The organism is Paracoccus panacisoli, assembly GCF_042435015.1.
In the GTDB taxonomy this organism is placed as follows: domain Bacteria; phylum Pseudomonadota; class Alphaproteobacteria; order Rhodobacterales; family Rhodobacteraceae; genus Paracoccus; species Paracoccus panacisoli.
This window is the reverse complement of record NZ_JBHMQU010000040.1, coordinates 1-49,311: the sequence shown is the minus strand read 5'-3', so window position 1 is coordinate 49,311 and position 49,311 is coordinate 1. Positions and strand designations below refer to the sequence as shown.

The window sequence follows — 49,311 nt, the reverse complement described above, 5'->3', positions numbered from 1 at the left end:
CCCGCCACGCCGCGCTGCTGCCGCAGCTGCCCGCGCGCCCCGCGGCCGAGCGCCTGCCGGCCATCGCCGCCGCCGCCAAGATCGACGCCGCCGCCAGCCAGTCCGAGGCGCTGTCGTTCCTCGACCGCGCCGAGCGCGCGGCGCTGCTGTCGGACCCCGCCCTGCTCGAACGCTGGGCCGCGCTGCCGCGATGAGACGCAACGCGACGCTCGACGCCCTGCGCGGTTACGCGCTGGTGTGCATCATGCTGAACCACATCCCCGCCGGATGGGCGCGGCAGTTCACGCTGACCAACTTCGCCATCTACGACGCGGCCGAGCTGTTCGTGCTGCTCTCGGGGTTCCTCGTCGGGCTGGTGTGGATCAAGGTCGAGGCGCAGTCGGGCCGCCGCGCCGCGCAGTGGCGGTTCCTGCGCCGCGCCGGGCAGGTGTGGCTCGCGCTGGTTGCGGGGGGCGTGGCGCTGGCGCTCACCTCGCGCGGGCTCTTTGCGCTGGACCTCGGGCACACGGCGATCTGGTCCGAGTATGCCCGCTGGATCGTCGAGCTGCCGCTCGCCTATGTCACCGCGCTGGCGGTGATGTGGATGCAGCCCAACCTGCTCGACGTGCTGGCGCTGTATGTGGTGCTGCTGGCCGCCGCGCCGGCGGTCGTGCCGCTGCTCTTGCGCTGGCCGCTGGCCTTTGCGGCGGGGTCGGTGGCGCTGTGGATGGTGGCCGGGCCGCTCAACGCCCTGCTGCCGAACCAGCGCGAGGGGAACGGCCTGCTCTTCAACCCCTTCGCCTGGCAGATGCTGTTCTTCAGCGGCGTGGCGATGGGGGCGTTCCGCCACCGCTTGATGCCGATCCTGCGCCGCCACGCGGGGGTGCTGACAGCGCTGGCCGCGGCGGTCACCCTCTACAGCCTCGGCATGGCGGTGCTGTGGCGCTTCGGCCCCGAGGGCAAGCGGCTGGCCGACGCGATGTGGCACGCGGTGGGGGTGGTGGACAAATGGTCGCTCGACCTCGTGCGCTACACCGCGATCATGGCGGCGAGCTGGCTGGTCGCCGTGCCGCTCGCGCCGCTGATGGCGTGGATCGCGGCGAGCGCCCCGGGACGGGCGCTGGCAACGATCGGGCGCGGCGGGCTCGTGTCCTTCATCGCCTGCGTGCTGCTGTCGGTCGTGGGCGATGCGCTCGGCAGCAACCTGAGCGGGGCGGGCACCGCCCACCGCGCGGCCGTCGACCTGTGGGTGATCGCGGCGCTGTGGCTGGTGGCCGAGGTGTGGCTGAACCACCCGCAGCGGGCGCCGATCAAGGCGGCAACCGGGAGCCGGCTGGACCTTGGGCAACTGCGGTCGCCACCCCGATGCTGACGCGGCTCGATATAAAAGATCGGCCCGCCACTCACCGCGGCGGGCCGTCCGGTTCGATCCGGGTCAAGCGCCGTTACTCCGCGGCGGCGCGGACCATGTCGATGGTGTCCTTGCCGATCCGGCTTTCCATCTGCTGATAGACCGGCTGCAGCGCCTCGACCCAGGCGGCGCGCTCTTCCTCGGTCTGCTCGTGGATCTCGGTCGTCCCGGCATCGCGGATCGCCTGAAGGGCGGCGGCGTTGTCGGCCTCGGACACGCCGTTGGCGTAGGTCGTGGCCTCATCCATCGCCTTGTCCAGCTCGGCCCGGATATCCTCGGGCAGCCCGTCCCAGAACGCCTTGTTCACGATCACCGCGTAGCCGATGTAGCCGTGGTTCGAGTGCGTGGCGTGCTTCTGCACCTCGTGCATCTTCTGCGTATAGACGTTCGAGGGCGTGTTCTCGGACCCGTCCACGACGCCCGTCTGCATGGCCTGATAGACCTCCGAGAACGCCATCACCTGCGGCACCGCGCCCAGCGCCGCGAACTGCGCCTCGAGCACCTTGGACGACTGGATGCGCATCTTCAGCCCCAGGAAGTCGTCGGGCATGATCATCGGCCGGTTCGCGGTCATGATCTTGAAGCCGTTGTCCCAGTAGGCGAGGCCCTTGATCCCTTTGGGCTCAAGCAGCGCCAGCATCTTCTCGCCCACCTCGCCCTCGGTCACCTTCCGCAGCGCGGCGGTGTCCTTGAAGATGTAGGGCAGGTCGAAGACCTCGAAGGCACTCACCCCCAGCGGCCCGAACTTGGCCAGCGACGGCGCAAGCATCTGGACCGAGCCGAGCTGCAGCGCCTCGAGCTCTTCCTTGTCCTTGTAGAGCTGGCTGTTGGGGTAGATTTCAACCTTCACCCGCCCGTTGGTGTATTGCTCGGCCAGCTCCTTGAACTTCTCGGCGCCCTTGCCCTTGGGGGTGTTCGGGGCGACGACATGGCTGAACTTGATGACGATCGGCTCTTGCGCGAGCGCCGGCAGGCCGGTCAGCGCCAGCGCGGCGGCGCCGGCGGCGATCAGCGCGCGGCGGGTCAGTGTGGTCAGTGTCATCCGTTTATCCTCCCTGATTTTTCGGATGTTTGAGGCAGTCCGGGGACCGGGCCATACCGGCGGTCCGCGCCGGCGAAGCGGGCGGCGGGGGCCGGATAGCGGACCGGGCCCACGGGTGTTTCCACGGTGATGCGGCGCAGTTGCGGGTGGGCCGCAAGCCCCGCCATGTCGTTCACCGCGGCAAAGGCCACGTCGGCGGCGGTGAGCGCCGCGACCGCCTCGGCCCCCGTGCGGCGGGCGAAGGCGGCGGCGACGGCGGCGTCGGTCTCGGCGCGGTGGCGGACGCGGGCGACGTTGGTGGCAAAGCGCGGGTCGGCGGCCATGGCGGGGTCGTCCAGAAAGCCGCGGGCGAGGCTCGCGAACTCGCGGTCGGACTGGATCGACATGAGGATCGCCACCCCGTCGGCGGTGGTGAACACCCCGTAGGGCGCGATGGAGGGGTGGGCGAGGCCCAGCCGCTGCGGGCTGCGCCCGGCCTCGTGGTTCATCAGCGGCACGGTCAGCCAGTCCGCCATCACGTCGAACATCGAGACCGAGATCGCCGTCCCGCGCCCGGTGATCCCGCGCCCGATCAGCGCCTCGAGGATCGCCGCGTGGGCCGTGGCCCCCGTGGCGATGTCCACGATCGAGACGCCCACCCGCGCCGGGCCGTCCGGCCCGCCGGTGATCGAGGACAGCCCCGATTCCGCCTGGATGAGCAGGTCATAGGCCTTGCGCGCGGCCATCGGCCCGTCCTCGCCGTAGCCCGAGATCGAGCAGGTGATGAGCCGCGGCCAGTCCCGCGCCAGCCGCTCGGGCGAAAACCCCAGCCGCGCCAGCGCGCCGGGCTTGAGGTTCTGCACCAGCACATCCGCCCCGTCGATGAGCTGCGTCAGCGCCGCCTTGCCCGCGTCCGAGGTCAGGTCCAGCGCCACCGATTCCTTGCCGCGGTTGAGCCAGACGAAATAGCTCGACAGGCCATTCGCCGCGTCGTCGTAACCGCGGGCAAAGTCGCCCTCGGGGCGCTCGATCTTGATCACCCGCGCGCCCGCGTCGGCGAGCCGCGCGGTGGCGAAGGGCGCGGCCACCGCCTGCTCGACCGCCACCACGGTCAGCCCCTCGAGCACCCGCATCAGAAGCCCCCCATCAGAAAGACCGGGGCAGGCCGAGCACGTGCTCGGCGATGTGGCTGAGGATCAGGTTGGTCGAGATCGGCGCCACCTGATAAAGCCGCGTCTCGCGGAACTTGCGCTCGACGTCGTATTCGTCGGCGAAGCCGAAGCCGCCGTGGAACTGGATGCAGGCGTTCGCAGCCTCCCAGCTCGCCTTGGCGGCGAGGTACTTGGCCATGTTCGCCTGCGCCCCGCAGGGCTGGCCCGCGTCGTAGAGCCGGCAGGCCTCCCAACGCATGAGGTTGGCGGCCTCGATCTCGATATAGGCTTCGGCGATGGGGAACTGGACGCCCTGGTTCTGGCCGATGGGGCGGCCGAAGACCGTCCGCTCCTTGGCGTAGGCCACCACCTTGTCGGTGAACCAGTAGCCGTCGCCGATGCATTCGGCGGCGATCAGCGTGCGCTCGGCGTTCAGCCCGGTGAGGATGTACTTGAAGCCCTTGCCCTCCTCGCCGATCAGGTTCTCGACCGGGATCTCGAGGTTGTCGAAGAACAGCTCGTTGGTCTCGTGGTTGACCATGTTGGCGATCGGCTTGACCTCCATCCCGCCCGCCATCGCCTCGGCGATGTCGACGAGGAAGATCGACATCCCCTCGGATTTCTTCGTCACCTCGGCCAGCGGAGTCGTCCGCGCCAGCAGGATCATCAGGTCCGAGTGCTGGACCCGGCTGATCCAGACCTTCTGGCCGTTGATCACGTAGCGGTCGCCCCGGCGGACGGCGGTGGTGCGGATCTTGGTCGTGTCCGTGCCGGTGGTGGGTTCGGTCACCCCCATCGACTGCAACCGCAGCTCGCCCGACGCGATGCGCGGCAGATAGCGCTGGCGCTGGTCCTCGGAGCCATGCCGGACCAGCGTGGTCATGTTGTACATCTGCCCGTGGCAGGCGCCCGAGTTGCCGCCGGCGCGGTTGATCTCCTCCATGATGACGCTGGCCTCGGCGAGGCCCAGCCCGGCGCCGCCGTAGGCCTCGGGGATCAGCGCCGCCATCCAACCGGCGCGGGTGAGGGCGTCGACGAACGCCTCGGGGTAGCCGCGTTCGGCGTCGATGCGGCGGTGGTAGTCGGCCGGGAACTCGGCGCAGAGCGCGCGGACGCCGTCGCGGATGTCCTGATAGGGGTCGTGCGGCGAGGGGGCGGTCATGGGCTCTCCAGCGTGGCGGTGGCGTCCATGGCCAGCGCCCCGTCGGCCCGGCGCGCCCACAGGCGCACCGATCCGTCCGGCTGGCGCGCGCCGTGGACCGCGAAATCGGCGGTGTCGGTGATGGTGGCGAGCGCCCGGAAGGCGAAGCCCGTGACCCGGCCCATGTCCTGACGCCGCAGCAGGTCCATCAGCAGCGTCGCCAGCAGCGGGCCGTGGACGACGAGGCCGGGGTAGCCCTCGACGCCGGTGGCGTAGGGCTGGTCATAGTGGATGCGGTGGCCGTTGAAGGTCAGCGCCGAATAGCGGAACAGCAGCACCGGGTCGGGGGAGATGACGCGGTGGAACGCGGACCCCTCGGGCGCGGGCTGCGGCGCGGGCGCGGGGGCGCCGGGGGCGGGATCCTCACGGTAGACGATGTCGTGTTCCTCGGCGATGCACAGCGTGTCGCCGTCGATCAGCTCATGCCCCACGGTCACGAAGCACAGCGGCCCGCTGCGCCCCTGCTTTTCCTCGACCTTGAGGATGGTGGAGCGTTTCGTCGCCTGCGCCCCCACGCGCAGCGGCGCGTGAAAGCGGAAGCGCGAGCCCGCCCACATCCGCCGCGGCAAAGGCACCGGGGGCAGGAACCCGCCCCGCGCGGCGTGGCCGTCGCGGCCGCTCTCGGACAGCCGGTGCAGCGGCAGGAAATAGAGCCAGTGCCACAGATCGGGCAGCGCCGCGCCCTCGGGGTAACTCTCGTCGCGGTCGAGCGTCGCGGCCAGCGCGTCGGCGGGGAACGGGCGCAGGGTCTCGGTCGCCGTCTCGGTGCGGCCGATCCAGTCGGTCAGTCGGGTCATCAGGTGCCTCCGCCCCCGGTTATGGCAGGGGTTGCGCGTTCGGCCAATTCGCATTTAACTAAGCTCGCGTTCGGCTTGGTGGAATACGGGATGCGCGTCGATCTGGACGACCTGCGGCTGTTCGTGGCGGTGGCCGAGGCCGGCAACCTCACCCAAGGTGCGCGCGCCGCGTTCCTGTCGCCGCCCGCCGCCTCGGCCCGCATCCGGGCGCTCGAGGCGGGGCTGCCGCAGCCGCTGCTGGTGCGCGGCAACCGCGGCGTCACCCTGACCGAGGCGGGGACGGTGATGCTGCGCCACGCCCGCATCGTGCTGCGCCAGGTCGAGGCGATGCGCGACGAGCTCGCCGGCGAGGGCGCAGCCGAGGCGGGGCACCTGCGGGTGCTGGCCAACACCACCGCGGTGACCGAGTTCATGCCCGAGGTGCTGGCGCGCTTCCTCGTCACCCGCCCGCGGGTCACGGTGGACCTGCAGGAGCGGCTGACCGACGACATCCTGGGCGGGGTGCGCGACGGCGCCGCGGACCTTGGGATCGTCTCGGGCGACCTCGACTGGTCGGGGCTGGAACGGGCGGTGTTCTCGACCGACCGGCTGGTGCTGGCGGCGCCGCTGGGCCACCCGCTCGCCGCCGCCGGGCCGGTCGGCTTTGCCGAGACGCTGGGCTTTGCCCATATCGGCCTGCACGAGGGCTCGACCCTGCTCGCGTTCCTGCGCGGGCTGATGGCGCGGCACGGCTATGACCGGGCGCTCAGGGTCAAGGTCCGCAGCTTCGAGGCGATGTGCCGGATGGTCGAGGGCGGGGTCGGGATCGGCGTCGTCCCCGAGTCGGCCGGGCGCCGGCACGCGCAGACGATGCGGATCGCGCTCGTGGGGCTGACCGAGGACTGGGCGCTGCGCGACCGCTGCGTGGTCTGGCGCGCGGGCAGCCCCCTGCCCCGCCCGGCCCGCGCACTGGTCGAGGCGCTGATGGCGATGCGCGCGGGCGGCGTCGAACGCGCCGACGGCGGCTGACCGGACCCGCGCTTTACTCTGCCCCGCATCGGCATATTCTGCACCCGCAGCATCAGGGAGCGCGGGTCATGGTCGAGAAGAGTCTGGCGGGCAAGGTCGCCGTCGTCACCGGGTCGAACAGCGGCATCGGTCTGGGCGTGGCCGAGGCGCTGGCCGCGGCGGGCGCGAAGCTCGCCATCAACAGCTTCACCGACCGGGACGAGGATCACACGATGGCCCGCGATCTCGCCCGGAAGCACGGGGTCGAGGTGATCTATCTGGCCGCCGACATGAGCAAGCCCGACGACTGCCGGGCGCTGGTGACGCAGGCGGCCCAGAAGCTCGGCGGCTGCGACATCCTGGTGAACAACGCGGGCATCCAGCACGTCGCCCCGATCCCCGAGTTTCCGACCGAGAAATGGGACGCGATCCTCGCGATCAACCTGTCGTCGGCGTTCCACACCACCGCCGCGGCGCTGCCGCTGATGCGGGACAAGGGCTGGGGGCGGGTCGTCAACATCGCCTCGGCGCACGGGCTGACCGCCTCGCCCTACAAATCCGCCTATGTGGCGGCCAAGCACGGGATCGTCGGACTGACCAAGGTCACCGCGCTCGAGACCGCGGGCGAGGGCATCACCTGCAACGCCATCTGCCCGGGCTACGTGCTGACCCCGATCGTCGAGGCGCAGATTCCCGACCAGATGAAGACCCACAAGATGAGCCGCGAAGACGTGATCGCCAAGGTCATGCTGTCGCGCCAGCCCTCGGGCGAGTTCGCCACCGTCGAGCAGATGGGCGGCACGGCGGTGTTCCTGTGTTCGGACGCGGCGGCGCAGATCACCGGGACCACGATCTCGGTCGATGGCGGCTGGACGGCGATGTAGGCCGCCCCGCCGCGGGCGTCCGCGGCGCGGGCGTCAGGCGTCCGCGGCGACCTCGGCCATCAGGAACCGGCGCAGGGCGCGGATCGCCGGGCGGTTGCGCCGCGCCGGGGGATAGACGAGAAAATACGCCCGGCCGTTGGTGCCCAGCGTCTCGAACGGCTGGACCAGCGCCCCGGTCGCCAGCTCGAAGCGGAAGAAACGCGGGGTGAGCAGCGCCACCCCCTCGCCCGCCATCGCCGCGCGGGCCTCGTGCAGCTGCACGTTCAGCTCGAGCGCGGTACGCGCGGCGCAGGGTTCGCAGTTCCGCTCGATCCCCGCGGCGGCGAGCCACAGGTCCCAGGTCGGGTCGCGCGGGCTGACCCAGGGCAGCGGCATGATCTGGGCGGGATCGGTGAAGGGCCCGTGCGCCGCAGCCATCGCCGGCGACAGCATGGGGGCGAAATCCACCTCGAACAGGCGGTGCGCGATCAGGCCGGGCCAGTCGCCCGCCCCGCAGCGGATCGCCACGTCCATGTCCTCGCGCGCGAAATCGACTAGGTGGGCCGAGCTGTCGAGCCGGACGGCCAGCCCCGGGTTCTCGATCTGGAACCGCCCCAGCCGCTGCGAGAGCCAGTTCCCCGCCATCGTCGGCAGGGCCGAGATCGACAGCGTCTCGGTCTCGCTCTGCGGGCCGAAGGCGCCGCGCAGGGTATCGAACGCCTCGTGCGTGGGCCGCGCCAGCCGCGCGCCCAGCGCGGTGAGCTCGATCCCGCGCGGCTTGCGCAGGAAGAGCGCCGCCCCCAGCCGATCCTCGAGCAGGCGGATCTGGTAGCTGACGCCGGCCTGGGTCATCCCCAGATCGCCCGCGGCGGCGGTGAACGACATCCGCCGCGCGACCGCGTCAAAGACCCGGATGGCGGCCAGAGGCGGCAACTCGTCCATCAGCCCGGCTTATGCCCCCATCCCGGCGTTTCGTTGGTATTGCGCGGCGAAAGCTAGCATCTTCGGGACAGGCATCAAGCCTTGCTTGAAGGAACAAAACCATGAGCACGATCGATTGCGGCGCGGCCCCGGCCGTGCGCGGATGGCGGCTGTCCGACTGGGCGGCACGCGTGAGCCACTGGCGGGCCCGGACCGCCTGCCGCGAGACTCTGGCCGAACTTCCCGCCGACCTGCGCGCGGATGTGGGCTTCGACGGCGGGCTGCCGCTCGCCCGGCACGAGAACGGCGGGCGGGTGTTCGTCAGCTACGGGCGCCCCGACAGCACCCTCAGCGGCTGGCACTGGTGACGGGCGCCGCGGCCAGCGTCGCAGGCGCGCCCGAGAGGGTCAGCGCCCGCGCGCCCAGCCGCGCGGCATGGGCGGGATCGTGGGTGACCAGCATCAGCCCCGGCCCGCTGTCGCCCAGCAGCCGGTCGGTCAGGTCGAGCATCCGCCCCGCGGTCTCGGCATCGAGCGAGGCGAAGGGCTCGTCCATCAGCAGAATGTCCGGCCGCGCGGCAAAGGCCCGCGCCAAGGCGAGCCGCCGCTGCTGGCCGAGCGAGAGCTGCCGCGGATAGGCCGCCTCGCGCCCGGCGAGCCCCACCGCGGCCATGAGGCGCGCGGCCTCGGCCGCACTCGCCCCCGTCGGCAGGGTCAGGTTCGCGGCGGCGCTGCGCCAGGGCAGCAGGGTCGGTTCCTGAAACACCATCGCCAGCCGCTCGGGCACCTCGCGGCGGCCCTGAAAGCCCCGGTCCAGCCCGGCGACGATCCGCATCAGCGTGGTCTTGCCGATCCCCGACGGGCCGAGCAGCGCCACCCGCTCGCCCCGCCCGAGGCTGAGCGAGACCCGCCCCAGCACCTGCCGTTCGCCGAAGGCGCGGCCGTCGATCTCAAGCCGCATCGTCCCTCCACCGGTTGGCGCGGGCCTGCCACGGGCGCAGCACCATGAGGTCGAGCGCCAGCATCACCGCGACGAAGGCGAGCGACCAGGCCAGCAGCCGCGGCACGTCGAAGTTGGAAAAGGCGAGGTGGATCTTGAAGCCGACGCCGTTCGAGCGGCCGAGGAACTCGACCACCAGCACGATCTTCCAGATCAGCGCGACGCCCGAGCGGGCGGCGGCGGCGATGGCGGGGGCGAGCTGCGGCAGGACGATGTGGCGCAGCCGGGCCACCGGCCCCATGCCGAACACCCGCCCCATGTCGTCGAGGTCCGGGCGCAGCGCCCGCGCCTGCTCGCGCAGCAGCACCGCGACGACCGGGATCTTGTTCAGGGCGACGGCGAGGACCGCGGCGGTCTCGTTCAGGCCGATCCAGATGTAGCAGAGGACGATCACCACCAGCGCCGGGATGTTGAGCAGCACGAGCAGCGAGGGGTTGAGCCAGCGGTCCGCCGCCGGCACCCGCCCCATCCACAGCCCGAGCGCCCCGCCGATCAGCATCGCCGCGGCGAAGGCGGCGCCGACGCGGCCCAGCGTCATGCCGAGATGCAGCCACAGCTCGCCCGAGGCGGCCAGCTCGACCAGCCGGGTCAGCACCAGCGCCGGGGACGGCAGCCGTTGCGGATCGTCGCCCAGCGCCGCGGCGATGCCCCAGACGGCGAGCAGCAAGGCGAGCGAGACGAGGCCGGGGACGAAGCCGGGCCAGCGTCGCGTGCGGGGGGTGGCGGATCGCCCGCCCCCATGCGGAGCGGTGGTTGGAACAACCGCTGCAACGGCCGGACCGGTCGCATCAACCGCGACAGCCCCGCCGGGGGGCGGGGCATCCTGAGGCACAGGGCCCCCGCCGGGCGGGGGCGTCAGGGCGGCGGCGGGTTTACTCACCCGACCAGAACAGACCCGCCGGCAGCTCCTTGAGGCCGCCGGTCAGCTCGTCGCCGCCCAGCTCGGCCATGACGCCGAACATCTTCTGCGCGGCCGCCGCATCCACCTTCTGCGACTTGGGGATCCCCGCCCGCCAGCCGTCGCGCAGCGCCGCGAACTGGGCGTCGTCCTTGGCGTTCATGATCGGGCGCAGCGCCTCCCACGCCGCATCGTCGGTGGTGAGGATGCGTTTGGCCTCGGCCGACGCCTTGGCCAGCCCCTTCGCCGCGTCGGGGTGGTCCTTGATCCAGCTTTCGCGCAGCACGTAGCCGAGCAGCGGGGTCGCCGGGTCGAGCCCGAGATCCTTCGCCGCGTCGTTCACGTCGAGGATCTGGCGCGCCCCGCCCGCCATCATCTTGGCCTGAAAATGCCAGAAGTTCAGCGCCGCCGCGACCTCTCCGGTCTCGAGCGCGTTCATGATCATCGGCGGGGCGCCGAACACCTGGGTGGTCGCCTTGCCGATGTCCTCGCCGCCCGTCGGGCTGCCGGGCCGCATCGACCACGCGCGCAGGATCAGCCAGCTCTTGTCCACCGGCCCGCCGGCGATCCCGACCTGCTTGCCCTTGAGATCGGCGAGCGTCTGGACTGGGCTGTCCTTGGCGACCATCAGCCCGCCGACCGAGGTCGAGTAGGGCAGGAACACGAAATCCGACCCCGCTCCGCGCTGCTGGGCGACCCACAGCAGGTCCGAGACGATGCTGTCCACCTCGCCCCCCTGCATTGCCACCTGCGTCGCGGGGTTGCCGGCCAGCGGCAGGGTTTCCAGCTTGAAGCCGTTGGCGGTGTCGAGCCCGCGCGCCTTGATCGTCTCGAGCTCCCAGCTGACGGTCCCGTTCTCGAGCGTCCCGACCTTCAGCACCGGCTGCTCGGCGGCAGGGACAGCGGTGGGGGCCGCAGCCGGGGCGGCCGTCTGGGCCGCGGCGGGCAGGGCCAGCGCCAGCGTGGCCAGCGCCGCCCGGGCGAGGTGGCGGATGGGGTGGCGGATCGGGATCATGGGCGAAACCTCGCGCGGGTGGGTGCAGATGTCGGCGGAAGGCTGGCACGCGCGACGGGGACAGGCAATCCGACCAAAGCCGCCGCGCGCCGGCGAAAGCACCCGGCCGGGCCGGGAAGGTTCGGCAGTCGGGGGCGCGGCAAAGCCTTGCGCTGCGGCCCGCGGGTTCTAGACTGAGGGCAGCCGGCACGGACCGGCGCGGCGTCGGAGGATCGCTGCGCCCCACGAGAATCCGTCCGGTGCAGGGAGAACAGACACCATGCCCATGTCCACCACGCCCGGTCCGCTGGCTGACGGCCGACCGGCCACCGACCCCGACTCGCCCGCGGCCCCCGCGCCCGCCGGCCGGCGCTCGGCCGACCGGGTGAACGACATCCTGATCGTCGACGACCACCCGCTGATGTGCGACGCGCTCGCCCTGACGCTCAAGATCAGCTTCGGGCGCAAGACCGTCCGCACCGCCCGCAGCCTCGCCGCCGCGGTGGAACAGATCCGCAGCCACGGGGCGCCCGACGCGGTGATCCTGGACCTCAACCTGCCCGACGCGCGCGGGGCCGAGGGGATCGTGACCCTGCGCCGGCAGCTGCCGGACGTGCCGATCACGATGATCTCGGCCGACCTCGAGAACGCGATGATCTCGGCGGCGATGGCCGCGGGGGCGCAGGGCTACATCTCGAAATCCCTCGGCCGCGAGGCGCTGGTCGACAGCCTGCGCCGGATGTGGGAGGGCGAGCGCGTCACCCCTGACGGCTACGAGCCCGAGGCGGCGGGGACCGAGGACGAGGCGCGTGCCGAGCTGGCGCGGCGCTTTGCGACCCTGACCCCGCAGCAGATGAAGATCCTGCGGCTGATCTGCCTCGGCAAGGCCAACAAGGAGATCAGCTACGAGCTGTCGATCGCCGAGGCGACGGTCAAGACCCACATCACCGCGATCATGTCCAAGATCAACGCCCGCCGCCGCACCCAGGCGGTGCTGCTCGCCAACAGCGCGCGGCTGTTCGAGCCGGGCTGAGCGCGGGACCGGCACGGGCGGACGGCGGGCGATGACCAGCGCGGAAGCGGCCCTGGACAGCGGCGCAGGCGCCCCACCGGGCGCGCCGGTCAGCCTCAGCGTCGCGGCCGACGCGGCGGATGCCGCGGCGCGGCTGGCGGCGGGGCTCGAGCCTGCCGACCCGGCGCTGGTGCTGCTCTTCGGCTCGCCGCGCGAGACGCTGGCGCCGGTGGCCGAGGCGCTGGCCGCGGCGCTGCCCGGGGCCGAGATCGCCGGCTGCTCGTCGGCGGGCGAGATCGGCGCGGCGGGCTATCAGCGCGGCACCATCGTGGCGATCGGCTTTCCGCGCGCCGCCTTCCGTGCCGAGGTCGTGGCGCTCGAGGATCAGGCGTCGATCCCGGTCTCGGCGTGGCTCGCCCGGCTGCGGCGGCTCAGGGCCGGGTTCCCTGACCGGGCCGGGGCGCAGCTCTTCGGGATCCTGCTGGCCGACGGCATGGCCCAACACGAGGATGTGCTGGTCGCCGCGCTCGACGCCGCCCTGCCGGGTGTGCCGGTCGTCGGCGGCTCGGCGGGCGACGGGCTCGACTTCGGCGCCAGCGTGCAGATCGCGGGCGGGCGGCCGGTGCCCGGCGCGGCGGTGTTCGTGCTGGTCGAGACGACCCTCGCCGTGTCCGAGGTGAGCTTTGCCCATTTCACCCCCACCGCCCAGCGCGCCGTGGTCACCCGCGCCGACCCCGCGGCGCGCGAGATCTTCGAGCTGAATGCCGAGCCGGCGGCGCAGGAATACGCCCGCCTCGCTGGGCTCCATGCGGCGCGGATGGACCGCACCGACTTCGCCCGCCATCCGCTGCTCTGGCGCACCGGGAGGCGCCACCATGTCCGCGCCATCTCGGGCGTGGGCGAGGGCGGCGCGCTGCGGCTCATGTCGGCGATCGAGCCGGGCACGGTGCTGACGCTCGGCCAGGCGGGCGACGTGACGCAAGGGTTCGCCGAGGCGCTCGAGGCGCTGCCGCGGCAGCCGCTGATGGTGCTGGGCTTCGACTGCATCCTGCGCCGCCTTGCCGTCGAGCGGGCGGGGATGACCGGGCAGATGGCGGCGCTGTTTGCGCGCTACCGCGTCGCCGGGTTCAACACCTACGGCGAACAGCACGGCGGGATGCACGTCAACCAAACCTTCGTCGGGCTGGCGCTGATGCCCCCCGCCGAGGTGCCGTGATGCTGCCCGACGACCCCGACCCCGCGCGCCGCGCCGAGAAGCTCGCCCGCATCGTCGAGGCGCTGATCCACCGCGTGGACCGGCTGGAGGAGACGCGCGGCTCGGCCTGGTCCACCTTTCAGGCCGCCGTCGCGCTGGAGCAGGAGGCGCTGGCCCGCACCCGCGACCTCGAGGCGGCGCTTGCGGACCTGTCGCAGCGCAACCGCGACCTCGCCGTGGCCCGCGCGGCGGCCGATGAGGCCAATCGGTCCAAGACCCGGTTCCTGCGCGCGGCGAGCCATGACCTGCTGCAACCGCTGGCCGCCGCGCGGCTGTATCTGTCGGCGCTGGCCGACAGCGACCTCGACCCCGTGCAGCGCGAGCTGACGACGCGCCTCGCCGGGGCCTTCGAGTCGGTCGAAGAGCTGATGCACTCCGTCCTCGACATCAGTCGGCTGGACAGCCAGCGGATCGAGTTTCACCGCCGCCCGGTGGCGTTGGACGAGCTGTTCCAGCGGCTGGCGATCGAATACGCGCCGGTGGCCGAGGCGGCGGGGCTGCGGCTGAGCTTCGTGCCGACCTCGGCGGTGGTGGACAGCGACCCGACCTTCCTGCGCCGCATCGCGCGGAACCTCGTCTCGAACGCGCTGAAATACACCGAGGCTGGGGGCGTGGTCGTGGGCGTGCGGCGGCGCGGCAAGCGGGTCTGGCTCGAGGTCCACGACTCGGGCCCGGGGATCAGCGAGGCCGACCGGGCCCGCATCTTCGACGAGTTCCAGCGCGCGGTGCGCGAAGGGGGCCCGCAGGGGATGGGGCTCGGCCTCTCGATCGTGCGACGGGCCTGCACCAAGCTCGGCCATCCGCTCGAGGTGCTGAGCACGCCGGGCCGTGGGACGGTGTTCCGGGTGGGCCTGCCGCCGGTCGGCCCGGCCGAGGCGGCGGTGGCCTTTGCCCCCGCGGGGCGGGGGCTGAGGTCGCGCGTGGCGCTGGTGGTCGAGAACGACCCGGCGATGCGGCGCGCCTATGAGCTGATGCTGGGCCGGACGCTCGGGATGGTGGTGCGCGCGACGGGCGGCACGGCCGAGGCGCTGGCCGAGATGGGCCAGGACGATCCGCCGGACGTGATCCTCGCAGACTACAACCTCGACAACGGGGATACGGGGATCGCGGCGATCCGGGCGCTGCGGGCGGCCGCGGGGCAGGTCGTTCCGGCAGTGATGGTCACGGCGCAGCGCGATCCGGGGATCGCCCGCGCCTGCGCGTCCGAGGGGGTGCCGCTGATCGAGAAGCCGGTGCGGGCGGATGAACTCGCCGCGGTGCTCACGCGGGTGGCCGGGTGAGCGGGGGTGTGCCGTGCGGCGGACCGCACGGCAGCGGGGATCAGAAGATCCCGGTCAGGTAGAGGCCGATGATGACGATGACCGGAACCCCGAGCAGCCAGGCGACGATGCCCTTCATATGACTATCCTTTCTGTTGAAGCTGAACCGGCAACGTATGGCACGGCGGCCGGTTCCCGCCGATGCGAAAGGATCGGGAGGGCGCGGCGGGCACGGCTACTCGCACCCCACCCCGTCGTTGTCGCGGTCGAGATGGGGCCCGTAGCCCGGCTCGCCCCGGCGCACCGGCGCGGCCCCGGCCCGGCGCGCCGCGGAGCAGTTGCGATAGGCGCCGCCCGACGGGGCGTCGATCAACATCAGCGGCGCCGCCGGCGCCGCCCGGCGCGACTTTCCGCCGCGATGACAGTGATAGTCGCCGGTCTTCCGGTTGGTGTGGCAGCCGTCGGCATCAAGCCCGCCGCCATGCGCGAACACAGGCCCCGGCAGGCCCAGAAGCAGCAGCAAAACCGCAGAGCGCAGCATCCCCGCCCTCCCTGCACCAGCGAATCGTTAACAAACCGTTAACGAAGCTTAACGCGAGGGGAGGGCGTGGGGCGAGTTGTCCTATTCGGCAGCCTCGGCGTAGCTCTCGACCGGCGGGCAGGTGCAGATCAGGTTGCGGTCGCCGTGAACGTTGTCGACCCGGCCGACCGGCGGCCAGTACTTGTCCACCCGGAAGGCGCCGGGCGGGAAGCAGCCCTGCTGGCGGGAATAGGGGCGGTCCCAGTCGTCCACGACCAGATCCTCGACCGTGTGCGGGGCGTGGCGCAGGGGGCTCTGCGCGGCCTCGATCCGGCCCTCGGCGACCTCGGTGATCTCGTCGCGGATCGCCATCATCGCGGTGATGAAACGGTCGAGCTCGGCCTTGGTCTCGGATTCCGTCGGTTCCACCATCAGCGTGCCGGCCACCGGCCAGCTCATGGTGGGGGCGTGGAAACCGTTGTCGATCAGACGCTTGGCGATGTCGTCCACGGTGACGCCGTGGGCGGCGAAGACGCGGGTGTCGACGATGCACTCATGCGCCACGCGGCCGCGGTTGCCCATGAACAGGATCGGGTAACCGCCGCTTAACCGGGCGGCGATATAGTTGGCGTTGAGAATCGCCACCCGCGTTGCCTGGGTCAGCCCGGCGCCGCCCATCATGAGGATATAGGCCCAGGAAATCAGCAGGATCGACGTCGACCCCCACGGCGCGGCCGACACCGCGCCGCCGATGTCGCCCGCGCCCGAGCGCGGGTCGTCCGGCAGATGCGGCGCCAGATGCGCCTTGACCCCGATCGGGCCCATCCCCGGCCCGCCGCCGCCATGCGGGATGGCAAAGGTCTTGTGCAGGTTGAGGTGGCTCACATCGCCACCGATCTTGCCGGGCTTCACGAGGCCGACGAGCGCGTTCATGTTCGCGCCGTCGATATAGACCTGACCGCCGTGCTCGTGGGTGATGCGGCAGACCTCGCGCACGGTGTCCTCGAAGACGCCGTGGGTCGAGGGATAGGTGATCATCACCGCCGCCAGACGGTCGCCCGCCGCGGCCGCCTTGTCGGTGAAGTCCTCAAGGTCGATATCGCCGTTCGGCGCCGACTTGACCACCACGACGCGCATCCCGGCCATCTGCGCGCTGGCCGGGTTGGTGCCATGGGCGCTGGTCGGGATCAGGCAGACGTCGCGCTGGTCGTCGCCATTGGCGCGGTGATAGGCGGCGATGGTGAGAAGCCCCGCATATTCCCCCTGCGCGCCCGAGTTGGGCTGCAGCGAGAACGCATCATAGCCGGTGATCTCGCAGAGCTTCTCGGTGAGGTCGGCGAACATCTCGTGATAGCCCGCCGCCTGCGCCTCGGGGGCGAAGGGGTGCAGGGCGCCGAACTCGGGCCAGGTCAGCGGCATCATCTCGGCCGCGGCGTTCAGCTTCATCGTGCAGGACCCGAGCGGGATCATCGCCCGGTCAAGCGCGAGGTCGCGGTCCGAGAGGCGGCGCATATAGCGCATCATCTCGGATTCCGCCCTGTTCATGTGAAAGACCGGGTGGGTCATGAAGTCGCTCTCGCGCAGGAGCGGCTCGGGGATCGCCGGCGCCGTCGCGGGCTCGGCCGGATCGGTGATGCCGAAGGCGTCGAGCACGCGGGCGATGACGCCCGCATCGGTCGTCTCGTCCAGCGAGATGCCGACCCGGTCGCGCCCCACGCGGCGCAGGTTGATGCCCCTCTGTTCGGCCGCGGCGACGATGCCCGCCTGCCCCACGCCCACCCGCACGGTCAGCGTGTCGAAGAACGCCTCGGGCTCGACCTCGGCCCCCGCGGCGCGCAGGGCATTGGCCAGGGTGACCGCGTGCAGGTGCACCCGCTGGGCGATGGCCTTGAGCCCCACCGGACCGTGGAAGACGCCGTAGAACGAGGCCATCACCGCCAGCAGCGCCTGCGCGGTGCAGACGTTGCTGGTGGCCTTTTCGCGGCGGATATGCTGCTCGCGCGTCTGCAGCGCCAGCCGATAGGCCGGCCGGCCCGCGGCATCCACCGACACGCCGACGATCCGGCCCGGCATCGCCCGCTTCATCTCGTCGCGGCAGGACATGAAGGCGGCGTGCGGCCCGCCATAGCCCATCGGCACGCCGAAGCGCTGGCTCGAGCCGACGCAGATGTCCGCGCCCATCGCGCCCGGCTCTTTCAGCAGCGTCAGCGCCAGCAGGTCGGTCGCCACCACCGCCACCGCGCCCGCCTTTTGCAGCGCGGCGCACTCGGCGGTCAGGTCGCGGATGTGGCCGAAGGTGCCCGGATACTGGAAGATCGCGCCGAACACGCGGGTGGGGTCGCAGTCCTCGGGCGCGCCGCGGATTATCTCGATCCCCAGCGGCGCGGCGCGCGTCTCGATCACCGCGATGGTCTGGGGGTGCAGGTTCTCGCTGACGAAGAACGCCCCGGCCTTCGACTTCGCCACCCGCTGGGCCATCGCCATCGCCTCGGCCGCCGCCGTCGCCTCGTCCAGCAGCGAGGCGTTCGCCACCGGCAGGCCGGTCAGATCGGCGACCATGGTCTGATAGTTCAGCAGCGCCTCGAGCCGCCCCTGCGCGATCTCGGGCTGATAGGGGGTGTAGGCGGTGTACCAGGCGGGATTTTCAAGGATGTTCCGCTGGATCGCCGGGGGCGTGACGGTGCCGTAATAGCCCTGCCCGATCAGCGAGGTCATCACCCGGTTCCGCCCCGCCACCTCGCGCATCTTCGCCAGCAGCTCACGCTCGGACAGCGCCGGCCAGTCCAGCGCCCCCTCCTGCCGGATCGAGCGCGGCACGGTCTGGTCGATCAGTTCGTCAAGGCTGCCGCAGCCCAGCGTGGCCAGCATCTCCTCCATCTCGGCGGGCGAGGGGCCGATGTGGCGGCGGTTGGCGAAGTCGTCGGGGTTGTAGTCGGTCGGGGTCCAGCGAGTCATCGGAAGTGCCTCACGTCAGCGGTGGCTGAGAAGATTGACGAGATTGCCGGCGGGATCGCGCAGGAAGAACCGGCGCACGCCCCAGTCCTCGGCGACGGGGCCGTGGGTGACGGTGCCGCCGGCGGCGAGCGCCCGGGCATGGCAGGCGTCGAGGTCGTCGACCTCGATCGACACCGCCGGGACCGGCGTCCCCGCCCCGCCCTCGGCGGCGAGGCTGAGCTGCGCGGTCTGACCGCCGCCGGCGAGGGTCACGATCCAGCCGTGATCCATGACCAGCGCGAGGCCCAGCACCTCGACCCAGAACCGCCCGAGCGCGGCCGGGTCGGGCGCCGTCAGGTTTGGGATGATCCGCAGCACCGTCATTCTGTCCTGCCCAAATATCCTGCGGGGGGAATGACCCGGCAGGGTCATGGGGGGCGCAAAGCCCCCCTGCGGCGGCGGTCAGCCGATCAACGCCTTGTAGGCATCCTCGTCCATGAACCCGTCGAGGTCGATGCCGTCCTTCGGCGTGATGGCGAAGAACCACGCCATCATCGGGTCGGCGTTCACGTCGCCGGGCGCATCGGCCAGCGGCGCGTTCACCGCGGTGATGGTGCCCGCGACCGGGGCCACGATGTCGGACGCGGCCTTGACCGATTCGATCACCACGACCTCCTCGCCCGCCTCGACCTCGCGGCCGACCTCGGGCAGTTCGATGAACACCACGTCGCCCAGCTGCTCGCTGGCGTGGCGGGTGATGCCGACGACGATCTGCTCGCCCTCGGCGCGCAGCCATTCGTGGTCTTCGGTGTATTTCAGCATGGGCGGCCTTTCAGCGCTTGTAGGTGGGGGAAACGAAGGGCATCGGCACGAGGGTGGCCGGGATGCGACGCCCGCGCAACTCGGCAAAGACCGTCGCGCCCTCGGGCAGATCGGCGGGCAGGCTCGCCATCGCCACCGGCGCGCCGAGCGAGGGGCCGAAGCCGCCCGAGGTCACGCGCCCGATGGGCGCGCCGCCCTCGGCGTCGGCGTAAAGCTCCACCCCCTCGCGGATCGGGGCGCGGCCCTCGGGGCGCAGCCCGCGGCGGGTGGTGGGGGCGCGGCCCAGCTCGGCCAGCACCGCCTCGGCGCCGGGGAAGCCGCCCGCCCGCTCGCCGCCCGCGCGGCGGACCTTGGGGATCGACCAGCCGAGGCCCGCGCGGGCCGGGCTCACGCCCTCATCCATGTCGTGTCCGTAGAGCGGCAGCCCGGCCTCGAGCCGCAGCGAATCGCGCGCGCCAAGGCCGATGGCCTCGACCTCGGGCTGGTCCAGCAGGGCGCGCGCGAAGGCCTCGGCGCGGGCTTCGGGGACCGAAATCTCGAACCCGTCCTCGCCGGTATAGCCCGAGCGGCTGACCCACAGGGTCTCGCCCTCCCACGCGAGGTCGCGGACGTCCATGAAGCGCATCGCCGCGACCTCGGGCATCAGCCGCGCCAGCGCCGCCTCGGCCGCCGGACCCTGCAACGCCAGCAGGGCGCGGTCGGTCACGACCTCGGGCGACAGCCCCGCCGCTTCGAGATGGGCGATGTCCTCGGCCGCGCGTGCGGCGTTCACGACCAGAAGCAGGTGGTCGCCCTTGTTGGCGATCATCAGGTCGTCGAGGATGCCACCGCTCTCGGCGGTGAACAGCCCATAGCGCTGCCGCCCCTCGGGCAGCCCGACGAGATCCGCCGGCACCAGCGCCTCGAGCCGCGCGGCCGCGTCGCGGGCGCCGAGGATCACCTGCCCCATGTGGCTCACGTCGAAGAGGCCCGCCGCTTTGCGGGTGTGCAGATGCTCACCCAGCACGCCGAGCGGATACTGGACCGGCATCTCCCATCCAGCAAAGGGCACCATGCGCGCGCCCAGCGCGACGTGCAGGTCGTAAAGCGGGGTGCGTTTCAGCGCATCCATAGGCATCCTCCCCGGCCCGCAGGCCGCTGGTCAACGATGCCCCCTCTGTCCCTGCCCGCGAACGGGCGCCTGAGATCGTGATCCTTCGGCGGGCCGGGTCGCGGCCACTCTTCAGAGTTCGATGCGGACCCGGTCCTTTTGCCTGAGAGTTTGCCGGGGCGGCTGCTCCTTCGGCCCTGGGAAAGCGCCAGCGTCTCCCGGTATCCACGACTTTGATAGCGGGGCGGGGGGCGGGCTGGCAAGAGCTTTGTTGGGCGCCGGGTGACGCGGGCGCTGCGCCGTCAGGCGTTGCCGTTCTTGCGCCGCGTCTCCCACCCCTTGCGGGCGGCCTCGGACCGGCTCGTCTCGCGGCCCGAACCGGATTCGTTGCCGCCGCCGTCCTGCTTGTTGACGGTGGCCCAGGCGATTTCCTCGGCGCGGGACTCGCTCATGCCGCGCTCTTCGTAGCCCTCGGCGATATGGGCGGCCTTGCGCTTCTGCTTGTCGGTGTAGGCGTCCTTGTCCCCGCGCGGCATGGCGGCCTCCTCTGCTGATCCTCGGGGTCAACCGCGGGTCGGGGCCGGGGTTCCGGCCTTCAGCGGCGGGGAAAGACGAAGGCGCGGTCGCGGCGCAGCATCAGCCACATCGGCGTACCCGGGTCGGGCAGGAACACCGCGGGCACCGTGGCGCGGAGGATGGAGCCGTCGTGGTCCATGCGGAACTCGACCAGCGATTCGCGCCCGAGGAAGCGGGCCCGCTGCACCACCCCGTGCGCGGCGGTCCCGTTCTCGGGCGTCGGCGCCGGGGGGCGGCCGGCGCGGTCGAAGTCGATCCTGAGGTGCTGGGGCCGGATCACGATGTCCACCGCCGTGCCGTCCGGCACGCCGGGGGTCAGGAAATCGCCGAAGGGCGTGTCGGTCAGCGCCCCCTGCACCACCCCTTCCAGCACGTTGACGTCGGAAAAGAACGCCGCCGCCGCCCGGTCCACCGGCGCGTTGTAGAGGTTGTAGGGCGCCCCGCGCTGCACGACCTTGCCGTTGCGCATGAGCAGGATCTGGTCGGCCATCCGCATCGCCTCGTGCGGCTCGTGCGTGACCAGCAGGACGGCCGTGCCCTCTTCCTTCAGCAGCGCGAGGGTTTCGTCGCGGATGCCGTCGCGCAGCCGCTCGTCGAGGCCCGAGAACGGCTCGTCCATCAGCAGGATGCGCGGGTTCGGCGCCAGCGCGCGGGCCAGCGCCACGCGCTGCTGCTCGCCCCCCGACAGCGCGTGCGGATAGCTGTCGGCATGGCGGCTCATCTGCACCCGCTCGAGCAGCTCACCCACCCTTGCCCGGTTCGCCCCTGCCCCGCCCTTGAGGCCGAAGGCCACGTTCTCGGCCACCGACAGATGCGGGAACAGCGCGAAGTCCTGGAACATCATCCCGATCGCCCGGCGTTCGGGCGGGATGCGGAACACCGTGTCGCAGACGAGCTTGCCGTCCACGAGGATCCGGCCGCTGTCCTGCATGTCCACGCCCGCCACGATCCGCAGCGTCGTGGACTTGCCGCAGCCCGACGGGCCGAGCAGGCAGGCGACCTGTCCCGCGGGGACCGAGAACGACACGTCGTCCACCACCGGTCGGCCCCCGAAGCTGCGGACCAGATGCTCGACCTCGAGCCGCGGAGGGGCCTGGGTCTCGGGTGTCAGGGTATGGGGCACGGCAATCCGAGGGTTCCTGTCGGGAAGCCGTTACCAGTCCGGGGCGCGAGGGTAAAGTTTCACACGGTCACGTTCAGCGCACCGCCGTCCAGCATGAGGTTCTGGCCGACGATGAACCGCGCCTGCTGGGAACACAGGAACGCGCAGGCGGCGCCGAAGTCCTCGGCCCGGCCGTAGCTGCGGGTCGGGATCGTCGCCTCGCGCCGCGCGCGCGCCTCGTCGGCCGAGATCCCCTGCGCGGCCGAGACACCCGCATCCAGCGCCGTCGCCCGATCGGTGTCGTGGATGCCGGGCAGCAGGTTGTTGACGCAGACGCCCTTGTCCGCGACCTGCCGGGCCATGCCGGCGACGAAGCCGGTCAGCCCCGTGCGCGCCGTGTTCGACAGCCCGAGCTGCGCAATGGGCGCGCGCACCGCGGCCGAGGTGATGTTGACCACCCGGCCCCAGCCCCGCTCCATCATCCCCGGCACCAGCGCCTGCATCAGCGCGATGGCCGACAGCATGTTGCCGTCGATGGCGCGGATGAAGTCGTCGCGGTCCCAGTCGGTCCAGTGCCCGGGCGGCGGGCCGCCGGCGTTGGTCACCAGGATGTCGGCCTTGCCCCCTAGCGCGTCCAGCACCCGGGCACGCCCGTCCGCGGTGGTGATGTCGGCGGCGACCGGCTCGACCGTGACCTGGTGGCGCTCGGCGATGGCGTAGGCCGTCTGGATCAGCGCCGCCTCGCCGCGCGCGTTGATGACGAGGTTCACGCCCTCGGCCGCCAGCGCCTCGGCACAACCCCGCCCCAGCCCCTTCGAGGCCGCGCAGACGAGCGCCGTCTTGCCCTTGATGCCCAGATCCATGCCGCCGCTCCTTCCCTGCGTTCGCCCGCAGGGAACGCCGCGCGGCGCGCCGGGTCAACCCGGCTTCTGCCTGGCCCGAATACCCATCCGCCGCCGACGCCCGCGCCGCGTCGGAAGCTGCGTCAGAAGCAGAGGATCTCCGCCTCGGCCTCGGCCCGGCGCAGGTCGGCCATCGGCCCGTCCACCGCCGCGCCCGAACGGAACATCGCCCACCGCTCGCCCGAGGTCTGGCGCATCCGCAGCACCGTCTCGGCATCGACATAGGCCTCGTAGGGCAGGATCCCGGCAATGGCGTCGATGGCGCAGGAGCAGCGTTGCAGCGCGGTCGGCGTCTCGCCGTTCGTGGCCATGCAGGCCATGACGTATTCGACCCGCGCGGTGGTGGGGTAATCGTTCACCGTCTGCGCCAACGCTGCGACGGGCAGCAGCAGGGCGAGGCCCGACAGCGCCCTCATTGCAGCACCAGCGCGTGGCGATAGGCCGTGGCCGCGGCCGTCTGTCCGGCCATCTCGCGCGGCAGCTCGGCGGCGACGGGGCCGGCGGTCGCGGCGACCATCTCGCGGATCGGGGCCTTCGGGTCGTCGCCCAGCACGAAGCGCAGCGTGAGCGTGTCGAACCCGTGCATCCGGGCCCGGTTCGGGTCATCGGCGAACGGCGCGAGCTCGACGGTCGTGCGCCCCTCCGCGCGGCTGACGTGCCCGCCCCGGAACAGCGCGTCCTTGAGGCGGTTGCGGATGTAATCCGGGCTGCCGCCGCTGAGCGTCGCCATGTCGCGGGTGGTGCTTTCGAGGAAATAGATCACCGCCGGATCGCCGCCCGAGACCGGGAACGGCCCGATCCGCCGCTCGGGCGCCGCCCCACCCGCCCAGGTCTGGGTCAGCTGCAGGACCGGCTTTCCGTCCGAGGCATCGACGGTCTGCGAGAGGCTGAGCGTCCCCGCCCCCATCGGCGGCAGGTCCGGCCGCGCCGGCCCCTCGCGCGTCACCGCCCAGCTGAGCACTTTGTCGCCGAGCGACCAGGGGCCGCGCTCGGCAAAGACCAGATCGCCCGCCTCGGACGCCCCGGCCGCCCCGCCGACCGGCGCGGCCAGCACCAGCCCGAGCGCCAGCGCCGCGGCAACCCCGCGCAGCGGAGCGTGGCGCAGATGGCGGGGTGAGAGGGGGGGAAGGGCTGTCATCTCGGACTCCTCGCTCGACCCGGCCGAAGGTGCCGGGGCCGCGCCGACTTGCCAAGCCCCTGCCCGCGCGGCTCGTCCCAAGGGACCATGTTGGGGGATTGGGCTCGGGCTCCGCATTGCCCTGGGGGGGGACGCGCCGTGCGGTGCCCCCGCAGGAAGGCGCCGCGCTTGACTGCGGCCGCGCGGAACCCGCCGCAGCACAGCGCGGGCCCGATGCCACGTCCAGTGCCGGACGCTGTGCAGGCGGCCGACGAGACGCGCTTGACAACCGCCCGCGCCTGCGCGAGATAGCCCGCCTGTGGGGCCGTAGCTCAGTTGGTAGAGCGCATCGTTCGCAATGATGAGGCCAGGGGTTCGATTCCCCTCGGCTCCACCAGTTCTCCTTAAATCAATATTTTTGAGCGCATTGCGTCATCTCTACGAGATCGGTGCGCCAGTGATTTTGCCTGGGCCAGGGCGAACTCCGCACGATTTCCTGTACGATTTCCGACTATCCCTTGCATGATATCCGCCGTGCGGTTTGCTTCAGGAGCGGTAGATCGCCGCGATACAACGCATTGCCCTGCCCATAGGACAGAGTGGGGCTTCGACCTGTGCTACGTTGTCTGCGTTCGAGCGATCTGGACCGACTGAGTCTGCGCAACTCACGCGAGCGCGCGCCCACTCACCCGCATCCGCCCAGCCTCATATCTCACGGCTCCGTAGTATCGATGGGAAGTGCCGTCGTCGCCTTGATCCGCTCCATCGAAAACTTCGACGTCACATTCCGGCAGGGCAACCGGCGTGTGAAGTCCAGATAGAAACTGTCGTACGCCGCGGTGTCCTCGACCACGACCTTCAGTAGGTAGTCGACCTCCCCCGCCATCCGGTGGACCTCGACGATCTCGCGATACTCGGCCACGAGCGCCGCAAAGGCGTCGCGCCAGTCCTGGCTGTGATCCGCCGCGACGATCTCGACGAACACCGTCAGACCAAAGCCGATCCGTTCCGGCGGCACGATGGCGACCCGGCGGTCGATCACGCCCGCGGCCTCGAGCTTCTGGACGCGCTTCCAGCAGGGGGTCTGGGACAGGCCGACGCGATCGGCGAGTTGCGCGACGGGCAGCGTCGCGTCCATCATCAGTTCGTGCAGGATCTTGCGGTCGATCCGGTCGAGGGCCGAGGACTTGCCAGTATTCAATTGCGGCTCCGCTTCTTCGACAGGCATCCGGACATGCGGCGTTCGGGCGGCCGGGCGACGACCCGCTGCCGGTTCGGAGAACCTCTCATCCGGGCACCGTGCTCGTCGTTCCGGCCGACATCGCGTCGGCCAGCCCAGCGACCTGGTCGCGGATGTCGGGAATGGCGGTGATCTCCCAGAATGCGGCGCGCGAGGCGGGGCCGATGGCGTAGATCCGGCGCGAGGGGGCGCCGTTGCGGGCGATCACCTCGCACTCAGCGGTGACGTCCAGGCTGATCCGCAAGGGATCGATCCGCCCCTGACCGGAGGCCAGCAGATCGGCGAGCAGAGGCGTCGCGTTCCGCTCCGGGTCGCGGCGGATGCCGCGGCAGTCGATGATGCGGGCGGCCGAAATCCGGGTCGCGGCGACCTCCCCACGCGGGCGAAAGGTGACGCAGCGACGGCCTTCGCCGTCGACCTCGGCCGTCAGGAAATGCCCGCGTTGCAGGACCAGCTGGCCCGACTGCAGCGCGCCGTCCACCACGGCGGCCGAGGCGGGGGGAATACGGTGGCGGTGGACATCCCACCAGGTGGCCGCATGGCGCAGGAAGCGCGCACGCTCGGCAGGCGGCAAGGCGCGCCAGAGGTAGCGGACATGCGGCCGCACGCCATCGACGGCATCGCGCCAGGTTCCGCCCATGCGTTCCGCCGCCCGCGCACGACGGCGCAACCACTGCGTCAGGACAGACATCGGCGCACCCAGCGGAAGGTCGGCCGGATCGATGGGCAGCGGTCGCGTCGGGGCATGGTCGCGCGGCAGAAGGCCCCGGCGCGAGATCGACAGGATCGGCCCCCGATGCCCTGACTTGAGCATCGACAGGACGCAGTCGACCATGGTCAGCCCGGTGCCGACGATGACGACGCGGTCGTCGGGGTCCACCGGCCGGGGGTCGGACCAGGGTCCGCTGAGCGCGCCTTGGGGATCCGGGGCGGGCTGGACATGCCCGGTGGCCAGCACCGCCATGTCGCCGCTCAGCACCTGACCATCGTCCAGCGTCGCGGCCACGCCCCCCGGCACGTCGCGCAGGCGCACGCAGGTCTTGCGGACGCAGCGCAGGCGGCCGTCCGGGCCGTCACCCGACCAGGGCTCGAGCAGGCTTGCCATGTAGGCGCCATAGGTGGCCCGGCCGACGAAGCACTGGTCGGTCACGCCCGCACCCTCGGGTCGGCCGCGCAGCCAGTCGAGGAAATGGTGCGGGCTGTCGGCGAAGGCGCTCATGTTGTGGACGCGGGTGTTCAGCAGGTGGTCGGGGTCGGTGGTCGAATAGGCGACGCCGCAGCCCAGCATGTGGCGCCCCTCGACGATGGTGACGCGAAACCCCGTCTCCGGCCGCGACAAGAGATGCGCGGCCATCATCACCCCGCTCGCACCGCCGCCGATGATCAGCACATGCGGCCCGCGCGGGGGTCGGGCACCGGCATCCTGATCGGGAAAGGGGCGCATCTCCGTCATGCCAACGACACGAGGCAGATCATCCCGACCAAACCCGCGACCGACATCCAGATCCGGGGGGTGACCTGATCGTGGGCCCGGTCGCTGGCCGAGACCTGTCCGGCGGCACGCGTGCGGTAGATTTCCGAGGGGAAACGTCCGTCAAGCATGTTGGTCTCCTTCTGAGGATCGGCGTCCGGCAGACGTGGTCAGGATTCGGACCGCTCCTTACATTTAAATATCGACCACCTTAGTCGTGTAAACCATTCTCTTTTGCGGCCCCGCAGAGAAAGGGTGTTCTCCGCGCCGCCCTCGCCAACCCTGCCGAATCCTCGGTCCGGATGCCGTGGAATCGACCATGACGGGAAGATTTCGCCGCCCCCGCCGGCCACGCCCGCAGGCAGCCCCCGAGGGGCCGTTTCGGCAAACCTCCGCTGTCCGCGCGACCCGCGGCAGAAGTTTCAACCTCTTTTCGGCCGCATCTTTGGAATGGCCAGACGGGGCCTCATTCAACATTATACACGACAACATAGATCGATATTTAGGACACCACGATGCCGCAGCAACTCATTGGAATCTCGGGAAGTCTTGGGCGCCCCTCCAAGACGCATGCGCTGGTCGGGGCGGTCGCGGCACGGGTCTCGGCCCAGTTCGGCACCGCGACCACCCTGCATGACCTTGACGCTTTCGGCCCCTCGCTCGGGCAGGCCCGCAGCCTGGCCGATCTCGCGCCCGAGGCGCGGGCGCTGGTCGATCAGGTGATCGCGGCCGATGCCCTGATCGTCGGCAGCCCGGTCTACAAGGGCAGCTATACCGGCCTGTTCAAGCATCTCTTCGACCTGCTCGAACCTGCCGCACTCGCCGGAAAGCCTGTCCTGCTGACGGCGACGGGGGGCGGGGACAAGCACGCGCTGGTGATCGAGCATCAGTTGCGCCCCCTCTTCGGCTTCTTCGAGGCGGTGACGCTGCCCACCGGCGTCTATGCCTCGACCGCCGATTTCACGGAAGGCCAGCCTGCCGCGCTGCCGCTGCTCGCCCGGATCGACCGGGCCGTGGCGCAGTTCACCCCTTGGCTGAGGCGACCCGTCACCGCCAACGCCGCCTGACATCCCTCACATTCCCGATGTTGCCAGCACGCCCTTGGCGTGACCGGCATCGGCTTGCCCGAAAGGACCCAAACCGTGACCCTGCATCAGACGTTCGACGCGTTGCGCGCGGGAAACATCCTGCCCGTGACCCCCCGGATCGGGGCCGAGATCCGCGACCTCCGCCTGTCGGCCGACCTGCCGCAGCCGGTGATCGACGCCCTGTGGCAGGCGCTTCTGCGCCACAAGGTGCTGTTCTTGCGCGGCCAGTCCCATCTGGACGACGCCGCGCAAGAGGCCTTTGCCCTGCGTCTGGGCGAGCTTGACCCCCACCCCACCCAGCCGGTCGTGAAAGGTTCGGCGTCGATCCTCGAACTCGACTCGAGCCGGGGCGGCGGGCGCGCGGACCGGTGGCACACCGATGTCACCTTCGTCGCGGCCTATCCCAAGGCATCGGTCCTGCGGGGCGTGGTCATCCCCGACCATGGCGGCGACACGATCTGGGCCAACACGGTGAGCGCCTATGCGGACCTGCCCGCGCCGCTCAAGGCGCTGGCTGACAGCCTTCGGGCTGTCCACTCCAACGCCTACGACTATGCCGCCGACAGACCCGCGGCGCGCGCGATCGACGTGACATACCATGCCGAGGTCTTTGCCTCGGCGGTGTTCGAGACCGAGCATCCGGTGGTCCGGGTCCATCCTGAAACCGGCGAGCGCAGCCTGCTGCTGGGCAGCTTCCTGCAGCGCTTCACCGGCCTGTCGCGCGAGGATTCGGCCAAGGTCTACGACCTGCTGCAGGCCCGCGTCACCGCCCCCGAAAACACCGTGCGCTGGCGCTGGCAGGCGGGCGACGTGGTGATCTGGGACAACCGCGCGACCCAGCATGTCGCGGTCAACGATTACGGCGACGCACACCGCGTCGTGCGGCGGGTGACGCTGGCCGGCGATGTGCCGGTCGGCCCCGATGGCCGCGCCAGCACCCCCCGAACCGCCAACTGATCCCCCCGAAAGGACCCACACCATGACCCAGACCCGCAAGATCCGCCTTGGCGCCTTCCTTCCCGGCGGCGGCCAGCACATCGCCGCCTGGCGCCACCCCGACAGCCCCGTCGACGGGGCGACCAGCTTCGACTTTCACGTGAGGCTGGCGCAAGAGGCCGAGCGCGGCCTGTTCGACGCCTATTTCTTGGCCGACGGGCTCGCCATCGCGTTCGGCGGCGGGGTCGAGGGCGGCAATGCCAAGATCGCCGGGTTCGAGCCGGTGACGCTGTTCTCGGCGCTGGCCCCCCTCACGAAGAACCTCGGCTTCATCGCCACCGCATCGACCACCTATGAAGAGCCCTACAACCTCGCGCGCAAGTTCGCCTCGCTGGACCTGATCAGCGATGGCCGCGCCGGATGGAACGTAGTGACGACGGCGACGGACGGGGCTGCGCATAACTTCAACCTCGACCAGCAGCACCCGCACGCCTTCCGCTATGCCCGTGCGGCCGAACACGTCGATGTCGTCAAGAAGCTGTGGGACAGTTTCGAGGATGACGCCTTCATCCGCGACAAGGCGTCGGGCCGGTTCTTCGACCCCGACAAGGTGCACGCGACCGACCACAAGGGCACGCATTTCAAGGTGAAGGGGCCGCTGAACGTCAGCCGGTCGCCCCAGGGCCATCCGGTCATCGTGCAGGCCGGGCAGTCCGAGGACGGCCGCGGGCTCGCGGCGGCGACGGCCGAGGTGATCTTCACCGCTCACCAGAAGCTCGAGACCGCACAGGAGTTCTATCGCGACATCAAGGCCCGGGCGCGGGGCCTCGGCCGCAACCCCGACCACATCCTGATCATGCCCGGCGTCTCGCCGTTCGTCGGCCGGACGGAGGAAGAGGCGCGCGAGAAATACGAGCGCCTCACCAGCCTGATCCTGGAAGAGGACGGCATCGCGTTGATCAGGGGGCTGACGGGCGGCACGCTCGACCTGACGGGGGTGGACCTCGACGGGCCCCTGCCGCCCGTGCCTCCGACCGAGGGCATGAAGTCGCGCCAGGCCCTGATCCGGCAGATCGCGGACGAGAACGACTTCTCCATCCGCCAGCTCTATCAGTGGGTTGCGAGCGCCCGCGGGCATTTCACCGTGGTCGGCACGCCGACGCAGATCGTCGATACGCTGGAGACGTGGTTCACGAACGAAGGCGCCGACGGCTTCAACATCCTGCCGCCGTGGCTGCCGACCGGGCTGACCGATTTCGTGGACCTCGTGATCCCCGAGCTGCAGCGCCGCGGCCTGTTCCGCACCGCCTATGAAGGGCGGACCCTGCGCGAGAACCTCGGCCTGCCGTTCCCCGAAACCCGCTGGGCGGCCCTGCGCCGCACCACCCATGCCGCGGAGTGAGCCATGACCTACCAAAGCCTCGATGACTCCGCTCTCCCGGCCGCTGGGTCGGCCACCCTCGGCGCGGCCTTGCTGCGCCGCGGGGCGGCCGGTGCCGCCGTCGCGGTGCGCCGGTTCGGGCTGGTCGCCGCCTTCCTCGCCCTCTGGCAGGTCGGCTCGACCCACGGCTGGATCAATCCGACGATCTTCCCGCCGCTCGACAGGATCATCGCCGCCACCTGGACCGGCGTGGTCGGCGGAACGCTTCTCGACGACATCGCGATCAGCCTGCAGCGGTCGGGCATCGCCTTTGCCGCCGCTGTCGCCGTCGCCATCCCGCTGGGCCTGTTCATGGGCCAGATCCGCGCCCTCGAAGAGGCGCTGGACCCGATCCTGCAGTTCTTCCGCCAGACCTCGGCGCTCGCGCTCTATCCGGTGTTCATCCTGCTTCTGGGGCTGGGCGAGACGTCCAAGATCTTCGTGATCTTCTGGGCAACGCTGTTCCCGCTGCTCCTCGCGACCATCGGCGGGGTCAAGGAGGTGGACCGCAAGCTGATCGAGATGGCCGCCACCTTCGGCGCCTCGCGCCTGACGACGTTCCGCCGGGTCGTCCTGCCCGCCGCCGTGCCCGCGATCTTCGTCGGGCTGCGCCTGTCGGCGACGACGGCGCTGCTGCTGCTCATCGCGGCCGAGATGATCGGCGCGAACAAGGGCCTCGGGTTCCAGGTGATGAACGCCCAGTACAACTTCCAGATCCCGCAGATGTTCGCGGCGATCCTGCTGCTCGCGCTGCTCGGCCTGTCGGCCAACGCGGCCCTCGTCGCGCTGCAACGGCGGCTCTGCCGCTGGGCCGACGTGACGAACTGACCCTCTCCTCCCCTCTCGACCAAAGGACCACGACCATGATCACCACCCTCCGCATCCTCGCGGCTTCGACCGCGCTGGCCCTCACCCTCTCGCCCGCCTGGGCCGATGTGAACCTCCGCTACCTCTCCAGCCAGGGCGGCCTCTCGGCCTTCGAGCTGGCCGACGAGCTCGGCTACTTCGACGGCACCGGCATCACCTTCGAGAACGTCGGCTACGCCCAGGGCGGGCCGGCGTCGCTGGTGGCGCTGGCCGGGGGCAGCGTGGAAATCGGCTCGGCCGCGACGGCTGCCGTCCTGAACTCCATCGCCGCCGGCAACGATTTCGTCGCCGCCTATCCCTCGAACGGGATCAACGACGACGCGCAGTCGGTCTTCTACGTGCGCGATGACAGCCCGATTAAAAGCGTCACGGACATCGTCGGCAAGACCATCGCGGTCAACACGCTCGGCGCGCACCTCGACTATGTCGTGCGCGAGGCGCTGCACCAGAAGGGGCTGCCCGAGGACAGCGCCAACCTGATCGTCGTGCCGGGACCGCAACTGGAACAGGTCCTGCGCTCGGGCCAGGTCGATGTCTCGGCATTCGGCTACTGGCAGACCACGTTCACCGGGGCGGCGCTGCGGAACGGCGGCCTGCGCGCGGTGTTCGACGACACCGACGTCCTGGGCGAGATCGCGGGCGGCTTCGTCGTCCTGCGGCGCGACTGGATCGCGGCGCATCCCGAAGAGGCCCGGATCTTCGTCGAACAATCGGCCCGGGCGCTGGACTACGCCCGCGACCACATCGCGGAAACGCGCCAGATCTTCGCCCGCGTCCTGGCCGAACGCGGCGAGAATGCCGACGTGGCGCAGTACTTTGCCGGCTACGGCGTGCGCAAGGGCGGGTTGGCGGTCGATCACGACATCCAGTTCTGGATCGACGTGCTGGAACGCGAGGGCGCCGTGAAGCCCGGCCAGCTCAAGGCCAAGGACATCCTTTACGTGACGGGCGACGCCCGACCCCGAACTGAGGCAAAGTCATGACTGTGGACGCATTCATCCGCCGCGGAGAGGTCAAGGTTCGTGCCCTCTCCAAATCCTTCGCGCTGAACGGCCAGCGCCTGAACGTGCTGCGCAACCTTTCGCTCGACATCCGGGGGGGAGAGGCGCTGGCCATCGTCGGCCCCTCGGGCTGCGGCAAGACCACGCTGCTGCGGGTGCTGGCGGGGCTAGAGACGCCCGACAGCGGCGGGGTGCTGATCGACGGGCAAGAGGTCAGGGGCGTCGGCACCGAACGGTCGATCATCTTCCAGGAGCCGCGCCTGCTGCCCTGGCTGACGGTTCTGGGCAATGTGTCCTTCGGCCTGACGGTCCGCGGCGTGCCCCGTTCCGAGGCCGAAGCGCGCGCCCGCCGTTACATCCAGCTCGTGGGCCTGGCCGAGTTCGCGGACGCCTATCCCCGCCAGCTGTCGGGCGGCATGGCGCAGCGGGTGGGCATCGCCCGCGCGCTCACCGTGCAGCCGGAAATCCTGCTGCTCGACGAACCGCTCGGCGCGCTCGACGCGATGACCAAGCTGACCATGCAGGAGGAGCTTGCCCGCATCTGGCGCGAGGAAGGCGTGACCCTGATCCTCGTCACCCATGACCTCGAGGAGGCGATCTATCTCGCCGACCGGGTGCTGGTGCTGCCGAAAGAGAAGGGCGCGGTGCCGCGGTTGATCGACGTCGACCTCGCACGCCCACGCGACCGCAGCGAACCCCGCTTCGTCGAGATGCGCCGCCGCCTGATGGCCGAGTTCGGGCTGCACTGACGGGATTCTGGCTTTGAGCGAAATCGTTCGTCTGCGACCGCTGGCTGGACGGTCCTCTGCAACGGTCGGGCAGTGTCGTCGCAGTCAAGTTCAGCCCCACCGGCCTGGGACATGGTATTACGCGGTGCTGCGCTGCAGCTTCATGCAGCGGTTCTATGCCACCCACCGCGATTACGGCGATGTCGTGGTGGGCTAGGCGCTGCGGGGTGAGGCGGAGGCGCGTGAGGCCGGCGCCTCACCCCTCGGTCACGACGGCCGGGCGCGGCCGGGTGTCCACCGTCAGCCGGAACACGTCGGGCCGCGCATAGTGGCCCGCCACGTCGAAATCGAACTTGCCGCGCAGGATCTGAGCGGGGTCGATCTCGGCATAGAGGATCGTCTCGCCCGAGAAATCCGGCCCGGCCAGCACCCGCCCCAGCGGGTCGATGATCGCCGAGCCGCCGCGCATCATCACCGTCGCCGGATCGTCCCCCAGCGCCGATTCATGGTCCTCGGGATAGGCGCCGCGGGTGATGTGCTGGCAGGCGGTCAGCACATAGCACCGCCCCTCGAGCGCGACGTGCTGCATCGAGGGCACCCAGGTGTCGCGGTCGTCGGCGGTGGGCGCGCAGTAGATCTGCACGCCCTGGGCATACATGTGCATCCGCAGCATGGGCATGTAGTTCTCCCAGCAGATCACCGCGCCGACGCGGCCGAGCGGCGTGTCCACCACCGGCATGGTCGAGCCGTCGCCGAACCCCCAGATCAGCCGCTCGCCCGCCGTGGGCATCAGCTTGCGGTGCTTGGCGACGAGTCCGCGCGCCCCCTCGAAGATCAGCGCGGTGCAGTAGAGCGTGCCGCCGTCACGCTCGATGCAGCCGATGACGACGACGGTGCCGGTGGCGGCGGTGGCCTCGGCGATCAGGGCGGTCTCGGGGCCGGGCAGGTCGATCGCCGCGCGGTGATAGCGCAGGAACGCCTCGCGCCCCTCGGGGCGGCGCATCCCGATCGGGGCGCCGAAGGACGCGCCCTTGGGATAGCCGCCGAGGAACGCCTCGGGGAAGACGATCAGCCGGGCGCCCTGCCCGGCGGCGGTGCGGATCGCGTCGGCCGCGCGCACCGCCGAGGCGGTGGCGTCGTCGGGGACCGAGGCGATCTGCGCCACGGCGGCGGTCCAGCGTGTGCGGTCGTCGGTCATCTCAGATCCCCAGGTATCGATGCGCGAGGTCCGGGTCGGCGGCCATCTGCGCCGGCGTGCCCGTCCAGACCACCCGGCCCTTGTCCACGATGTTGTGGCGATCGACCAGGCTGGCCATCTCGGCCAGGTTCTTGTCGATCACCAGGATGGTCTGGCCCAGGCCCTTGAGCTCGTGCAGGCAGCGCCAGATCTCGGCCCGGATCAGCGGCGCCAACCCCTCGGTCGCCTCGTCGAGGATCAGCAGCCGCGGGTTGGTCATCAGCGCCCGCCCGACCGCCAGCATCTGCTGCTCGCCCCCCGACAGCGTCCGCGCCGACTGCCGGCGCCGCTCGCCCAGCCGCGGGAACAGGCCGGCCACGCGGGCCAGCGTCCACGGGCCGGGGCGCGCGGTGGCGACCAGGTTCTCCTCGACGGTCAGGGACGGAAACACCCGCCGCCCCTCGGGGACCAGCCCCAGCCCCAGCCGGGCGATGGCGTTCGGCGCCAGCCGGATGATCGGCCGCCCCTCGAAGCTGATCGCCCCGGCCGAGGGGCGCATCAGCCCCATGATCGTCCGCACCGTGGTCGTCTTGCCCATGCCGTTGCGTCCGATCAGCGACACGACCTGCCCGGCCTCGGCCGCAAGGTCCATGCCGAACAGCACCCGGCCCTGACCGTATCCGCCCTCGACCCCTTCAAGACGCAGCATCAGGCTTCCTCTCCCAGATAGGCGGCGCGGACCTCGGGGTGGGCACGGATCTCGGCAGGGGTGCCGGTGAAGATCACCCGGCCATAGACCAGCACGCTGATCCGGTCGGCCAGCGCGAACACCGCGTCCATGTCGTGTTCGACCAGCAGGATCGGGTAGTCGCCCTTGAGACCCTGCAGCAGCGCGGTCAGGGCGGCCGATTCCTCGGGGCCCATGCCGGCCATCGGCTCGTCCAGCAGAAGCAGCCGCGGAGCGCGGGCCAGCGCCACCGCGATTTCCAGCTGCCGGCGCTGGCCGTGGGCGAGGCGTGCCACGACCCGGTCCTCGAACCCGGCGAGCCCCGCGCGGTCCAGCCAGCCGCGCGCGGCGGCGACGTTCGCGGCGTTGCGGCGCGGGTTCGAGAAGATGTCGGGCGAGCCGCCGTTCATCGCCTCGAGCGACAGCAGCACGTTTTCCAGCGCGGTGAAGTCGGGGCAGAGCTGGGTGATCTGGAACGACCGGCCGAGGCCGCGGCGGGCGCGCAGATGCGCGGGCAGCGCGGTGATGTCCTCGCCGGCAAAGGCGATCCGGCCGGCGTCGGGGCGCAGGTCGCCGCAGATCTGCGCGATCAGCGTCGACTTGCCGGCGCCGTTCGGCCCGATCAGCGCGTGCAGCTCGCCCGGCCGCACGTCGAGGCTAACGCCGTCGGTGGCGACCAGCGCGCCGAACGCCTTGCGAAGCACCTGGATGGACAGGATCGGATCAGCCACGGCGCCCCCCCACCCAGCGGCCAAGCAGCCCCCGCTGCCCGAACAGCGCGATCAGCGTCAGGATCGGGCCCATGATGATCATCCAGTGCTCGGTCCAGCCGGCCAGCAGCTGTTCCAGCAGGATGAACACCGCCGCCCCGGCGATCGGCCCGATCAGCGTGCCGAGGCCGCCCAGCACCACCATCGCCATGAACTCGCCCGACTTGGACCAGGCGGCCATGTCGGGGGTGACGAACAGCGCGTAGTTGGCCCACAGGATGCCGGCCATGCCGGTGCCCAGCGCCGACAGCACGAACCCGGTCAGGCGGAAATGCAGCGGCCGGATCCCGAGGTTCACCGCCCGCCGCTCGGACTGGCGCAGGGCCTGGAAGACCAGCCCGAAGCGCGAGTTGACGATCGAGGCGCAGAGCGCGGTCCACCCGACCAGCACCGCCAGGCAGACGTAGTAGAAGGTGCGGTTGTCGGTCAGGTCGATCAGCGGCAGGGCGTTGCGGGCGTCCATCATCAGCCCGTCGTCGCCCCCGTACATCTGCAGCGACACGAGGATGAAGAACACCATCTGCGCGAAGGCGAGGGTGATCATGATGAACTGCACCCCCGCGGTCTTGAGCGCGAACCAACCGGTGACCACCGCCAGCAGCCCGCAGGCGGCCAGCGCCAGCGGCCAGACGATCAGCGCGGCGTTGGTCCCCTCCCACCCCCAGAGCGGCTGGCCCATGTTGGTGTGATAGGCGACGATGGCGACCGCATAGCCGCCCAGGCCGAAGAACATTGCGTGGCCAAAGCTGACCATCGCCCCATAGCCGAGGATCAGGTCCAGGCTGACCGCGGCGATGGCATAGATGACGATGCGGGTGGCGGTGCCCTGCAGGGCGGGCATCCCCAGCGCGCCGGCGACCGGCGGGACCAGCGTCAGCAGGGCAAGGCCGATCAGGATGACGAGGCTGCGGCTGGTCATCGGGTCAGCTCCGCGCCGGAACGAGGCCCAGCGGGCGGAACACCAGGACGATCGCCATCAGCACGTAGATGCTGGCCGACACCAGCCCCGCCGACAGCGTGTCGGCGACCGAGGGCGGCAGCATCATCTGCATGATCTGCGGCAGGTAGGCGCGGCCGAGGCTGTCGACCATCCCGACGAGCAGCGCGCCGACCAGCGCCCCCCGGATCGATCCGACGCCGCCGATCACGATCACCACGAAGGTGGTGATGAGGACGCGTTCGCCCATCCCCACCTCGATCGCCAGCAGCGGGGCGGCCATGACGCCGGCCAGCCCGCACAGCGCGCCGCCCAGCCCGAACAGGATGGTGTAGAGCCGCTTCACGTCCACGCCCAGCGCATCGACCATCTCGCGGTCGTCGGCGCCGGCGCGGATCAGCATCCCCACGCGGGTCCGGTTGACGAGGAACCACAGCCCGACCGCGACCGCGGCGCCAACGGCGATGAAGGCCAGCCGCATCACCGGATAGTCGAGCCCCGGCAGCACCCGCAGCGTCCCCGACAGGGCCGGCGGGATGTCGACGAAGGGCGGTTGGCGGCCGAAGATCATCGCCACCGCCTCGTTGGTGAACAGGATCAGCCCCAGCGTCGCCAGCACCTGATACAGGTGGTCGCGCCGGTAAAGCCACTGGATCACCGCCAGCTCGACCGCGACGGCGTAAAGCCCGGCGCCGATGATCGCCGCCGCCATCCCGACCAGGAAGCTGCCGGTCCCGAGAATCGCGAAGGCGGCGCAATAGGCGCCGACCATGTAGAAGGCGCCGTGGGTCAGGTTGATGACCCCCATGATCCCGAAGATCAGCGTCAGCCCCGAGGCCAGCATGAACAGCATCGCGCCATATTGCAGGCCGTTCAGCACCTGTTCGACGAATAGCAGCATCGCACCTCCGGCCGGCCGAGGGGCGCGCCAGGGGCGCGCCCGCTGCGGGGCTCAGTTCATCTTGCAGTTGGCGGCGTAGTGATCGACGTGATCGGTGGCGACCGCATTGACCACGTTCTGGACGATCTTGCCGTCGGCGTTCTTCTCGAACTTCGTCAGGAAATAGTCCTGCACCGGGTGCTGGTTGGCGCCCATCTTGAACTTGCCGCGGACGCTGTCGAACTTGCCTTCGCGCAGGGCGGCGCGGAAGTCGTCGGCCTTGGCCATGTCGCCCCCGGTCGCGGCCAGCCCGGTGCCGATCAGGTGCGCGGTGTCATAGGCCTGCGCGGCATAGGTGGTCGGGTCGCGGCCATAGGCCTTGCGGAACGCCTCGACGAACGCCTTCGAGGTCGGGTTGTCGGTCTCGGTCGTCCACAGGGCCGAGGCATAGACCCCGTCCGCCGCGTCGCCGGTCGCGTCGATCATCCGCGCATCCATCGAAAAGGACGGCAGGATCATCGGCACCGTGCCCTTGAGGCCCGAATTGGCATATTGCTTGGCGAAGTTGATGCCCGCCCCGCCGGGGTGGAACTGGTAGATCGCATCGACCCCCATCGACTTGATCCGCGCCAGCTCGACCGAGAAGTCGGTCTGGTCCAGCTTGGTGTAGATCTCGCCGGCGATCTCGCCCTTGTAGGTGCGCTTGAATCCTTCGAGCGCGTCGCGCCCGGCCTGATAGTTCGGCGCCAGGATCGCCATCTTCTTGTAGCCCAGCTCGTTGGCGCCGAGGCCCGCGGCCTCGTGGAAGGCGTCGTTCTGGTAGGAGGCCACGAAATAGTTGGGGTTGCACTTCTCGCCGGCAAAGGGCGACGGGCCGGCATTGGACGAGATGTAGAACCCGCCCGCGTCGATGATCGACGGCTGCACCGCCGCCAGCACGTTCGAGAAGATGATCCCGGTCACCACCTTGACGCCGTCGGCGGCCATCTTGTCGGCGATCTGCTTGCCGTTCGCGGGCTTCAGCGTGTCGTCCTCGACCCGCAGGGTGACGGGGACGCCGCCCAGCTTGCCGCCCTCCTGGTCGACGGCCAGCTGGATCGCGTCGCGCACGTCCTCGCCGATATAGCCGGCGGGCGTGCTCAGCGTGGTGATGACGCCGATGGTGACCGGCTTGGCGTCCTGCGCCAGGGCCGGCAGGGCGGCCAGCGCGGCGGTCCCGGCGAAGGCGGCCAGCAGGCCGCGCTTGGTGATGGTCAGGGTCATGGTGGTGGTTCCTCCCGTTGGGTTGATGGCGCCGGGTTGTCCCGGTCATGGGTGGGACCGGGCGCGCGGCCCGGCCCGATGGTCAGACCGCCACGACGGGGTGGCGGATGGTGCCGATGCCCGCGACGGTCGCCTCGATCACGTCGCCGGGCCACATCCATTCCTGCGGATCGCGGCCGGCGCCGACGCCCTCTGGCGTGCCGGTGGCGATGATGTCGCCGGGTTCCAGCGTGATCCCGGCCGAGATGTCGGCGATCAGTGTCGCCACCTTGAACAGCATGTGCCGGGTGTTCGACCGCTGCTTCTCCTCGCCGTTCTTGGTCAGCCACAGGTCCAGCACCTGCGGGTCGGGGATCTCGTCGGCGGTGACGATGCAGGGGCCGAAGGGGGCGAAGCTGTCCATCCCCTTGGAATAGATCCACTGCCCCGCCCGGCGATTGTCGCGAGCCGAGACGTCGATCATCACGCTGTAGCCGAAGACGTGGGACAAGGCGTCCGCCTCGGCCACGCGGCGGGCGGTGCGGCCGATGATGCAGGCAAGCTCCACCTCCCAGTCGAGCTGTTGGGTGAGGGCGGCGTCGTGCCGGATCGGCTCGCCCGGCCCGATCACGGCGGTGGGGGGCTTGGAAAAGATCACCGGCTGCTTCGGCAGGTCCCTGGCCGTGTCCAGCGTCCGCGCCGATTCCGCGACGTGTTCAACATAGTTCAGCCCGATGCCGAAGATGTTCTTCCGCGGCCGCGGGATCGGGGCCAGCAGCTGCACGTTGACCAGCGGCACCGCCACGCCGGGGTCCAGCCGGTCGCGCAGGTTGTCCAGCAGCTCGGCCAGCCGGTCCAGCGCCACCGGCCCGGCATCGATCAGGGCCAGCATCGCCCCCGGCATTGGCACCCCGGCCATGTGGCCCAGGGCCGCGACGTCGATCACCAGATCACCGTCGATCACCCCCAGCCGGGCGGCGTCCTCGACGGTGCTGCGGTAGGTTACCAGACGCATGGCTTTCTCCCTATGCCAGCACGGGCTGGTGGCCGTCGGTGTCGGCCAGCGCCTCTTCGCGGTACAGCCCGAGGACGCGCATCACCGGCATGTCATTGAACGAGAACAGGCAGGCGTCCTCGGACGCGGATCCGTTGGCGTGTTCGTGCCACGCCCAGGACGGCACGCAGAAGATGTCTCGTTCCTGCCAGTCGAAGCGGCGCCCGTTGATGATCGAATGGCCGCGGCCCCTGGCGCACTGGTACAGCACGCTGCCGGTGTGGCGGTGGGCGCGGGTCGCCTCTCCCGGCCGCAGCATCTGCATCGAGGCGCCGATGGTCTGCATCACCGGCCCGCCGGTGACCGGGTTCACGTAATCCATCATCACCCCGTCGAAGGCCGATCCGGCGGTGGTCGCGGCATACCGGCCCAGCGCCTCGTAGGTTGGCCCCACTGGTACTTGAAGCAGGGCGAATAGCCGCGCTGCCAGTCCGCGCCATGCGGGCGCAGGCCGGGGTTGCCCCAGGCGGCGGGCATGTCGTCGACCGGATGCCCCACAGCCTGGTTCATGTCGGGATGGACGACGTAGAAATTCGCCTCGAGCGCGTTGACCAGCGGGATGTCCAGCCCGTCCTGCCAGATGCAGGGGCTGCCGTCGCCGTCCACGCCGTGCTCGTGCCACGTCCCATTCGGGGTCAGCACGAAATCGTTGGCGCCCAGCGTCATCTTGTGGCCGTCGACGATGGTATAGGCGCCCGACCCCTCCATGATGAACCGCAGCGCCGAGGCGGAATGCGCGTGCGCCGAGGCGACCTCTCCCGGGTGCATCACCTGAAGCCCGGAATAGAGCCAGCCGACCGCCGCCGCCACGTCCTGCCGGCCGGGGTTGTTGAGATAGACCACCCGCCGCCCCGCCTTCTCCGGCGTCACCAGCTCGACCGAGCGCAGGACGTGGGCGCGCAGGTCGGCATAACGCCACAGCACCGGAACGCTGGCCGATTGCGGCTGCCACGGCTCGATCTTGTTGGCGACGGTCCACAGCGCGCCGGCGTCGAGACGCTCGAGTTCGTCGTAATAGGCCAGCAGCTCGGGCGTGTCCTCGACGTTGGCCCGGCCCGCGACGTCCTCGCGGTAATTCTCGCGTGTTCTGGTCATGCGCGCCTCCCCTCGCTCGTGACCCTGCCCGACGCTAGCGGGCGGGTCGTCCCCCCACAATCGACTCGCCACTGCCCCTGCTCATGCCGGCACCACGGCGGTGGCTTCGATCTCGATCTTCGCCCGTTCCTCGACCAGCGCCACCACCTGTACCAGGGCCATTGCCGGGTAGTTCCGCCCCAGCACACGCCCATAGACCTCACCCAACCCCTTGAGGTTGTCGAGATATTCCTGCCGCGAGGTCACATACCAGGTCAGCCGGACGAGGTGCTCGGGCCCTGCCCCGGCTTCGGCCAGCACCGCGACGATCCCGCGCAGGGCCAATTCGGCTTGCTCCACGAAATCGTCGGTCTCGAACTCCTGCTGTCCGTTCCAGCCGATCATGCCGCCGGTAAAGATCAGCCGCCCGGTCGCGGCAATGCCGTGGGCATAACCGCGCGGCGCCTTCCAGCCCCTGGGGTGCAGCCGTTCATGGGTCATGGGCGGGCTCCTTCTGCTCTGCGCCCCGGTTGTCCGGCTGGTGATAGGCCGCCAGCCGGGTGCGGATTGCCTCGGGCCAGGGTGCGGGCTGGCCACCGGGGGCAACCCACACCAGCGTCGGCGTGGCCACGAAGCGCACCGCGCCGTCCGCGCCGCCCTCGATGGTGAAGGTCACGCTTGACCGCCCCAGCCGCGCCACCCGCAGGGTGAAATCGAGCACGTCGCCCAACCGCGACGGGGCGCGGTAATCCGCCTCGAGATGGCGGGTAGGCACCCCGGCGCCCTCCTCCATCACGATGCGCCGGAACGAATGTCCGACCGCCTCGGCGAAGAACTGTTCGATCACCGAGTTGGTGAACTCGAGGTAACGCGGATAGAACACGATCCCTGCCGGATCGCAGTGGCCGAACTCGACCGGGATCGCGCGGCGATACACCATCAGTCGTTCGCCTCGGGCGGCAGGAAGTCCACCTCATGTGCGGCGCTCACCCGTACCACCTCCTCGACGTCGGTCATGTCGTGCAGCCGGTGGAACAACGCCTCGAGTTGCCCGGCGGGCGAGACCCAGAAGAGCGCACGCGCCGGCCGGTCTGACTTGTTGAAATAGCCGTGCGGCACGCCGCGCGGCATCCGCACCAGATCTCCCGCCCGCGCCGTGCTCCACTTCCCGTCGAGCTTCAGTTCGAGCTGGCCCTCCTGCACCAGGATGAACTCGTCCTGGGTCGGGTGGATGTGGACCGGCACGAACTGGCCGGGATCGCTGTTCGTCTCGAAGGCAAAGCTTGCCGCACAGCTCGCCTTGGGAAAATAGCGCTGCCCGAGGATGTTCAACTCGCGCCCGTCATACGCCTCACCGTTGCGGGTGATGCCGCCCTGCAGATCGTCGGTCATGGTCTCAATTTCCCCCTCTCTCAAGCCCGGTCCAGGACGGCGCGCGCGATGACGATGCGCTGCACGTCGCTGGCCCCCTCATAAATCCGCAGCGCCCGGATCTCGCGATAGAGCGCCTCGACCGGCTCGCCCACTCGCACCCCGTCGCCGCCGTGCAGCTGCAGCGCGGTGTCGATCACCCGCTGTGCAGCCTCGGTGGCGTACAGCTTGGCCATGGCGGCCTCGCGGCTGACCCGCGCGGCGCCGCGGTCCTTGGTCCAGGCGGCGCGATAGACGAGCAGTGCGGCAGCATCGATCTCAAGCGCCATGTCAGCAACATGGCCCTGCACGATCTGGTGCTCGGCCAGCGTTCTGCCACCGGCGCGCGGACGGCGCACCCGCGCCACCGCCTCGTCCAGCGCGCGGCGCGCGAACCCCAGCGCCGCCGCCCCCACCGTGGCGCGGAACACGTCGAGCACCGACATGGCAACCTTGAACCCCGCCCCCGCCTCTCCGATCAGCGCCCCGGACGGCAGCCGAACGCCGTCGAGCCGCAGATGGGCCAGCGGGTGCGGCGCCATCACCTCGATCCGCGAGGCGACCGACAGGCCCGGCGTTTCGGCCGGCAACAGGAAGGCCGACAGCCCCTTGGCCCCGGGCGCCTCGCCGGTGCGGGCGAACACCACGTAGACGTCCGCAATGCCCCCATTCGAGATATAGGTCTTTTCGCCGTCGAGCACCCAGGCGTCACCGTCGCGCCGCGCGGTGGTGGCGGTGCGGGCGACGTCCGACCCGGCCCCCGGCTCGGTCAGGGCGAACCCGGCGATCGCCCCGCCGGTGCGGGTACGATCCAGCCACGCGCGCTGGTCCGGCGTGCCGAACAGGCTGACCGCCCCCATGCCGAGGCCCTGCATGGCAAAGGCGAAATCGGCCAGCCCGTCGTGGCGGGCCAGCGTCTCTCGGATCAGGCACAGGCTGCGCACGTCCAGCGCCTCACCCTCGGACGCGCCGGTGGGACGCAGCAGCCCGGCCTTGCCCAGCCCCGCGACCAGCCCGCGGCACGCGTCGTCCACATCGCCGTGATCCACGGGCAGATGCGTCGCGGCCCACGTCTCGACCTCGGCCGCGAGGGCGCGATGGCGATCGTCGAAAAAAGGCCAGTCGAGAAAACTTTGGTCCATCTTCCCTGCCCAAATATCCCGGGGTCCGGGGCAGCGCCCCGGTCCGGCGATCAATCCCCCTGGAACACCGGCTTGTCCTTGGCCACAAACGCCCGGTAAGCGCGCTCGAAGTCTCGGGTCTGCATGCAGATCGCCTGCGCCTGCGCTTCGGCCTCGATGGCCTGGTCAAGGCTCATGTTCCATTCCTGGTTCAGCTGCGTCTTGGTGATCCCGTGCGCAAAGGTCGGGCCGGCCGCGATGCGGCGGGCCAGTGCCTGCGCCTGGGCCTCGAGCGCACTTGCGGGATGGACGGCGTTCCAGAATCCCCAGGCGGTGCCCTCGTCGGCGCCCATCGCCCGCCCGGTATACAGCAGCTCGGCCGCCCTCCCCTGCCCGATGATCCGCGGCAGCATCGCGCAGGCCCCCATGTCGCAGCCGGCCAGCCCGACGCGCGTGAACAGGAAGGCGCATTTTGCCTCGGGCGTTGCCAGCCGCAGGTCCGAGGCCATGGCGATGATCGCCCCCGCACCGACGCAGATCCCGTCCACCGCCGCGATGACCGGCTTGCCGCAGTGGATCATCGCCTTGACCAGGTCGCCGGTCATCCGGGTGAAGGCCAGAAGCGCCTTCATGTCCATCCCGACCAGCGGCCCGATGATGTCGTGCACATCCCCGCCGGACGAGAAGTTTCCGCCATTCGAGCCGAACACGACCACGTCGACGTCCTCGGCATAGGCGATCGCCCGGAACAGGTCGCGCAGCTCGGCGTAGCTGTCGAAGGTCAGCGGGTTCTTCCGTTCGGGCCGGTCGAGCCGCACGGTCGCCACGCGGTCGCTTACCTCGAAGTGCACGTGGCGTGGGGTATAATCGGCCAGACGGATCACTGCAGATCCTCCTTCATGCGCCGCATCAGCAGCTTTGCCGCGTCCAGGTCGGCGTCGGTCAGCCCGGAAAACAGCCGGTCGATCAGCGCCCGGTGATCTGCCGCCACACGCTCGAACTGCGCCAGCCCTTCGGGGGTCAGGGCGACCCGGACCCGGCGCCGGTCCTCGTCGCAGGGGCTGCGGGCCACCAGCCCATCCGACACCAATCGGTCAACCACCGCCGTGGCATTGCCGTTCGAGACAAGCAGCAGCCGCGACAGCTCGGTCATGGTCAGTCCATCGCGGTTGCGCCACAGGGCGGCCATTACGTCGAACCGCGGCAGGGTGGTGTCGTGATCGACCCGCAGCGCATCGCGCAGACGGTTTTCCACCGTGCGGGTGATGCCCAGCATGCGGATCCACAACTTGAGCCGCCGCACGGCCAGCGCCTCGTCCTGCGCCGCGTCGGGTGCAGCGTTCACGGGGATATCCTGCACGTCGCTCATGTCTCGCCCCCGTCGATGGCGATGGTCTGGCCGTTGACGCCTTCGGACCCAGGCGCACACAGCCACAGGGCGGCAGCGGCGACCTCGGCGGGGGCGATCAGCCGGCGCTGGGGGTTGGTTGCGGCCAGCGCTGCCCGGGCCTCGGTGACGGATTTGCCGGTCCTGTCCACGATGGTCGCCACGCTCCGGTCGGTCATCTCGGTGTCGAGAAACCCGGGACACAGCGCGTTCACGGTGACCGGGGTTCGCGCCACCTCCTGCGCCAGTGCGCGAACGAGCCCCACGACGCCGTGCTTGGCCGCGCAGTAGTGGGCGACGTAGGAATAACCTTTCAGCCCGGCGGTCGAGGCGACCGCGATCAGTCGCCCCCAGCCCTCGATCCGCGCCAGCCCCTCGCGGAAGGTGAGGAAGGTGCCCGTCAGGTTCACCGCCATCATCGCCTGCCAGTCCTCGGGCGTGACGCGCGCGAAGGGTGCGCTGGTAGCCGCGCCAGCATTGGCGATCACGATCCCGCAGGGACCGGCCGCATCGAACAGCGCCTTAACGCTGGCCGCGTCGGTCACGTCCGCCGGCACCGCGCGGATGCCCGGTGCCGCGGCCGCCACCTCGGCCAGCGGCGCTTCGCGGCGTCCGGCGACCACGACCTCGGCGCCCACGCCCGCGAAGGCCAGCGCCAGCGCGCGGCCGACTCCGGTGCCGCCGCCGGTGATGAGGACGCGTTGCCGGGCGAGCTCGGTCATGCCCGGATCGCCTCCTGTTCCTTTTGCGCCAGACGCCGCGCCTGTTCGCCGCCCGCGCGGTAGGGCAGCGGCCACGTGGTGCCCCCGTCACCGAGGGCAGTCGCCGCGTGCAGCGTCCAGTAGGGATCGGCCAGATGCGGCCGGGCGAGCGCCACCAGATCAGCCCGCCCGGCCATCAGGATCGAGTTCACCTGATCGGCCTCGGTGATGTTGCCCACCGCCATCGTGGGGATGCCCAGTTCGTTGCGGATGCGGTCGGAAAACGGGGTCTGGAACATCCGCCCATAGACCGGCCTGGCGTCGGGCGTGGTCTGCCCGGCGGACACGTCGATCAGGTCGGCGCCGGCCTCGTGAAAGGCACGGGCGATCTCGACCGCCTCGGCCGGAGTCACGCCCGCCTCGCCGACCCAGTCGCTGGCCGAAATCCGCACCGCCATCGGCCGGTCCTCGGGCCACACGGCCCGCATCTCCCGGAAAACCTCGAGCGGCCAGCGCAAGCGGTTGTCCAGACTGCCGCCATAGGCGTCCGTGCGCCGGTTCGACACCGGGGAGATGAAGGACGACAGCAGATAGCCGTGTGCCGCGTGCAGCTCGACCATGTCGAAGCCGGCGCGGGCAGCCATCTCGGTCGCCGCCACGAACTCGTCGCGGACCCGGTCCATGTCGGCGCGGGTCATCTCGCGCGGGGGTGGGTTGGCCGCGGCCCACGGCAGGGCGCTGGGGCCGAGCGTTTCCCAGTTGCCGTCGGCCAGTGGCGCATCCATCCCGTCCCAGCCGAGCCCGGTCGAGCCTTTCCGCCCGGCATGGCCGATCTGGCAGCAGATCCGGGCGTCCGTCTCGGCATGGACGAAATCGACGATGCGCCGCCAGGCGGCCTCGTGCTCTGGGGCGTAAAGCCCGGGGCAGCCCGGGGTGATGCGGCCTTCGGGCGACACGCAGGTCATCTCGGTGTAGACCAGCCCGGCGCCGCCCTTGGCGCGTTCGCCGTAATGGACGAGGTGCCAGTCAGTGGGTGTGCCATCCTTGGCCTTGTACTGCGCCATGGGCGAGACGACGACGCGGTTCTTCAGCCGCATCCCGCGCAGGGCAAAGGGGGCGAACATCGGTGCCCGCCCTGCCTCGCCGCCCGCCCGGGCCTGAAACCAGTCCTCGGCCCCCCGCAGCCAGTCGGGGTCGCGCAGGCGCAGGTTCTCGTGGCTGATCCGCTGGCTGCGGGTCAGCAGCGAATAGGCGAATTGCTGGGGGTCGAAATCGAGATAGCGCCCCACCTCTTCGAACCATTCGAGGCTGTTGCGGGCCGCCGACTGAAGGCGCAATACCTCGACCCGGCGCTCGTCCTGATAGCGCTGGAAGGCGGCCTGCATCGTCGGTTCGCTGTGCAGGTATTCGGCCAGCGCGATGGCGCTGTCGAAGGCCAGCCGTGACCCCGAGCCGATCGAGAAATGCCCGGTCGCCGCCGCATCGCCCATCAGCACCACGTTCTCGTGGTACCACGTCTCGCAGATCACCCGGGGAAAGTTCATCCACACCGCCGAGCCGCGCAGATGGCTGGCGTTCGACATCAGGTCGTGGCCGTCCAGATGCGCGGCAAAGACCTGACGGCAGGTTTCCACCGTTTCCTCTTTGGTCATCGCCTCAAAGCCCATCGCGTCCCAGACATCCTGGGTGGTCTCGACGATGAAGGTCGCGGTGTCGGCGTCGAACTGATAGACATGCGCCCACATCCAGCCATGCTGCGTGCGTTCAAAGATGAAGGTGAACGCATCGTCGAATTTCTGGTGAGTCCCCAGCCAGATGAACTTGCACAGCCGTGTGTCGATGTCGGGGCGGAACACCTCGGAGTATTCCTGTCGGACGCGCGAGTTGATGCCGTCCGACGCGACGACCAGATCATAGTCGCGGCGATAGGACTCGGCGCTGTCGAACTCGGTCTCGAAGCGCATCTCGACACCGAGCTCGCGGGCGCGGGCCTGCAGCAGGATCAGCATCTGCTTGCGCCCGATCCCCGCGAAGCCATGCCCGCCCGAGACGGTCCGCACCCCGTCCTTGACCACCGCGATGTCGTCCCAATAGGCGAAGTGGCTGCGGATCGCGTCGGTCGACACGGGGTCGTTCTTCTGCATCCGCGACAGCGCATCGTCCGACAGGACCACGCCCCAGCCGAAGGTGTCGTTGGCGCGGTTGCGCTCGAGCACGGTCACCTCGTGCGCGGGGTCGCGCAGTTTCATCGAAATGGCGAAGTAGAGCCCCGCCGGGCCGCCGCCGAGACACAGCACCTTCATTGCGCGGCCTTCCCCGCCGTCCCGGCTTTCAACCGGAAGCGTTGCAACTTGCCCGATTCGGTCTTGGGCAGCGTCTCGCAGAACACCACCGAGCGCGGGTACTTGTAGGGCGCGATCACCGATTTGACGTGCGCCTGCAAGAGCTTGGCCAGGTCCGGGCCGGCGTGACAGCCGGGCGCGAGGACCACGTGCGCCTGGACGATCTGGCCGCGGTCCTCGTCAGGAATGCCGATCACCGCACATTCCAGCACCGCCTCATGGGCCAGCAGCGCCGCCTCGACCTCGGGGCCGGCAATGTTGTAACCGGCCGACAGGATGATGTCGTCGCTGCGCGCGGCAAAGTGGAAATATCCCGCCTCGTCCTGCGAGAAGGCATCGCCCGACAGGTTCCAGCCATTCTGGACATAGACCTCCTGCCGCTCGCCATTGAGGTAGCGGCAGCCGGTGGGGCCGCGCACCGCAAGCCGCCCGACCGAGCCACGCGGAAGTTCGGCGCCGTCCCCATCCACCACCCTGGCCTCGTAGCCGCCGACCGGCCGCCCGGTCGAGGCCGGGTTGTGGTCCGAGAAACGGTTAGTGATGAAGATATGCAGCATCTCGGTCGCGCCGATCCCGTCCAGCATCGGCTTTCCGGTCCGCGCGAGCCATTCCTCATAGACCGGCGCGGGCAGAGTCTCGCCGGCCGAGACCGCCGCCCGCAGCGACGAGAAGTCGGCGCCCGCGTCCATCTCGCGCATCATGGCGCGATAGGCGGTGGGGGCGGTAAAGCAGACCGTAGCGCGGTATTTCTGGATTATCTCGACAAGATTCGGCGGGGTCGCCTGCTCGATCAGCGCCGCCGCCGCGCCGAATCGCAGAGGAAAGATCGCAAGCCCCCCCAGCCCGAAGGTAAAGGCCAGCGGCGGGCTGCCCACGAACACATCCTCGGGCGTCGGCGCCAGCACCTCGGCCGCATAGCCGTCGGCGATGATCAGCAGGTCGCGGTGGAAATGCAGCGTTGCCTTGGGCGCCCCGGTGGACCCCGATGTGAAAGCCATCAGCGCCACATCGTCCTGCGCCGTATCCACCGCGCGGAAGGCCACCGGCTTTTCCAGCGCGAGCCGGTCCAGCTCGGCGTCGTGATTTTCGGTCCCGTCAAACCCGGCGACGGTCTTGAGAAAGCGCGAGCGCTTGGCGCAGGTGACCAGCTCATCCATCAGCCGTGTGTCGCAGAGGGCGTGGGTGATCTCACCCTTCTCGACATAGACGGCCAGCTCGCCCGCCCGCAGCATCGGCATGGTGTTGACAACCACGGCGCCAGCCTTGGTCGCGGCCAACCAGCAGGCCACCATCGCCGGGTTGTTGGCCGAGCGGATCATCACCCGGTTGCCCGGCCGCACCCCGAGGTCATCGACGAGCACGTGGGCCAGCCGGCTCGTCCAGTCGGCAAGCTCCTTGTAGGTGCGCCGACGTCCGTTGCCGATCAGCGCGGTCCGGTCACCGAACCCGCGCTCGACCATGCGGTCGGTCAGCTCGACGGCGGCATTCAGCCGGTCAGAATAGTCGAACCCGTCCAGCAGAAGGTCCGGCCAGGTGTCGGGTTCTGGCAGGTTGTCGCGGCAGAAGCTGTCCTCGTGCGCGCTGGGCCTCAGCATCGGCAGGCACTCCGCCGGCGGGCAATTCCGGTCATGATGATGCGGCCCTCCCCGGCCCCTCCTCACTCCGAGGATGAGGCTAGGGCCGGATCAGATTCCTTTCAAGATCGAAATTTATGAGTGTGAAAGTTTGCTTGGCGCGCCGGATTGGGTCCGCTTCAGGGGGTCACGGTTGTCCCACGACCCGCAGATCAAGCGGATTGTCGCGACGGCGGGTCAGCATCAGCTTCACCTCGTCCGCGTGATGATCGATGACGATTCTTGCGCCTCGGTTTGCGGCGAGGCCGATGATTTCGATGTCGTCGAAGGCGCCGGTGATCTGGTCGGCGCGG

Annotated in this window: 53 protein-coding genes, 1 tRNA gene and 1 riboswitch; of the genes, 15 read left to right on the top strand and 39 right to left on the bottom strand. The window is 70.4% G+C overall.

The features are described 5' to 3' along the window. Both ACFHYO_RS09265 and ACFHYO_RS09260 read left to right on the top strand, forming a co-directional pair. On the top strand, positions 1 to 194 hold a 194-nt coding region (locus tag ACFHYO_RS09265), incomplete at its 5' end, for a hypothetical protein (protein WP_394319925.1). Continuing rightward, positions 191 to 1,351, top strand: a complete 1,161-nt coding sequence (locus tag ACFHYO_RS09260) for an OpgC domain-containing protein (protein ID WP_394319923.1) — start codon at positions 191 to 193, stop codon at positions 1,349 to 1,351. The genes ACFHYO_RS09265 and ACFHYO_RS09260, both read left to right, overlap by 4 nt. A 73-nt stretch (positions 1,352 to 1,424) precedes the next feature. Here the strand turns inward: ACFHYO_RS09260 and ACFHYO_RS09255 are convergent, their stop codons facing one another. From ACFHYO_RS09255 to ACFHYO_RS09240, 4 genes are read right to left on the bottom strand one after another with little or no spacing between them, the layout of a single operon-like run. Next, complete coding sequence (locus tag ACFHYO_RS09255; protein ID WP_394319921.1) at positions 1,425 to 2,432, bottom strand: TRAP transporter substrate-binding protein; 1,008 nt, start codon at positions 2,430 to 2,432, stop codon at positions 1,425 to 1,427. After that, the gene (locus ACFHYO_RS09250) at positions 2,429 to 3,544 is read right to left on the bottom strand and encodes a CaiB/BaiF CoA transferase family protein (RefSeq protein ID WP_394319919.1); all 1,116 of its coding nucleotides are present in this window, start codon (positions 3,542 to 3,544) and stop codon (positions 2,429 to 2,431) included. The genes ACFHYO_RS09255 and ACFHYO_RS09250 overlap by 4 nt, the downstream gene beginning before the upstream one ends. A gap of 13 nt (positions 3,545 to 3,557) precedes the next feature. Beyond that, positions 3,558 to 4,724, bottom strand: coding sequence for an acyl-CoA dehydrogenase family protein (locus ACFHYO_RS09245; RefSeq protein WP_394319917.1), 1,167 nt, complete (start codon positions 4,722 to 4,724; stop codon positions 3,558 to 3,560). Then, positions 4,721 to 5,560 carry an HTD2 family dehydratase gene (locus tag ACFHYO_RS09240; protein WP_394319915.1) on the bottom strand — a complete coding sequence of 280 codons (840 nt, stop codon included), beginning with the start codon at positions 5,558 to 5,560 and terminating at the stop codon, positions 4,721 to 4,723. The genes ACFHYO_RS09245 and ACFHYO_RS09240 overlap by 4 nt, the downstream gene beginning before the upstream one ends. Positions 5,561 to 5,650: 90 nt before the next feature. Here ACFHYO_RS09240 and ACFHYO_RS09235 point away from each other — a divergent pair, with 90 nt between their 5' ends. Continuing rightward, positions 5,651 to 6,568, top strand: coding sequence for a LysR substrate-binding domain-containing protein (locus ACFHYO_RS09235; protein WP_394319913.1), 918 nt, complete (start codon positions 5,651 to 5,653; stop codon positions 6,566 to 6,568). A 68-nt stretch (positions 6,569 to 6,636) separates the two neighbouring features. Next, positions 6,637 to 7,431, top strand: a complete 795-nt coding sequence (locus ACFHYO_RS09230; protein ID WP_394319911.1) for a 3-hydroxybutyrate dehydrogenase — start codon at positions 6,637 to 6,639, stop codon at positions 7,429 to 7,431. 33 nt (positions 7,432 to 7,464) lie between these two features. Here ACFHYO_RS09230 and ACFHYO_RS09225 read toward each other — a convergent pair whose 3' ends face one another. After that, positions 7,465 to 8,352 (bottom strand): LysR substrate-binding domain-containing protein, encoded by an 888-nt coding sequence (locus tag ACFHYO_RS09225; protein ID WP_211096346.1) that lies wholly within the window; start codon positions 8,350 to 8,352, stop codon positions 7,465 to 7,467. 101 nt (positions 8,353 to 8,453) lie between these two features. Here ACFHYO_RS09225 and ACFHYO_RS09220 point away from each other — a divergent pair, with 101 nt between their 5' ends. Next, positions 8,454 to 8,699, top strand: a complete 246-nt coding sequence (locus tag ACFHYO_RS09220; protein ID WP_394319909.1) for a hypothetical protein — start codon at positions 8,454 to 8,456, stop codon at positions 8,697 to 8,699. Here the strand turns inward: ACFHYO_RS09220 and ACFHYO_RS09215 are convergent. The 3 genes from ACFHYO_RS09215 to ACFHYO_RS09205 all read right to left on the bottom strand — a co-directional run bounded on the left by ACFHYO_RS09215 (position 8,680) and on the right by ACFHYO_RS09205 (position 11,243). Continuing rightward, positions 8,680 to 9,291: an ATP-binding cassette domain-containing protein gene (locus tag ACFHYO_RS09215; RefSeq protein ID WP_394319907.1), complete on the bottom strand. Its 612-nt coding sequence runs from the start codon at positions 9,289 to 9,291 to the stop codon at positions 8,680 to 8,682. The two genes, ACFHYO_RS09220 and ACFHYO_RS09215, sit on opposite strands and share 20 nt — an antisense overlap. Further along, entirely contained in the window at positions 9,281 to 9,997 is a 717-nt protein-coding gene (locus tag ACFHYO_RS09210; RefSeq protein ID WP_168782687.1) for an ABC transporter permease, read from the bottom strand. The genes ACFHYO_RS09215 and ACFHYO_RS09210 overlap by 11 nt, the downstream gene beginning before the upstream one ends. A gap of 205 nt (positions 9,998 to 10,202) precedes the next feature. Next, entirely contained in the window at positions 10,203 to 11,243 is a 1,041-nt protein-coding gene (locus tag ACFHYO_RS09205) for an ABC transporter substrate-binding protein (RefSeq protein WP_394319905.1), read from the bottom strand. Between the two features lie 265 nt (positions 11,244 to 11,508). Here ACFHYO_RS09205 and ACFHYO_RS09200 point away from each other — a divergent pair, with 265 nt between their 5' ends. The 3 genes from ACFHYO_RS09200 to ACFHYO_RS09190 are packed head-to-tail and all read left to right on the top strand — an operon-like array spanning position 11,509 to position 14,769. Next, positions 11,509 to 12,255 (top strand): response regulator transcription factor, encoded by a 747-nt coding sequence (locus tag ACFHYO_RS09200; protein WP_394319903.1) that lies wholly within the window; start codon positions 11,509 to 11,511, stop codon positions 12,253 to 12,255. 31 nt (positions 12,256 to 12,286) lie between these two features. Beyond that, positions 12,287 to 13,450, top strand: a complete 1,164-nt coding sequence (locus ACFHYO_RS09195; RefSeq protein ID WP_394319901.1) for an FIST N-terminal domain-containing protein — start codon at positions 12,287 to 12,289, stop codon at positions 13,448 to 13,450. Continuing rightward, positions 13,450 to 14,769 (top strand): ATP-binding response regulator, encoded by a 1,320-nt coding sequence (locus ACFHYO_RS09190; protein WP_394319899.1) that lies wholly within the window; start codon positions 13,450 to 13,452, stop codon positions 14,767 to 14,769. Before ACFHYO_RS09195 ends, ACFHYO_RS09190 begins: the two co-directional genes overlap by 1 nt. 214 nt (positions 14,770 to 14,983) lie before the next feature. On the opposite strand, the gene ACFHYO_RS09185 is transcribed toward ACFHYO_RS09190, so the two are convergent. The 10 genes from ACFHYO_RS09185 to ACFHYO_RS09140 all read right to left on the bottom strand — a co-directional run bounded on the left by ACFHYO_RS09185 (position 14,984) and on the right by ACFHYO_RS09140 (position 23,832). Continuing rightward, a complete protein-coding gene (locus tag ACFHYO_RS09185; protein WP_394319896.1) occupies positions 14,984 to 15,289 on the bottom strand; it encodes an excalibur calcium-binding domain-containing protein in 306 nt (101 codons plus the stop codon). 81 nt (positions 15,290 to 15,370) lie between these two features. Continuing rightward, positions 15,371 to 18,223 carry an aminomethyl-transferring glycine dehydrogenase gene (gene gcvP, locus ACFHYO_RS09180; RefSeq protein WP_394319894.1) on the bottom strand — a complete coding sequence of 951 codons (2,853 nt, stop codon included), beginning with the start codon at positions 18,221 to 18,223 and terminating at the stop codon, positions 15,371 to 15,373. Positions 18,224 to 18,238: 15 nt separating this feature from the next. Next, the gene (locus ACFHYO_RS09175; protein ID WP_394319892.1) at positions 18,239 to 18,586 is read right to left on the bottom strand and encodes a VOC family protein; all 348 of its coding nucleotides are present in this window, start codon (positions 18,584 to 18,586) and stop codon (positions 18,239 to 18,241) included. A gap of 78 nt (positions 18,587 to 18,664) precedes the next feature. Further along, positions 18,665 to 19,021: a glycine cleavage system protein GcvH gene (gene gcvH, locus ACFHYO_RS09170; RefSeq protein ID WP_036734159.1), complete on the bottom strand. Its 357-nt coding sequence runs from the start codon at positions 19,019 to 19,021 to the stop codon at positions 18,665 to 18,667. Positions 19,022 to 19,034: 13 nt separating this feature from the next. After that, positions 19,035 to 20,135, bottom strand: coding sequence for a glycine cleavage system aminomethyltransferase GcvT (gene gcvT / locus ACFHYO_RS09165; RefSeq protein WP_036707645.1), 1,101 nt, complete (start codon positions 20,133 to 20,135; stop codon positions 19,035 to 19,037). 120 nt (positions 20,136 to 20,255) lie between these two features. Beyond that, positions 20,256 to 20,345, bottom strand: a riboswitch (glycine riboswitch). Positions 20,346 to 20,416: 71 nt separating this feature from the next. Next, entirely contained in the window at positions 20,417 to 20,650 is a 234-nt protein-coding gene (locus ACFHYO_RS09160) for a hypothetical protein (RefSeq protein WP_036707647.1), read from the bottom strand. 59 nt (positions 20,651 to 20,709) lie between these two features. Further along, positions 20,710 to 21,813: an ABC transporter ATP-binding protein gene (locus tag ACFHYO_RS09155; RefSeq protein WP_231555285.1), complete on the bottom strand. Its 1,104-nt coding sequence runs from the start codon at positions 21,811 to 21,813 to the stop codon at positions 20,710 to 20,712. Between the two features lie 59 nt (positions 21,814 to 21,872). Continuing rightward, positions 21,873 to 22,655: an SDR family oxidoreductase gene (locus tag ACFHYO_RS09150; protein WP_036701676.1), complete on the bottom strand. Its 783-nt coding sequence runs from the start codon at positions 22,653 to 22,655 to the stop codon at positions 21,873 to 21,875. Between the two features lie 122 nt (positions 22,656 to 22,777). After that, positions 22,778 to 23,110 (bottom strand): hypothetical protein, encoded by a 333-nt coding sequence (locus tag ACFHYO_RS09145; RefSeq protein WP_043131879.1) that lies wholly within the window; start codon positions 23,108 to 23,110, stop codon positions 22,778 to 22,780. After that, positions 23,107 to 23,832: a hypothetical protein gene (locus ACFHYO_RS09140; protein ID WP_394319889.1), complete on the bottom strand. Its 726-nt coding sequence runs from the start codon at positions 23,830 to 23,832 to the stop codon at positions 23,107 to 23,109. Before ACFHYO_RS09140 ends, ACFHYO_RS09145 begins: the two co-directional genes overlap by 4 nt. Before the next feature lie 300 nt (positions 23,833 to 24,132). Between ACFHYO_RS09140 and ACFHYO_RS09135 the strand changes: the two genes are divergently transcribed. Continuing rightward, positions 24,133 to 24,208 (top strand) — tRNA-Ala (locus tag ACFHYO_RS09135). 315 nt (positions 24,209 to 24,523) lie between these two features. On the opposite strand, the gene ACFHYO_RS09130 is transcribed toward ACFHYO_RS09135, so the two are convergent. The 3 genes from ACFHYO_RS09130 to ACFHYO_RS09120 are packed head-to-tail and all read right to left on the bottom strand — an operon-like array spanning position 24,524 to position 26,653. After that, positions 24,524 to 25,039 (bottom strand): Lrp/AsnC family transcriptional regulator, encoded by a 516-nt coding sequence (locus ACFHYO_RS09130; protein ID WP_394319887.1) that lies wholly within the window; start codon positions 25,037 to 25,039, stop codon positions 24,524 to 24,526. Between the two features lie 58 nt (positions 25,040 to 25,097). After that, complete coding sequence (locus ACFHYO_RS09125; protein ID WP_394319885.1) at positions 25,098 to 26,495, bottom strand: FAD/NAD(P)-binding protein; 1,398 nt, start codon at positions 26,493 to 26,495, stop codon at positions 25,098 to 25,100. Between the two features lie 5 nt (positions 26,496 to 26,500). Further along, positions 26,501 to 26,653, bottom strand: coding sequence for a hypothetical protein (locus ACFHYO_RS09120; protein WP_394319883.1), 153 nt, complete (start codon positions 26,651 to 26,653; stop codon positions 26,501 to 26,503). Between the two features lie 384 nt (positions 26,654 to 27,037). Between ACFHYO_RS09120 and msuE the strand changes: the two genes are divergently transcribed. The 6 genes from msuE (at position 27,038) to ACFHYO_RS09090 (ending at position 32,583) form a co-directional block, all read left to right on the top strand. Continuing rightward, the gene (gene msuE, locus ACFHYO_RS09115; RefSeq protein ID WP_394319881.1) at positions 27,038 to 27,589 is read left to right on the top strand and encodes an FMN reductase; all 552 of its coding nucleotides are present in this window, start codon (positions 27,038 to 27,040) and stop codon (positions 27,587 to 27,589) included. Positions 27,590 to 27,664: 75 nt separating this feature from the next. Further along, the gene (locus tag ACFHYO_RS09110; protein ID WP_394319879.1) at positions 27,665 to 28,567 is read left to right on the top strand and encodes a TauD/TfdA dioxygenase family protein; all 903 of its coding nucleotides are present in this window, start codon (positions 27,665 to 27,667) and stop codon (positions 28,565 to 28,567) included. A gap of 22 nt (positions 28,568 to 28,589) precedes the next feature. Beyond that, a complete protein-coding gene (locus tag ACFHYO_RS09105; RefSeq protein ID WP_394319877.1) occupies positions 28,590 to 29,948 on the top strand; it encodes an LLM class flavin-dependent oxidoreductase in 1,359 nt (452 codons plus the stop codon). 3 nt (positions 29,949 to 29,951) lie between these two features. After that, positions 29,952 to 30,794, top strand: a complete 843-nt coding sequence (locus tag ACFHYO_RS09100; protein ID WP_036704488.1) for an ABC transporter permease — start codon at positions 29,952 to 29,954, stop codon at positions 30,792 to 30,794. 35 nt (positions 30,795 to 30,829) lie between these two features. Next, positions 30,830 to 31,816, top strand: coding sequence for an ABC transporter substrate-binding protein (locus tag ACFHYO_RS09095; RefSeq protein WP_394319875.1), 987 nt, complete (start codon positions 30,830 to 30,832; stop codon positions 31,814 to 31,816). Next, on the top strand, positions 31,813 to 32,583 hold the full coding sequence (locus ACFHYO_RS09090) for an ABC transporter ATP-binding protein (protein WP_036704491.1): 771 nt from the start codon (positions 31,813 to 31,815) through the stop codon (positions 32,581 to 32,583). Before ACFHYO_RS09095 ends, ACFHYO_RS09090 begins: the two co-directional genes overlap by 4 nt. Before the next feature lie 235 nt (positions 32,584 to 32,818). Here ACFHYO_RS09090 and ACFHYO_RS09085 read toward each other — a convergent pair whose 3' ends face one another. The 18 genes from ACFHYO_RS09085 to ACFHYO_RS09000 form a co-directional block, all read right to left on the bottom strand. Further along, entirely contained in the window at positions 32,819 to 33,760 is a 942-nt protein-coding gene (locus ACFHYO_RS09085; protein ID WP_394319873.1) for a carbon-nitrogen hydrolase family protein, read from the bottom strand. A gap of 1 nt (position 33,761) precedes the next feature. Beyond that, positions 33,762 to 34,448, bottom strand: a complete 687-nt coding sequence (locus tag ACFHYO_RS09080; RefSeq protein ID WP_394319871.1) for an ABC transporter ATP-binding protein — start codon at positions 34,446 to 34,448, stop codon at positions 33,762 to 33,764. Next, entirely contained in the window at positions 34,448 to 35,197 is a 750-nt protein-coding gene (locus tag ACFHYO_RS09075) for an ABC transporter ATP-binding protein (protein ID WP_394319869.1), read from the bottom strand. Before ACFHYO_RS09075 ends, ACFHYO_RS09080 begins: the two co-directional genes overlap by 1 nt. Continuing rightward, complete coding sequence (locus ACFHYO_RS09070; protein WP_394319867.1) at positions 35,190 to 36,155, bottom strand: branched-chain amino acid ABC transporter permease; 966 nt, start codon at positions 36,153 to 36,155, stop codon at positions 35,190 to 35,192. The genes ACFHYO_RS09075 and ACFHYO_RS09070 overlap by 8 nt, the downstream gene beginning before the upstream one ends. Before the next feature lie 4 nt (positions 36,156 to 36,159). Further along, positions 36,160 to 37,074, bottom strand: a complete 915-nt coding sequence (locus tag ACFHYO_RS09065) for a branched-chain amino acid ABC transporter permease (protein ID WP_081962532.1) — start codon at positions 37,072 to 37,074, stop codon at positions 36,160 to 36,162. Between the two features lie 51 nt (positions 37,075 to 37,125). Continuing rightward, complete coding sequence (locus tag ACFHYO_RS09060; protein WP_394319865.1) at positions 37,126 to 38,316, bottom strand: ABC transporter substrate-binding protein; 1,191 nt, start codon at positions 38,314 to 38,316, stop codon at positions 37,126 to 37,128. Positions 38,317 to 38,398: 82 nt separating this feature from the next. Continuing rightward, a complete protein-coding gene (locus ACFHYO_RS09055; RefSeq protein WP_394319864.1) occupies positions 38,399 to 39,310 on the bottom strand; it encodes a fumarylacetoacetate hydrolase family protein in 912 nt (303 codons plus the stop codon). A gap of 10 nt (positions 39,311 to 39,320) precedes the next feature. After that, positions 39,321 to 39,671, bottom strand: coding sequence for a cupin domain-containing protein (locus tag ACFHYO_RS09050; protein WP_394319862.1), 351 nt, complete (start codon positions 39,669 to 39,671; stop codon positions 39,321 to 39,323). Positions 39,672 to 39,673: 2 nt separating this feature from the next. After that, entirely contained in the window at positions 39,674 to 40,444 is a 771-nt protein-coding gene (locus ACFHYO_RS09045) for a cupin domain-containing protein (RefSeq protein ID WP_394319860.1), read from the bottom strand. A gap of 81 nt (positions 40,445 to 40,525) precedes the next feature. Then, positions 40,526 to 40,924 (bottom strand): RidA family protein, encoded by a 399-nt coding sequence (locus ACFHYO_RS09040; protein WP_394319858.1) that lies wholly within the window; start codon positions 40,922 to 40,924, stop codon positions 40,526 to 40,528. Then, on the bottom strand, positions 40,914 to 41,363 hold the full coding sequence (locus ACFHYO_RS09035) for an acyl-CoA thioesterase (protein WP_036707671.1): 450 nt from the start codon (positions 41,361 to 41,363) through the stop codon (positions 40,914 to 40,916). The genes ACFHYO_RS09040 and ACFHYO_RS09035 overlap by 11 nt, the downstream gene beginning before the upstream one ends. Continuing rightward, positions 41,363 to 41,815, bottom strand: a complete 453-nt coding sequence (locus tag ACFHYO_RS09030) for a cupin domain-containing protein (RefSeq protein ID WP_036707672.1) — start codon at positions 41,813 to 41,815, stop codon at positions 41,363 to 41,365. Before ACFHYO_RS09030 ends, ACFHYO_RS09035 begins: the two co-directional genes overlap by 1 nt. 20 nt (positions 41,816 to 41,835) lie before the next feature. Continuing rightward, complete coding sequence (locus ACFHYO_RS09025) at positions 41,836 to 42,975, bottom strand: acyl-CoA dehydrogenase family protein (RefSeq protein WP_036707674.1); 1,140 nt, start codon at positions 42,973 to 42,975, stop codon at positions 41,836 to 41,838. Positions 42,976 to 43,025: 50 nt separating this feature from the next. Continuing rightward, complete coding sequence (locus ACFHYO_RS09020; RefSeq protein WP_394319927.1) at positions 43,026 to 43,835, bottom strand: enoyl-CoA hydratase family protein; 810 nt, start codon at positions 43,833 to 43,835, stop codon at positions 43,026 to 43,028. Then, the gene (locus ACFHYO_RS09015) at positions 43,835 to 44,323 is read right to left on the bottom strand and encodes a MarR family winged helix-turn-helix transcriptional regulator (RefSeq protein ID WP_394319856.1); all 489 of its coding nucleotides are present in this window, start codon (positions 44,321 to 44,323) and stop codon (positions 43,835 to 43,837) included. Before ACFHYO_RS09015 ends, ACFHYO_RS09020 begins: the two co-directional genes overlap by 1 nt. Then, on the bottom strand, positions 44,320 to 45,063 hold the full coding sequence (locus tag ACFHYO_RS09010; protein WP_394319854.1) for an SDR family NAD(P)-dependent oxidoreductase: 744 nt from the start codon (positions 45,061 to 45,063) through the stop codon (positions 44,320 to 44,322). The genes ACFHYO_RS09015 and ACFHYO_RS09010 overlap by 4 nt, the downstream gene beginning before the upstream one ends. Further along, positions 45,060 to 47,345: a bifunctional salicylyl-CoA 5-hydroxylase/oxidoreductase gene (locus tag ACFHYO_RS09005; RefSeq protein ID WP_394319852.1), complete on the bottom strand. Its 2,286-nt coding sequence runs from the start codon at positions 47,343 to 47,345 to the stop codon at positions 45,060 to 45,062. Before ACFHYO_RS09005 ends, ACFHYO_RS09010 begins: the two co-directional genes overlap by 4 nt. Further along, positions 47,342 to 48,979 carry an AMP-binding protein gene (locus ACFHYO_RS09000; protein ID WP_394319850.1) on the bottom strand — a complete coding sequence of 546 codons (1,638 nt, stop codon included), beginning with the start codon at positions 48,977 to 48,979 and terminating at the stop codon, positions 47,342 to 47,344. Before ACFHYO_RS09000 ends, ACFHYO_RS09005 begins: the two co-directional genes overlap by 4 nt. Between the last annotated feature and the right edge of the window lie 332 nt (positions 48,980 to 49,311).

Coding starts and splice junctions, on each gene's coding strand:
- ACFHYO_RS09260 (WP_394319923.1), top strand. CDS start 191: ATGAGACGCAACGCGACGCTCGACGCCCTGCGCGGTTACGCGCTGGTG.
- ACFHYO_RS09255 (WP_394319921.1), bottom strand. CDS start 2,432: ATGACACTGACCACACTGACCCGCCGCGCGCTGATCGCCGCCGGCGCC.
- ACFHYO_RS09250 (WP_394319919.1), bottom strand. CDS start 3,544: ATGCGGGTGCTCGAGGGGCTGACCGTGGTGGCGGTCGAGCAGGCGGTG.
- ACFHYO_RS09245 (WP_394319917.1), bottom strand. CDS start 4,724: ATGACCGCCCCCTCGCCGCACGACCCCTATCAGGACATCCGCGACGGC.
- ACFHYO_RS09240 (WP_394319915.1), bottom strand. CDS start 5,560: ATGACCCGACTGACCGACTGGATCGGCCGCACCGAGACGGCGACCGAG.
- ACFHYO_RS09235 (WP_394319913.1), top strand. CDS start 5,651: ATGCGCGTCGATCTGGACGACCTGCGGCTGTTCGTGGCGGTGGCCGAG.
- ACFHYO_RS09230 (WP_394319911.1), top strand. CDS start 6,637: ATGGTCGAGAAGAGTCTGGCGGGCAAGGTCGCCGTCGTCACCGGGTCG.
- ACFHYO_RS09225 (WP_211096346.1), bottom strand. CDS start 8,352: ATGGACGAGTTGCCGCCTCTGGCCGCCATCCGGGTCTTTGACGCGGTC.
- ACFHYO_RS09220 (WP_394319909.1), top strand. CDS start 8,454: ATGAGCACGATCGATTGCGGCGCGGCCCCGGCCGTGCGCGGATGGCGG.
- ACFHYO_RS09215 (WP_394319907.1), bottom strand. CDS start 9,291: ATGCGGCTTGAGATCGACGGCCGCGCCTTCGGCGAACGGCAGGTGCTG.
- ACFHYO_RS09205 (WP_394319905.1), bottom strand. CDS start 11,243: ATGATCCCGATCCGCCACCCCATCCGCCACCTCGCCCGGGCGGCGCTG.
- ACFHYO_RS09200 (WP_394319903.1), top strand. CDS start 11,509: ATGTCCACCACGCCCGGTCCGCTGGCTGACGGCCGACCGGCCACCGAC.
- ACFHYO_RS09195 (WP_394319901.1), top strand. CDS start 12,287: ATGACCAGCGCGGAAGCGGCCCTGGACAGCGGCGCAGGCGCCCCACCG.
- ACFHYO_RS09190 (WP_394319899.1), top strand. CDS start 13,450: ATGCTGCCCGACGACCCCGACCCCGCGCGCCGCGCCGAGAAGCTCGCC.
- ACFHYO_RS09185 (WP_394319896.1), bottom strand. CDS start 15,289: ATGCTGCGCTCTGCGGTTTTGCTGCTGCTTCTGGGCCTGCCGGGGCCT.
- gcvP (WP_394319894.1), bottom strand. CDS start 18,223: ATGACTCGCTGGACCCCGACCGACTACAACCCCGACGACTTCGCCAAC.
- ACFHYO_RS09175 (WP_394319892.1), bottom strand. CDS start 18,586: ATGACGGTGCTGCGGATCATCCCAAACCTGACGGCGCCCGACCCGGCC.
- gcvT (WP_036707645.1), bottom strand. CDS start 20,135: ATGGATGCGCTGAAACGCACCCCGCTTTACGACCTGCACGTCGCGCTG.
- ACFHYO_RS09160 (WP_036707647.1), bottom strand. CDS start 20,650: ATGCCGCGCGGGGACAAGGACGCCTACACCGACAAGCAGAAGCGCAAG.
- ACFHYO_RS09150 (WP_036701676.1), bottom strand. CDS start 22,655: ATGGATCTGGGCATCAAGGGCAAGACGGCGCTCGTCTGCGCGGCCTCG.
- ACFHYO_RS09145 (WP_043131879.1), bottom strand. CDS start 23,110: ATGAGGGCGCTGTCGGGCCTCGCCCTGCTGCTGCCCGTCGCAGCGTTG.
- ACFHYO_RS09140 (WP_394319889.1), bottom strand. CDS start 23,832: ATGACAGCCCTTCCCCCCCTCTCACCCCGCCATCTGCGCCACGCTCCG.
- ACFHYO_RS09130 (WP_394319887.1), bottom strand. CDS start 25,039: ATGCCTGTCGAAGAAGCGGAGCCGCAATTGAATACTGGCAAGTCCTCG.
- ACFHYO_RS09125 (WP_394319885.1), bottom strand. CDS start 26,495: ATGCGCCCCTTTCCCGATCAGGATGCCGGTGCCCGACCCCCGCGCGGG.
- ACFHYO_RS09120 (WP_394319883.1), bottom strand. CDS start 26,653: ATGCTTGACGGACGTTTCCCCTCGGAAATCTACCGCACGCGTGCCGCC.
- msuE (WP_394319881.1), top strand. CDS start 27,038: ATGCCGCAGCAACTCATTGGAATCTCGGGAAGTCTTGGGCGCCCCTCC.
- ACFHYO_RS09105 (WP_394319877.1), top strand. CDS start 28,590: ATGACCCAGACCCGCAAGATCCGCCTTGGCGCCTTCCTTCCCGGCGGC.
- ACFHYO_RS09100 (WP_036704488.1), top strand. CDS start 29,952: ATGACCTACCAAAGCCTCGATGACTCCGCTCTCCCGGCCGCTGGGTCG.
- ACFHYO_RS09095 (WP_394319875.1), top strand. CDS start 30,830: ATGATCACCACCCTCCGCATCCTCGCGGCTTCGACCGCGCTGGCCCTC.
- ACFHYO_RS09090 (WP_036704491.1), top strand. CDS start 31,813: ATGACTGTGGACGCATTCATCCGCCGCGGAGAGGTCAAGGTTCGTGCC.
- ACFHYO_RS09085 (WP_394319873.1), bottom strand. CDS start 33,760: ATGACCGACGACCGCACACGCTGGACCGCCGCCGTGGCGCAGATCGCC.
- ACFHYO_RS09080 (WP_394319871.1), bottom strand. CDS start 34,448: ATGCTGCGTCTTGAAGGGGTCGAGGGCGGATACGGTCAGGGCCGGGTG.
- ACFHYO_RS09070 (WP_394319867.1), bottom strand. CDS start 36,155: ATGACCAGCCGCAGCCTCGTCATCCTGATCGGCCTTGCCCTGCTGACG.
- ACFHYO_RS09065 (WP_081962532.1), bottom strand. CDS start 37,074: ATGCTGCTATTCGTCGAACAGGTGCTGAACGGCCTGCAATATGGCGCG.
- ACFHYO_RS09060 (WP_394319865.1), bottom strand. CDS start 38,316: ATGACCCTGACCATCACCAAGCGCGGCCTGCTGGCCGCCTTCGCCGGG.
- ACFHYO_RS09055 (WP_394319864.1), bottom strand. CDS start 39,310: ATGCGTCTGGTAACCTACCGCAGCACCGTCGAGGACGCCGCCCGGCTG.
- ACFHYO_RS09050 (WP_394319862.1), bottom strand. CDS start 39,671: ATGGATTACGTGAACCCGGTCACCGGCGGGCCGGTGATGCAGACCATC.
- ACFHYO_RS09045 (WP_394319860.1), bottom strand. CDS start 40,444: ATGACCAGAACACGCGAGAATTACCGCGAGGACGTCGCGGGCCGGGCC.
- ACFHYO_RS09040 (WP_394319858.1), bottom strand. CDS start 40,924: ATGACCCATGAACGGCTGCACCCCAGGGGCTGGAAGGCGCCGCGCGGT.
- ACFHYO_RS09035 (WP_036707671.1), bottom strand. CDS start 41,363: ATGGTGTATCGCCGCGCGATCCCGGTCGAGTTCGGCCACTGCGATCCG.
- ACFHYO_RS09030 (WP_036707672.1), bottom strand. CDS start 41,815: ATGACCGACGATCTGCAGGGCGGCATCACCCGCAACGGTGAGGCGTAT.
- ACFHYO_RS09025 (WP_036707674.1), bottom strand. CDS start 42,975: ATGGACCAAAGTTTTCTCGACTGGCCTTTTTTCGACGATCGCCATCGC.
- ACFHYO_RS09015 (WP_394319856.1), bottom strand. CDS start 44,323: ATGAGCGACGTGCAGGATATCCCCGTGAACGCTGCACCCGACGCGGCG.
- ACFHYO_RS09010 (WP_394319854.1), bottom strand. CDS start 45,063: ATGACCGAGCTCGCCCGGCAACGCGTCCTCATCACCGGCGGCGGCACC.
- ACFHYO_RS09005 (WP_394319852.1), bottom strand. CDS start 47,345: ATGAAGGTGCTGTGTCTCGGCGGCGGCCCGGCGGGGCTCTACTTCGCC.
- ACFHYO_RS09000 (WP_394319850.1), bottom strand. CDS start 48,979: ATGCTGAGGCCCAGCGCGCACGAGGACAGCTTCTGCCGCGACAACCTG.